This window comes from Escherichia sp. MOD1-EC5495 (assembly GCF_002965965.1).
Taxonomy (GTDB): Bacteria; Pseudomonadota; Gammaproteobacteria; order Enterobacterales; family Enterobacteriaceae; genus Escherichia; species Escherichia ruysiae.
The window spans coordinates 230,687-286,868 of record NZ_PTRI01000002.1; the positions used below are offsets into that span (position 1 = coordinate 230,687).

A 56,182-nucleotide genomic window follows, 5' to 3' on the forward strand; every position below is an offset into this window, starting at 1 on the left:
AGTTATCCAGCACGCGCTCCATTAAGCGCATATCCAGCGCCGCATAATGACCTTGTATGATGGTTTTTATCCGTACCGTTTTATCGGGAGTTAGCGCCTGAATGTCGGTCAGATGTGTTGACAGCCACAACGGCAGGTCTGGTTCGCTAAGATGGAGCTCATTTTGCGGGCGATCGAGTCGAGCATAAGTCAGCAGTTCTTCAATTAAAGCTTCCAGTTGGCTGATATCGCGATTCAATGCCTGGGATTCTGTTGCGCTCAGGTTATCGCTCATCTCCAGTCGATAACGCAGGCGCACTAACGGCGTTCGCAGTTCGTGGGCGATACCGTCGATAAGCTGTTTTTTGCTGGCAATCAAGGCGTTGATATTGTCCGCCATCTGGTTAAACGCCACGCCAAGTCGTTCAAAACTCGAACCATCATCAAAGTGAATACGTTCATTGAGATGCCCATCGCCAAATCGTTGTGCCGCTGCTTCCAGTTTTAGCATGTCCTGCCAGTGCGGACGCATCCAGATAAACACCGGAAAGGCGAGGGAGATGGCAATAAAAGCGATCAGCGCGATATCCAGTAATCGCATTTGATGGAGGTAATAAAGATAAGGCACGGGACCGACTGCCAGCACGTAGTGGCTGCGCGGTATACGTTGCAAAAAAGTGTACTGATCGTCCAGGGCGACAATTTCGCCGCCATGCAGCCGATGCATGGAGATTTCATCGAGATGATATTTACTCAACGGTTCGACGCGCAGATCAAAAGAGAGATTTAAATCCATCTCCTTCAGTGTTTTCCCCCAGTCGTGCGGGGGGATCTCGCGCAATTCACTACGCATCAGGTATAGCGAACTGTTCATCAAATCATCCAGCGACTGTTTGCCCGCGCGTTCGGCGGTAAATTTGTACACCAGCCCAACCAACAGGGACATCACCAGAAAGCAGACAAACAGTAAAAGATAAAACTGGATAAACAGTTTTTTCATCGCTTATTCCCACGCATGAGGCGCAAACAGATAGCCTTTGTTTCGCACGGTTTTAATGCGATAAGGTTCGGCAGCGTTATCGCGCAGTTTTTTTCTTAACCGCGAAATAGCCACGTCCACGCTACGATCCAGACCGTCATAGCTGACGCCGCGTAAATTTTTCAACAACGCATCTCTGTCCATAATTTGCCCCGCGTGGGTGGCTAACTCCCAGAGCAGTTCAAAATCGGCGGTAGAAAGTGAAATTTCACGGTTAGCAAGCGTAACTACACGGTTAATGGGATCGATGGTCAACGTACCGAAATGCAATGCCTTGTAAGGAGTAAGAGGTGCTTCTTGTATACCTTTGGTCAGCGTGGTTTGCTCATTCTGACGCAAATGTAAACGTAACCGCGCCAGCAGGACTGCGGGGGGCGTCGTTTTGAGAATATAGTCGCAGGCGCCCATTTCCAGAGCCAGAATGTGGTTCATATCACTATCGAGAGATGTCAGCAGAACTATAGGCCCGCTCCATTTAGTGCGTAAATCACGACAGACAGTCATGCCGTCCTTGCCTGGTAGCATGATATCGAGGAGCACCAGATCCGGATTTTCCCGCAGAATTGTTTCTTCTGCATGGTCGCCGCGAGGTTCAATGGTTACCTGTATATCATGTTTCGCCAAATACGCGGCAATCAGTGAACCGACTTCTGCGTCATCTTCCACAAATACGATAGTGTTCATATTATTCACGGTAGATATAAAAACGTCACAATACACCGCGTTGTTTTTACTTACTATCAATCGTTCCTAAACAAGTTTGCATCAGGTATTCTACGGATGACTTGTTATGGAAGTGTTAAGGTAAAAAGATGGGGCTGGTAATCAAAGCCGCGCTTGGTGCGCTGGTGGTGGTGTTAATTGGTGTATTAGCAAAAACGAAAAATTACTATATCGCCGGGCTGATTCCGCTTTTCCCGACCTTTGCGCTTATTGCGCATTATATTGTTGCCAGCGAACGCGGCATTGAAGCCTTACGCGCAACCATCATTTTCAGCATGTGGTCGATTATTCCCTATTTTGTTTACCTGGCGTCGCTGTGGTATTTCACCGGAATAATGCGCTTGCCCGCTGCTTTTGTGGGTTCCGTTGCGTGCTGGGGGATAAGCGCATGGGTGTTGATTATATGCTGGATGAAGCTGCATTAACGCAGATGTCGACCGCCATCAAGCGGAAAACTGCGTCCGGTAACAAAGCAACTGGTGAGTAAATAATCGACCAGATCGATCACTTCTTTCTCACCAGGCGCGGTTTTCATCAGTGATTTATTCAGCGCCTGTTGACGATATTCAGCATCATCATGCTCATTAAACAGGATCAGCGATGGCGCGATAGAATTCACTTTCACTTCCGGTGCCAGCTTGCGGGCAAATGAGCGGGTCATATTATCCAGCGCCGCTTTGCTCGCAGCATAGGCAATATGTTTGTCGCTTCCGCGCTCCACCACATAATCGGTAAAGTGAATGATATCGCTGGCGGCGTGTCCGTGCCCACGCAGTAATCTTTCCAGAGCGTGGTTAAGAAGGTATGGAGTATTAACGTGGATCTGCATCATGCTGGCCAGCACGTCAGTCAGTGGCGTACCTGGTTTTTCAGCCATCCACGCGCTGGCGTTATGCAAAATAGCACGCAGGCCGTGGGTGCTTTTTAGTACCTCATCGGCAAACGCCATCACACCGTCGTTGGTTGAAAAATCAGCCTGAATACATTGCGCACCCGCATTAATCAGCCCATCAATGGCAGGATAGTGCGTCCGATAGCTGACAATCACCGGTTGCTTTTGATTAATGAAATGCCAGGCGAGGGCGAGGCCAATGCGACGGCCTCCGCCAGTAATTAATATTGGCAAGGGGTGGGGTTTACCCATCGTTATCTCCTTTGCTATCCAACGATGGGACGAACGTTATCCCACCAGCATCCAGGTCGCCGGAACTGCGGCAATTAACAACATGCTAATTAGCATCATTTCCTGACGATTCAGTACATTATCATGTGTATGCGTTTTACGCGCGTACAGGAATACCAGAAGCCCAGGTGCATACAGAACGACGGACAACAGCAGGTGCATTGGGCCAGAGGCGTACAATAACCATAAGCCATAAATGCAGGCACCGATACCTACTGCTTTATGCAGTGGACGGGTAGCGATTTTCAGCAGGAACGCGCCAACCAGGAAATAGGGCACCAGAATCATTTCTGAGGCGATGGTCAGCAATGTGTTGTAATCGGAACCGGTTAGCCAGATGAGTACCAGGCAAATTTGCACGCAGATGTTGGTCAGCCACAGTGAGGCAGACGGCGCAGCTTGCGCATTCTGGCGAGCAAAAATGCGCGGGAATGCTTTATGTGTGGCCGCCAGGAAGGGGACTTCTGCCGCCATAATGGTCCAGCTTAAGTACGCGCCGCAAACGGAAACGATCAGTCCGGCAGCGATGATAATCTCGCCCCACGGCCCCATCATTTTCACCATCAGGCCGGCCATAGACGGGTTACGGATTTCAGCCAGTTCCGGGCGTGCTACCACGCCCAGCGAAAGCAGTGTTACCAGTAAATAAACGCCCAGCGCGGAAAGTACCGCCAGAAGTGTTGCTTTGCCGACATCATGTTTATTACGCGCTCGCGCAGAAACGACCACTGCACCTTCCACGCCAATGAATACCCACAGTGTGATCAACATTGTGTTTTTCACTTGTTCCCATACTGGTATGCCAAGTGCAAGGCCAGTGAAGTCGAGTTTGAAGGTGTCCAGTTTGAACATCATCATCGCCAGCACAATAAACAGACCTAGCGGCAATAATTTTGCCAACGTCGCCACCAGGTTAATGCTGGCAGCAGTCTGCACGCCGCGCAGGATCAAAAAGTGAACAATCCATAATAAGGCGGATGCACCGACAATCGATTGCCAGGTATTGCCATCGCCAAACAGGCGCAATTCCGGCGTGTCAGTAAAAAAGCTTAATGCGGAAAAGACGATGACCAGATAGGAGACGTTGGCGATAACTGCGCACAGCCAGTATCCCCATGCAGAGCAGAAACCGATCAGTTCGCCAAACCCTTCACGGGCATAGGTAAAGATACCGCCGTCAAGGTCGGGACGAATACGCGTCAGGATCAGCATCGCGAAGGCCAGTAATAAAATCCCTGCGCCGGTGATACCCCAGCCGATCAATAATGCTGCCGGGCTGGCTACCGCCGCCATATTTTGCGGCAGACTGAAAACACCTGCGCCCAGCATTGAGCTTAATACCAGCGCAGTGAGCGCGCTCAGTCCCAGTTTCTTTTCCATCTGTATCCAGTGATCAAAACGTGTTCGGAAGAATAAATATTAGGACAAAACGCATAAAAATGGTGTTTGTCACTAAGGCGCGGGATTTTACGAAGAGATGTATCGTCATGCAATGGTTAGGGGAAAATTTGTGACTAAAAATGCTAAAGGCGGCATAAAGCCGCCTTATCGTGATACTGAATAGTTATTTATACAGGTCTGCGCTGATGGTCAGGTTATTGCCACGTTCCTGCCACTGGCGGGTGATGTGGTAATACTTAGCCCCTTTCTTCGCGGCACGTTTAGCAACCTGGTAGGAAACTTCGGTCATGTTGCCGTAGTTACCTGAGAACTTAATGCTGTCGAACGGCACCATCATCGCTGCGGTCGCTTTGTTCAGTTCTTCTACTTTAGTGCCGTCAGGTAGCGTGACAGTGTAACGTCCGCCTTTTGATGACTGGGTTTCAAAGAAGCGACCGACTTCGGAACTTGGTGACGCAGTAGTGGCAACGCCAGGGATTTCAACTTTCTTCGCAGCTTCGCCACCGGCAGCCAGGGCTGCACGTCCCGCGTCGGAATCCGCCGGGATCACATCCGGGCTTTGTACTACGCGTTTCTTAGCATCTTTTTTATAGATGAATGCGGTAATACGCTGGTTGCCGCCCTGGTTGGCATCGATTTGACGAACAATATAGAAAGAGTATGCGTCTTTTGCTTTCGCCGCTTTGGTGATGGCGTCATTGACTTCAGGCTGGCTACGGTAAAAGCCCTGGACGGTAACTGTATCAAACGGTTCGATCAGAACGGCCTGGTCTTTGGGCAGTTCCACCACGCCATTAATCACGCGATTTTTTTCGGTTTCTGCTTTTTCAGCATCAGACTTATAGAGATCGGCAACTACACGCCAGTTACCGCTGTTACCGAAATCTGACGTATCGACAACATAAAAAGAGGCTGCGCCTTCTTTATCAGCGCGGCGGGATACGGCTTTCACCGCCTCGCCAATGGCATTGAAACGTCCGGTAACCACTACACGGTCAAAAGGTTTAACCGCTGCCGCTTGCTCCGGTGTCAGTTCTGTTGCTGCGTTAACGGAGAATGCCGTAGCAGAAAGCAGTGCCGACGCCAGGAGGGTGTTCTTAAGCTTCATAAAAATAATCCTTCGCCTTGCGCAAACCAGGTACTGGTATTGTTATTAACGAGAAACGTGGCTGATTATTGCATTTAAACGGTGTAACTGTCTGCGTCATTTTTCATATCAGACTTCTTGATTTGATTTTAAACCTGTTCGAATAACCATGTGTGATTAAAAAGTGAGCGCAGTGGCATAGGCGGCTGAAATGGCTGAATTGTATAAGTTAATTTAATGTTAACTGGTGGCTTGCAACGGGGTGATCTCATGTTTTACCTGGCTATTGAAGACAATTATCGCCCTTTATCTTGTGTTCTATGGTGTTTATCCCACTATCAAGGCTGAATCGTTAATATTTTTCGAGTTAACGCCGAAATACTGATTTTTGGCGCTAGATCACAGGCATTATTTTCAGTACGTTATAGACGTTTGTTACTAATTTATTTTAACGGAGTAACATTTAGCTCGTTCATGAGCGGCTTGTGTACCTTGAAACACAGGCAAACCATCATCAATAAAACCGATGGAAGGGAATATCATGCGAATTGGCATACCAAGAGAACGGTTAACCAATGAAACCCGTGTTGCAGCAACGCCAAAAACAGTGGAACAGTTGCTGAAACTAGGTTTTACCGTCGCGGTAGAGAGCGGCGCGGGTCAACTGGCGAGTTTTGACGATAAAGCGTTTGTGCAAGCGGGCGCTGAAATAGTAGAAGGGAATAACGTCTGGCAGTCAGAGATCATTCTGAAGGTCAATGCACCGTTAGATGATGAAATTGCACTGCTGAATCCAGGTACAACGCTGGTAAGTTTTATCTGGCCTGCGCAGAATCCGGAACTAATGCAAAAACTTGCGGAACGTAACGTCACCGTGATGGCGATGGACTCCGTACCGCGTATTTCTCGCGCCCAGTCGCTGGACGCGTTAAGTTCGATGGCGAATATCGCAGGTTATCGCGCTATTGTCGAAGCAGCTCATGAGTTTGGTCGCTTTTTTACCGGACAAATCACTGCGGCAGGTAAAGTGCCGCCGGCAAAAGTCATGGTGATTGGTGCGGGTGTTGCTGGTCTGGCGGCCATTGGTGCAGCAAACAGCCTCGGCGCAATTGTGCGTGCGTTCGATACTCGTCCGGAAGTGAAAGAACAAGTTCAGAGTATGGGCGCGGAATTCCTCGAACTGGATTTTAAAGAGGAAGCAGGCAGCGGCGATGGCTATGCCAAAGTGATGTCGGAAGCGTTCATCAAAGCGGAAATGGAGCTTTTTGCTGCGCAGGCAAAAGACGTCGATATCATTGTTACCACTGCGCTGATTCCAGGCAAACCGGCACCGAAACTGATTACCCGTGAAATGGTGGACTCCATGAAGTCGGGCAGTGTGATTGTCGATCTGGCAGCACAAAACGGCGGTAACTGTGAATACACCGTGCCGGGGCAAATCTTCACCACTGAAAATGGCGTCAAAGTCATTGGTTATACCGATCTTCCGGGGCGTCTGCCGACGCAATCCTCACAGCTTTATGGCACCAACCTCGTCAATCTGCTGAAACTGTTGTGCAAAGAGAAAGACGGCAACATTACTGTTGATTTTGATGATGTGGTGATTCGTGGTGTGACCGTGATCCGTGCGGGTGAAATTACCTGGCCGGCGCCGCCGATTCAGGTTTCAGCCCAGCCGCAGGCAGCGCAGAAAGCAGCACCGGAAGTCAAAACCGAGGAAAAATGTGCCTGTTCGCCGTGGCGTAAATACGCCTTGATGGCGCTGGCAATTATCCTTTTCGGCTGGCTGGCAAATGTTGCACCGAAAGAGTTCCTCGGACACTTCACCGTGTTCGCGCTGGCGTGCGTTGTCGGCTATTACGTGGTGTGGAATGTATCGCACGCGTTACATACACCGTTGATGTCGGTCACCAATGCGATTTCAGGGATTATTGTTGTCGGAGCACTTTTACAGATTGGCCAGGGCGGCTGGGTTAGCTTCCTTAGTTTTATCGCGGTGCTTATAGCCAGCATTAATATTTTCGGTGGCTTCACCGTGACTCAGCGTATGCTGAAAATGTTTCGCAAAAACTAAGGGGTAACATATGTCTGGAGGATTAGTTACAGCTGCATACATTGTTGCCGCGATCCTGTTTATCTTCAGTCTGGCTGGGCTTTCAAAACATGAAACGTCTCGCCGGGGTAACAACCTCGGTATCGCCGGGATGGCGATTGCTTTAATTGCAACTATCTTTGGACCGGATACTGGCAACGTTGGCTGGATCTTACTGGCGATGGTCATCGGTGGGGCGATTGGTATCCGTCTGGCGAAGAAAGTCGAAATGACCGAAATGCCGGAGCTGGTGGCGATCCTGCATAGCTTCGTTGGTCTGGCGGCGGTGTTGGTTGGTTTTAACAGCTATCTGCATCACGACGCGGAAATGGCGCCGATTCTGGCCAATATTCACCTGACGGAAGTGTTCCTCGGTATCTTCATCGGTGCGGTGACTTTCACGGGGTCGGTCGTGGCGTTCGGTAAGCTGTGCGGCAAAATTTCGTCTAAACCGCTGATGCTGCCAAACCGTCACAAAATGAACCTGGCGGCTCTGGTCGTTTCCTTCCTGCTGCTGATTGTATTTGTTCGCACGGATAGCGTCGGCCTGCAAGTTCTGGCATTGCTGATAATGACCGCCATTGCGCTGGTATTCGGCTGGCATTTAGTCGCCTCCATCGGTGGCGCAGATATGCCTGTAGTGGTGTCGATGCTGAACTCTTATTCTGGTTGGGCAGCGGCGGCGGCGGGCTTTATGCTCAGTAATGACCTGCTGATTGTGACCGGTGCGCTGGTCGGTTCTTCTGGTGCCATCCTTTCTTACATCATGTGTAAGGCGATGAACCGTTCCTTTATCAGCGTCATTGCAGGTGGTTTCGGCACAGATGGTTCTTCCACCGGTGACGATCAGGAAGTGGGCGAGCACCGCGAAATCACTGCGGAAGAGACGGCAGAATTGCTGAAAAATTCGCACTCGGTGATCATCACCCCCGGCTACGGCATGGCGGTCGCGCAGGCACAATATCCGGTGGCAGAAATCACCGAGAAATTGCGTGCCCGTGGTATCAATGTGCGTTTCGGTATTCACCCGGTTGCGGGGCGTTTGCCTGGACATATGAACGTATTGCTGGCTGAAGCAAAAGTACCGTATGACATCGTGCTGGAAATGGACGAGATCAACGATGACTTTGCTGATACCGATACCGTACTGGTGATTGGTGCTAACGATACGGTTAACCCGGCGGCGCAGGATGATCCGAAGAGTCCGATTGCTGGTATGCCTGTGCTGGAAGTGTGGAAAGCACAGAACGTGATTGTCTTTAAACGTTCGATGAACACTGGCTATGCTGGTGTGCAAAACCCGCTGTTCTTCAAGGAAAACACTCACATGCTGTTTGGCGATGCCAAGGCCAGCGTGGATGCAATCCTGAAAGCACTGTAACCCTGACGGCCTCTGTGGAGGCCGTTACTCTTTATTGAGATCGCTTAACAGGACGGCGATGCTTTGGCCTCCCGCCGTTTGTTCAAGCGCAATTTTGACAACAATCGTCAACGGCACGGAAAGCAGCATTCCCACCGGTCCTAACAACCATCCCCAAAAAATTAACGACAAAAAAACTACCAGTGTCGAAAGCCCCAGCCCGCGCCCCATGATGCGCGGCTCCAGAATATTGCCGAAGACCAGATTAATCAGCAAATATCCCGCCAGCACCAGTAACGCCTCATAGAAACCATTAAACACCAGTACCTGAGCGATAGGGGGGATAGCCGCGAGAACAGAACCAATGTTAGGGATGTAATTAAGCGCGAAGGCCAACAATCCCCAGACAAAAGCGAAGCGAACATCGAGTGCGGCGAGCATCGCCCAGGCGACCAGACCAGTGATGATGCTGATGGCTGTTTTCAGCACCAGGTAATGCGACACACTGTCAATGGCGCGCTGGATCGCCGCCATACCTTCGACCGGGCGCGCCATCATTTGCTGGAGTTTGCCGGGAAGTTGTGGCACTTCGAGCAGCATAAACAACACCGTCAGCAACAATAAAAATATGGATGACATGGCGTTAGATAACTGCGTCAGCAAGTTGGTGAGCAACGTCATCGCCGCGTTCGGATCAATATAATGCGCCAGTTGGTCAACCGAGATATCAATACCCGCGCGTTGTAACAAAGGTTCCAGAACTTGCAGGGGTTTTATGATTGAGCTGCGATACTGTGGCAAAGTGCGGGTCAGTTCATTGAGCGTTGAGCCGAGATAGGCCAGTAATAGCACCATCGCCATCACGATGATGACCATTAAAATCGACACAGCCAACACACGCGGCACTCGCCAGCGAACCATGCGTTGTACCAGCGGATTAAGAATGACTGCAATAAATAGGGCGAGGATAAAGGGGACGATGATATCGGCGGCAAAACGGATACCGCAGAGAATAATGACCAGCATTCCCAACATAATGACTATTTTTAGGCCATTGAGCGTGATGATCGGCTTTGCCATGCGTATCCCCGTTTTTTCTTCCTTCGCTAATAATATTTTCTTTTTAGCCGTGGCATTATAACGAAAATCAAACTACTCAGGTAAAGAAATGAAAATGTTTTGAGTTAATTCTTAAGCTATGATACAAATCAGACGTGTACAACTACCGAGGACAATTATCATCCGCGATGACGAGAAGCAACACTGCGGATAATTGTAATATTATGGACAATTTGTTCAGGACGTTATTTTCTACATTTACTCATTTCCGTACCTCAACCACCATCTTGCTCGCAGGTGAGCAACACTGGCGCAACGCGCTTTAGTCCCTTCCTCTGCCAAAGCTGGCGCTCTGCGCTGGACTGAATACTTTTCTTTTGGTTTCGCTGAGTCGAGCGAACGTTAAAATAATTCTCTTGCAGGGGAAGGACGATGTATATTTATTGGGTTTTATTAGGTCTGGCTATTGCCACAGAAATTACCGGCACGCTGTCAATGAAATGGGCGAGCGTTAGTGAGGGAAACGGCGGTTTTATTTTAATGCTGGTGATGATTTCGCTGTCATATATATTTCTCTCTTTCGCCGTGAAAAAAATAGCACTTGGCGTGGCTTATGCTCTGTGGGAAGGCATCGGTATTTTATTTATAACGCTCTTTAGTGTTCTGTTATTCGACGAAAGTTTATCGCTGCTAAAAATTGCCGGGTTAACAACCCTGGTGGCTGGGATTGTGTTGATTAAATCGGGTACTCGCAAAGTGCGTAAATCCTCGCTGGAGGTGAATCATGGCGCAGTTTGAATGGGTTCACGCCGCCTGGCTGGCACTGGCAATCGTGCTGGAAATTATTGCTAACGTCTTTTTGAAATTTTCTGACGGCTTTCGCCGTAAAGTCTATGGCTTGCTCTCACTGGCGGCGGTGCTTGCGGCCTTTAGCTCACTCTCCCAGGCAGTAAAGGGCATAGATTTGTCGGTAGCGTATGCGTTGTGGGGCGGGTTTGGTATTGCCGCCACGTTAGCCGCTGGCTGGATCTTGTTTGGTCAACGTTTAAATCGTAAAGGCTGGGTTGGTCTGGTCTTGCTGTTGGCTGGAATGATTATGGTGAAACTTGCATGATGAACACGCTGCCCGACAATGCGGGCAGCGTTTGAAATGTTATTGCCGGGTCAGTTCTTCTAGTTTGTCGCGAAAACCAGTGACAGAAATGGCCCGGTTATCAGCACGCCAGCGATCTTTCGCTGCAGGAGCTGAACTTTGCACCCCAATTAACTGCCAGCCGTCATCAGTATGAAGCATCAACGGCGAACCACTGTCACCCGGTAGGGTATCGCACTGGTGCGACATTACCGAGGTTTGCGCCCAGCCGGTTATTTCGCAATTTTGATGACTGTACAACGTATCGAGATGATCTTCAGGATATCCCGCCTGAGTCACTTTACGACCCGCTGCTTTTAATGCGGCGATAAGCGCGGTTTTATCTCCCTCAAATAACGGCAATGGCGTAATACCCGAAGGCGGATTGCGCAGCACAATCAAACCGAAATCCCACGGCGCGGCTGCGGGGGGAACAATCCAGCCATCCCCATCCGGCTTTAACCGCTTCCCTAGTGTCGGATCAACGCGGCCTTCAATGTCGTGGATCTCATAGCGCCAAAGACCTTTATTCGACACAAAACGCAGCGCAACTGCTTTATCCGCTTTACCCTTCGGCGGCGTTAATAAACAGTGTCCTGCCGTTAATGCCAGGTTCGGCGCAATTAGCGTCGCCGTACATAAATTGCCGCTGGCCGTTTCTAGTTGCCCAACCGCATCCCACGGCGATTGGCTCGTGTTATTTACTGATACACGATCATCATGACCAAAAAATAGGGTGCTGACCTCATTATTGGTCGATTTATGATCGTCCGGTTTATCCGCAAACACAAATGCAGATGTCAGACTAATTGCACCCAGCACTACAGCAATAGTTATACGCATATCATACTCTGGTGAGTAATTATGATTATTAAAAGCAAACCCTCATGAATACTATAGACGGGACGGGATGAAAGTGGGAGTAAAATCAGATAACTACGCTCAGAAAAGATAAAAACGGGTGGCAATCAGGGCACATAAAATAAGGATGATAAGAATGAACTCAAAGCGATAACGGCCCACCATAGTACCCTCCGCTAAAGGCGGTGTTAAACGTTATCCGTTTAACACCGTAATTTTCAGGCGCGAGGGGGCGCGCCATTATTGCTGCCGAAAACTTACGCAGCTGGTTGTACAACTGGTTTTGCAGATTGCTGCTGGCTGTGTTTTTTGCTGTGTTTTTTGGCTGCCTGTGCTTTTTGCTCAGGCGCTTTCTGTTCATTTTTCGCTTTTTTATGATGCTTTTTAGCCGCCTGCGCTTTTTGGGCAGGTGCCGCTTTATGCTGTTTTTTATGATGCGCTGTTTTTGCAGCCGCTGCTTTGGACACTGTAGCAGTCGGAGCAGGCGTGGTCGCAGTTTCTGCAGCAAATGCGACAGAAGAGAGCCCCATAGTAGCGGCAACAACCAGAGCTAATACTTTTTTCATTGTCATACCCTCAATTTTGTTTTTTATGCAACCCCACTGCGGGGCCGATGTAATGACTATATCTCTGGAAATGACAGGCTTCCGTGAGTGGTTGGTTTCGGCATGTAACGATATGTACAAAGCGAATAGCGATGACGTGGGAAATAATAACGCATTGTGATGTAAGGAGAATTTCCCACCAATATAGGTAGTATTGAATAACGTAGCTTTTTCACTACCTATAAATCGGTAGAATCACTGTGTATTAGCAATAAATGACACACAGCAAAATGAATCCGCTAATTTGGGTATTTATTATCCTGATGACGTTAGATGCCCTGCGAGAAATGGCAGGCGCTTCGTCTGTTTTAGGGTGGTTATTAACGTTGAGTTGAGCAGGCAATAAGTCCGGACAGTAATTTAACGCATCGTCCGGACTTATTTTTTTCAGGCGTGCAGGCGATGATGTAAACGTGTTCCGACCAGAATAGCGACCACCAGCATCAGGGCAATAAATGCACCGACGCCGTTCCAGCCATAGTTATGCCAGAAGACGCCACCTAATGTTCCGGCAATGCTTGAACCCAGGTAATAACAGAATAGATAAAGCGAGGAAGCCTGACCTTTGGCGCGTTTAGCACGAGGGCCAATCCAGCTACTGGCGACAGAGTGAGCGGCAAAAAATCCGCTGGAGAAAAGCATCATACCGACAAAAATCAGCCACAGTGAGCTGAACAATGTCAGGATAAGACCAAAAAGCATAACACCTGTCGAAAATAACATCACCGGGCCACGACCGAAGCGGGTAGTCATGGTGCCGGCTTTTGGCGAACTCCAGGTGCCTGTCAAATAGACCAGCGATAATAACCCAACCACTGCCTGGCTAACATGCCATGGTGAAAGCATCAACCGATAGCCGATGTAATTAAACAGCGTTACGAATGAGCCCATCAACAAAAAGCCTTCGACGAATAATAAGGGGAGTCCCCGATCGCGCCAGTGCAGACGGAAGTTAATAAACAGTGTTTTTGGGCGCAGCGAGGAAGGACGGAAATGACGTGATTCCGGGAGAATTTTCCAGAACATTAACGCCGAGGTTAGGGCGAAACAGCCGATAGCCGCCAGCGCAATTCGCCAGTTAAAGAAGTCAGTAAATACACCACTGATTAAGCGCCCACTCATGCCGCCAATCGAGTTGCCGCTGATATACAGCCCCATTGAAAAGGCCACAAAACTGGGGTGGATCTCTTCGCTAAGGTAGGTCATACCAACGGCAGCTACGCCACTTAACGACAGACCAATCAAGGCGCGCATAATCAAAATGCCGTGCCAGCTGGTCATCATTGTCGAAAGTAACGTACAGATGGAGGCCAGCAGTAGCGCCGTTACCATCACCGGCTTGCGACCAATGGCATCGGATAGCGGGCCAGTAAACAGCAAACCGATAGCCAGCATCGCCGTTGAAATGGACAGTGAAATACTACTGTTAGCAGGCGTTAAGCCAAATTCTTGCGAAAGCACCGGAAGAATAGGCTGCACGCAATAGAGAAGCGCGAAGGTTGCCAGCCCGGCAGAGAATAGCGCCAGAGTGACACGCATAAATTGCGGTGTACCGCGTTTAATGAATTCGTTTGGCTGGGAAAGGGGTTGCTCGTCAGTGTCGCTTGCCGGAGCGCCATCAACAGTTGTAGTACGACTCACTTGAAATCCTTGCTAATTATGCCTGTGATGTGGGATCAGGAATAGAGTAGGAAAATCGAATTGTTATGTCTAATATATTAATAATCTCAAATAAGATGTTTAAAATATGAATATTGAATTGCGTCACCTCCGTTACTTTGTTGCCGTTGCGGAAGAGCTGCATTTTGGACGCGCGGCTGCCCGTCTGAACATTTCGCAACCGCCGCTAAGTCAGCAGATTCAGGCTCTGGAGCAACAAATTGGCGCGCGACTGTTGGCACGAACCAACCGCAGCGTGCTGCTAACGGCAGCAGGGAAGCAGTTCCTTGCTGATAGTCGGCAAATTCTGTCTATGGTGGATGACGCAGCCGCTCGCGCTGAACGTCTGCATCAGGGAGAAGCGGGAGAGTTACGCATTGGCTTTACCTCGTCGGCACCCTTTATTCGCGCAGTGTCTGATACCTTATCCCTATTTCGCTGCGAATTTCCTGATGTCCATTTGCAGACGCGCGAGATGAATACTCGCGAGCAAATAGACCCTCTTACCGAAGGGACGCTCGATATGGGGTTGTTACGAAATACCGTGTTGCCGGAGACGCTGGATCACGCGGTAATCGTGCATGAACCGCTTATGGCAATGATCCCGCACGATCATCCTTTGGCAAATAAACCGAACGTAACGCTGGCGGAACTGGCAAAAGAACCGTTTGTTTTTTTTGATCCACACGTAGGGACGGGGCTGTATGACGACATTATTGGCCTGATGCGGCGTTATAATCTGACTCCGGTCATCACCCAGGAAGTGGGCGAGGCGATGACCATCATCGGTCTGGTTTCCGCCGGTCTTGGTGTTTCGATTTTGCCCGCCTCTTTTAAACGTGTCCAACTCAATGAAATGCGCTGGTTACCTATTGCTGAAGAGGATGCGGTTTCTGAAATGTGGCTGGTTTGGCCAAAGCATCGTGAACAAAGCCCGGCGGCACGAAACTTTCGTATTCAGCTGATGAATGCACTCCGGTGAGGGAAAATTCAGCAAAAAAAACCGAAAAATGTGCTGTTAATCACATGACGAAGTAAAAATTTGACGACGCATATTGAAGTACTTCACCATAACCTACAGATTATTTCGGAGCGCGAAAATATAGGGAGTATGCGGTGGTTGCTGAAAACCAGCCTGGGCACATTGATCAAATAAAGCAGACCAACGCGGGCGCGGTTTACCGCCTGATTGATCAGCTTGGGCCAGTTTCGCGTATCGATCTTTCCCGGCTGGCGCAACTGGCGCCAGCCAGTATCACCAAAATTGTCCGCGAAATGCTCGAAGCGCACCTGGTGCAAGAGCTGGAAATTAAAGAAGCGGGAAACCGTGGGCGTCCGGCGGTGGGGCTGGTGGTAGAAACAGAAGCCTGGCACTATCTTTCTTTGCGCATTAGTCGCGGGGAGATTTTTCTTGCCCTGCGCGACCTGAGCAGCAAGCTGGTGGTGGAAGACTCACTGGAGTTGGCGCTTCAGGACGAATTGCCACTGCTGGATCGCATAATTACTCATATTGATCAGTTTTTTATCCGCCATCAGAAAAAACTCGAGCGTCTGACATCTATTGCCATTACGTTGCCGGGAATTATTGATACGGAAAATGGCATTGTGCATCGTATGCCGTTCTATGAGGACGTAAAAGAGATGCCGCTCGGCGAAGTACTGGAGCAGCATACCGGTGTACCGGTTTATATTCAGCATGATATTAGTGCATGGACGATGGCTGAGGCTCTGTTTGGCGCATCACGCGGAGCGCGCGATGTGATTCAGGTGGTGATTGATCACAACGTGGGTGCGGGTGTGATTACCGATGGACATTTGTTACACGCGGGAAGCAGTAGCCTTGTGGAGATTGGTCACACTCAGGTCGATCCCTATGGGAAACGCTGTTATTGCGGTAACCACGGCTGCCTGGAAACCATCGCTAGTGTTGATAGTATTCTTGAGCTTGCACAATTACGGTTGAATCAATCTATGAGTTCTATGTTACATGGGCAGCCATTAACCGTGGATTCATTGTGCCTGGCTGCGTTGCAGGGCGATCTGCTGGCAAAAGATATTATTACTGGCGTGGGGACGCACGTCGGGCGCATTCTTGCCATCATGGTGAATTTATTCAACCCACAAAAAATACTGATTGGTTCGCCGCTAAGTAAGGCTGCAGAGATCCTGTTCCCTGTAATTTCTGACAGTATCCGTCAGCAGGCGCTTCCAGCCTACAGCCAGCACATTAGCGTCGAGAGCACCCAGTTCTCTAATCAGGGGACGATGGCGGGGGCGGCGTTGGTAAAAGACGCGATGTATAACGGTTCTTTGTTGATTCGTCTGTTGCAGGGTTAACATTTTTTAACTGTTCTACCAAAATTTGCGCTATCTCAAATTGGGCCAGGAACGCATAACTTAGACTTCCAAAGTTGAATTATTTTCCTGGCTTATATTTGTGAAGCATAACGGTGGAGTTAGTGATGCTGAAGCGTTTCTTTATAACAGGTACAGACACTTCTGTGGGGAAAACGGTGGTTTCCCGCGCATTGCTACAAGCGTTAGCCTCCCAGGGAAAAACGGTTGCGGGGTATAAACCCGTGGCGAAGGGGAGCAAAGAGACACCTGATGGGCTACGTAATAAAGATGCCCTGGTGTTGCAGAGTGTTTCATCAATTGAACTGCCTTATGAAGCAGTCAATCCCATAGCGTTAAGCGAAGAAGAAAGCAGTGTGGCGCACAGTTGCCCGATCAATTACACCCTCATTTCAAATGGTCTGGCTAATCTGACTGATAAAGTCGACCATGTGGTTGTTGAAGGTACTGGCGGCTGGCGTAGCCTGATGAATGACCTGCGTCCGCTCTCTGAATGGGTGGTTCAGGAGCAGCTACCCGTGTTGATGGTGGTAGGTATTCAGGAAGGCTGTATTAACCATGCGCTTCTGACCGCACAGGCGATTGCAAACGACGGACTGCCGCTGATTGGCTGGGTGGCTAACCGTATCAACCCAGGGTTAGCACACTACGCTGAAATCATTGATGTATTGGGTAAAAAACTCCCGGCGCCGCTTATTGGTGAGCTTCCTTATCTGCCTCGCGCAGAACAGCGAGAACTGGGGCAATATATCCGTTTATCCATGCTGCGCAGTGTGCTGGCGGTAGATAGAGTCACGATGTAACGTCCGCGACATTACTGACGCAATCACACAAGCAATCAATAAACCGGGGAGTAGCTGATACTCCCCGGTCATTTCACATATCATCAGTGTCGACATAATGGGCGCATGTGTGGTCGCAGCCAGAAGTGTTGCCATCCCGGTTAACCCAAGTAAAAGCGTAATTTCTTCGCTGCCAGTAAACCATAACCCCAGGCTCCGGCCATACAACATGCCAATTGCCAGTCCGATAAATAGCGTCGGCGTAAACACCCCCCCAGGTGCGCCGGAACCACTACTGGCCAGCACGGCAACTAGCTTGCAGAGGAAGATCCCTGCAATGACCATAAACAGTGGCGGGGCAGTTAAAAAGGATTGCACCGTACTATAGCCGTTGCCCCACACGGCAGGAGTGAGCAGGGAAAGCAGACCCACGATCAAACCTCCCAATGCCAGTTGCCAGGGCGGCGCAAGTTTAAGATTAACAAAACCCCGATGACTGGCGTTCATTAGCTTTAAAAACAATGGACCGCACAAGCCCATCAACACGCCCGTACTGATAATCAGTGCATAGTCGCGAGTCTGAACTATCACAGAGAGTTGCACGCTGTAGAGCAAAGCATTGCTGTGATTAAGAAGATTGCTAATAAGCAATGCCACTACGGCAGAGATCACTACTGGTCCGAGGGAGGCCAGCATCATGGTGCCAAACAAGACTTCGGCAATAAATAAACTCCCGGCAAGTGGGGCGCGATAGGCTGCTGCCATTCCCGCAGCCGCGCCACAGGCAATCCACAATTTCCACTCTTCACGTGGGGTAAAACGTTGGGCAAACCAGGAGGCAGCAAGTGCCGCCAACAGGATCATCGCACCTTCACGACCAATGGCGCTGCCGCTGGTCACCACCAGCAAAGAAGCGAAGGATTTAATCAGACTGGTGGCGTAATCAAACTGCCCATCGGTTTGTAACGCCTCCATATAATCGGTAGGTGCATGGGGGCGTTGCTGAGAGAGTTTCTGCCAGACCATCAGCAATAAACCTGCCGCCAGTCCGCCGAGCGCCGGCGTTAGCAGTCGTCGCCACGGAGAAAGGTTCGTTGCTGCATTGACCAGACTGCCGGAGTCGTTATTGAGGAACAGCCACTCCAGTAGCAGCATCGCATGACGAAACCCTGCAACGGCAAAGGCCGCCAGAATGCCTACGACCATTGCGATAAGCAGGCGGCGAAACATGGTGCGCAGATCCGGGTAGATGTGTAGATGTTGCATGAGCAGAAATGGCAAATTAAACACGGGGCTCTATTTTGCGGGAAAAGAGACCTGGTGCAAAAGCTGTGCGTGCTGTATGTGGAATTAAACGTGACGTTGTCACTTATTGGATTTGAAAGGCGTGCAGTTTACGCCTTTCGATAATACTAAGGATTATTCAGCGAAACAGGGGTTTTACCGCGACAGGGATCAGCAACTGTGACTGCCATTGTGTCAGCGTTAAACGAGCCAGCTCACCGAGCGCGCGATAAAAAGAGTGTTCCGCCTTTTCGATAAACACTTCAAGAAAACGCGTGGACCACGGTAAAAGATGCCAGGCCAACAACTCTTCACACTCGGTCTGACGACCATTCTCTGCCAGCCATGCTGCCATCAACAGCAGCGAACCAAAATGATCTTCTGGTTCGTTTTGTTTCATTTCAATCTGAATGCCTTTTTCGCGCATCCATTGACGAAGCGTCAAAGTAGAATCGCCAAACAGCACCGATTCGCGATCCAGCCAGACAGATCCCCATGGAGGAGAGGGTAACGCCCACGGCCCGACAAATAATCGTTGCCATGCCTGACTACGCGACTCTTCACATTCTTCCTTAAAAGCCGTTGCCAGCGGCGCTAATGACGTTTGTGATAAAGGCCACTGGGTGACCCAATCGTCACTGGTTAGCGCAGAAACCAGTGGAGAGGCTTCTTTACTCTCAGGAGCGTAATAAAACAGCGCGCCCAGCACGCGCGCTGCGACAGAAAAATTATCTTGTTGTGAGAAATGCGTCATTCCTATCATCCTGAAACGTGCGGTTTACCCCGCACCAATTTGTTAACCTGCGATGGTCATTCCGAGCATTATGTGCAGGCCATAAACGAGCGCACGCCCGATCATCTCAGCAGGTATCCCGGCTAGCGGGCACAGCCAGCGCATAACAATACCACACGGCAGGCCTGATATGTGCGTAAGCATCGTATCAGGCAGCCTCAGGTTTATTAATGCGATTCAGCAGGCTCATTATCATGGGTTGGCTGGGGGTGGGCAGAAACATTACCGCTGGTGGTGCGGGTGTAGAGAATTTTATGCGTGTCGTTAGCGCAATGCCCGACGACCTGTGAATCAGGCTGGTCGACCTGATCATTCGGCACAATACTTAAAGTGAAGCCACTTTCTGGTACGCCGTTATTGATAATGCGCTGTGAAATATCACTTTTTATGCGCTCACATGAATCCGACGCGGCGAGCACTGTGGATGAGGCTAGGGTGAGCAGAAGTGCGGCACTGCAGGCTAAGATTTTCATCATTGGCTCCTTACATGAATATTACTAACTAAGCATAGCATTTCACGTGTAAATTACTGTATTTACTACTATGATTGAGAATCATCTCTACTGTCTGGTGATTGATGTGAATTACAAATTACTGCCATGTTTACTCGCGATAATACTCACAGGATGTGACCGCACAGAGGTAACACTTTCATTTACGCCAGAAATGGCCAGTTTCTCTAATGAATTTGATTTTGATCCGCTGCGTGGACCGGTTAAAGATTTCACTCAGACGTTAATGAATGAGCAAGGGGAAGTGACGAAACGTGTTTCGGGGAATTTATCGGAAGAAGGCTGTTTTGATTCCCTCGAATTACTGGATCTGGAGAATAATACCGTGGTTGCCCTGGTGTTGGATGCAAATTATTACCGGGATGCACAGACACTGGAGAAAAGAGTACGTCTACAGGGAAAATGCCAGTTAGCAGAATTACCTTCTGCCGGGGTAAGTTGGGAAACTGACGATAATGGCTTCGTGGTTAAGGCCAGCAGCAAACAGATGCAGATGGAATATCGCTATGATGATCAGGGTTATCCGCTGGGGAAAACGACGAAAAGTAACGACAAAACGTTATCTGTCAGCGCCACTCCATCAACGGACCCGATCAAAAAACTGGATTACACGGCAATTACTTTACTGAATAATCAACAGGTTGGTAATGTCAAACAGACTTGTGAATATGACAGCCACGCGAATCCAGTGGACTGCCAATTAATCATTGTGGATGAGGGAGTAAAACCCGCCGTCGAACGGGTTTACACCATCAAAAATACCATTGATTATTATTAATACTATTGCGCGGTTGGTTTTAGTAGAGTCTGCCCTTGCGTTTTATGTTCCGCCAGATACTGATGCTGGAATATGCACATGCGAATAGCATTGCGATATTGACCGTTAATAAAGAATTCATGCATCAGTTCACCTTCGACCGTAAAACCGAGCTTACGATAAATATGAATCGCTTTCTCATTCTCTTTATCGACAATCAGATAAAGCTTATAGAGATTAAGAACAGTGAAACCATAATCCATCGCTAATTTCGCGGCGCGGGTTGCCAGACCTTTACCCTGGTATTCCGGGGAGATGATTATCTGAAATTCTGCGCGGCGATGGACGTGGTTAATTTCTACCAGTTCCACCAGACCTGCCTTTTCGCCATCGCATTCCACGACGAAACGACGTTCACTCTGATCGTGAATATGCTTATCGTACAGATCAGAGAGTTCAACAAAGGCTTCGTACGGCTCCTCAAACCAGTAACGCATCACGCTGGCGTTATTGTCGAGTTGATGTACATAGCGTAAATCTTCACGCTCCAGCGGACGTAGCTTAACACTGTGGGCGCTAGTCATAACGTGTCCTTACATTCCTTATATCAATAACAGGTTAGGGGATGATTACGCGACCAGTACGACGGTCCAGGCAGCGTAAAGTATTCGGCTCCCAGTAGGCATTAATATTGGTACTCTGCTCGCATTTATCGCGGCTATCAAATGCGGCGTCAGCTTTATCCCATTCTTTCTCGGTGCGTTTGTTGATTTTTTGACGCAGATTACGCGTGTCATTCCATTGCTCTTTTTCCATTGCTGCCTGCTGGCGACTCTGTGCGCTGTCGCCAGATTCAATCACCAGTTTGTTGGTTTCTGCATGGGTAGTTGCGCTAAATGCCAGTGCGCAAGGCAGCAGAAAAGCGAGCAGGCTGAGTTTTTTGCAGAGAGTGATATTCATGATTCATTCCTTACATGAATGGTTAAGGGCGATTTTACACGATCCACTGTGAACGCGAAACGTACCAGAAGGATGTCTATGTTGATGATATTATGTCGCCCTATAAATATACATGATGTCAATGAGTGACAAAGATGATTAAAACAACGTTACTGTTTTTTGCTACCGCTTTGTGTGAAATCATTGGTTGTTTTTTGCCCTGGCTGTGGCTGAAACGAAATGCCAGTATCTGGTTGTTGGTTCCAGCGGGGATTTCTCTGGCGCTTTTTGTCTGGCTATTAACGTTGCATCCGGCAGCAAGTGGGCGAGTTTATGCAGCGTATGGCGGTGTTTATGTCTGTACGGCGCTCCTGTGGCTGCGGGTGGTAGATGGGGTGAAGCTCAGTCTCTACGACTGGACGGGAGCGATAATTGCGCTTTGCGGCATGTTGATTATTGTTGCTGGCTGGGGACGCACCTGACTTTTCTGATATGATTAATTATTTTTTTATCAATAAGATACGCACTAGTCGAACCCCGGAAAAACAATAAAGCTTGACTGTTTTTAGAACTATTCACGGCGCAAATATGCGCCTTTTTTTGTGATCGCTCTGGCTTTTCTTGATCTTAATACTTGTATGGTAGTAGCTCAGTTGCGTAGATTTCATGCATCACGACAAGCGATGCAAGGAATAGAACATGAAGATCGTAGGGGCTGAAGTTTTTGTTACCTGTCCGGGACGTAATTTCGTCACCTTAAAAATCACCACCGAGGACGGTATTACCGGTCTTGGTGATGCCACTCTGAACGGGCGCGAGCTTTCCGTTGCGTCCTATTTGCAGGATCATATCTGTCCGCAACTTATAGGCCGCGATGCCCATCGTATCGAAGATATCTGGCAGTTTTTCTATAAAGGCGCTTACTGGCGTCGCGGTCCTGTCACCATGTCGGCTATTTCCGCTGTTGATATGGCGCTGTGGGACATTAAAGCCAAAGCCGCAAACATGCCGCTTTACCAACTGTTAGGTGGGGCTTCCCGTGAAGGCGTAATGGTCTATTGTCATACCACCGGTCACAGTATTGATGAAGCACTGGATGATTATGCTCGTCATCAGGAACTGGGATTCAAAGCCATCCGCGTGCAGTGTGGTATTCCCGGAATGAAAACGACTTACGGTATGTCCAAAGGAAAAGGGCTGGCTTATGAACCTGCGACCAAAGGGCAGTGGCCAGAAGAGCAGTTGTGGTCAACGGAAAAATATCTCGACTTCATGCCAAAACTGTTCGACGCAGTGCGCAACAAGTTTGGCTTTAATGAGCATGTGCTGCATGACATGCACCATCGTTTAACGCCCATTGAGGCGGCACGCTTTGGCAAAAGTATTGAAGATTATCGCCTGTTCTGGATGGAAGATCCGACACCCGCAGAAAACCAGGAGTGCTTCCGCCTCATTCGCCAACATACCGTAACGCCAATTGCGGTGGGTGAAGTCTTTAACAGCATCTGGGACTGCAAACAGCTGATTGAAGAACAACTTATCGACTATATCCGTACAACGCTGACCCACGCTGGCGGCATCACAGGTATGCGCAGAATTGCCGATTTTGCTTCGCTTTACCAGGTTCGTACTGGCTCACATGGTCCTTCCGATTTGTCACCAGTCTGCATGGCTGCGGCGTTGCACTTTGACTTGTGGGTGCCGAATTTCGGCATTCAGGAGTATATGGGCTATTCAGAACAAATGCTTGAAGTCTTCCCGCACAACTGGATCTTCGATAACGGCTATATGCATCCTGGTGATAAGCCAGGCATTGGTATCGAATTCGATGAAAAGCTGGCGGCGAAATATCCCTACGAACCTGCCTATCTGCCAGTCGCACGTCTGGAAGATGGCACGCTATGGAACTGGTAAGGAGTCATACAATAATGAAAAGTATTTTAATTGAAAAACCGAATCAACTGGCGATTATCGAACGTGAAATTCCGACCCCGGCAGTGGGTGAAGTACGAGTAAAAGTGAAACTCGCGGGAATTTGTGGATCGGATAGTCACATTTATCGCGGTCATAATCCGTTTGCAAAGTATCCGCGTGTCATTGGTCACGAATTTTTTGGCGTGATTGATGCCGTAGGTGAAGGTGTGGATAACGCCAGAGTTGGCGAACGTGTTGCGGTAGATCCCGTAGTCAGCTGCGGACATTGTTATCCGTGCTCAATGGGTAAGCCCAACGTTTGCACAACTCTGGCTGTATTAGGTGTTCACGCTGATGGCGGTTTTAGCGAATATGCAGTCGTTCCGGCGAAGAATGCGTGGAAAATTCCCGATGGAGTGGCTGATCAGTTCGCTGTAATGATCGAACCATTTACCATTGCGGCGAACGTTACCGGACACGGACAGCCGACTGAAGATGACACCGTGCTGGTTTATGGTGCCGGCCCGATTGGTCTGACTATCGTTCAGGTATTGAAAGGTGTTTATAACGTTAAAAATGTGATTGTCGCCGATCGCATTGATGAACGACTGAACAAAGCGAAAGAGAGCGGGGCAGACTGGGTGATTAATAACAGCCAGACAACGCTTGGCGAAATATTCGCTGAAAAGGGCATCAAACCAACATTAATTATTGATGCTGCTTGCCATCCTTCCATTTTGAAAGAAGCGGTTATGCTGGCTTCTCCGGCGGCACGAATTGTGTTAATGGGCTTCTCCAGTGAACCGTCTGAAGTCATTCAGCAGGGAATTACCGGCAAGGAACTCTCTATTTTTTCTTCCCGGTTAAATGCCAATAAATTCCCGGTCGTTATCGACTGGTTAAGCAAAGGGTTAATTAATCCTGATAAATTAATTACCCATACCTTTGATTATCTGCGTGTTGCTGATGCCATTTCATTATTCGAAAAGGATCAAAAGCACTGTTGCAAAGTTTTACTCACGTTTTCTGAATAATACCAATAATAGCGAATAAGCAGTACGCATCTTACCTCTTATTTAGAGATAATAATTATGACAATAGAAAAACATGAAAGAAGCACTAAGGATTTAGTGAAGGCAGCGGTATCAGGATGGTTAGGTACGGCACTTGAATTTATGGATTTTCAGTTATACTCGCTCGGTGCAGCGTTAGTATTCCATGAAATATTTTTTCCGGAATCATCAACCGCAATGGCGTTAATTCTGGCAATGGGAACCTACGGTGCTGGTTATGTTGCACGTATTGTCGGAGCATTTATTTTCGGCAAAATGGGCGACAGAATAGGGCGTAAGAAAGTGCTCTTTATTACCATCACCATGATGGGGATCTGTACTACCTTAATTGGTGTGTTGCCGACCTATGCGCAGATTGGTGTTTTTGCGCCAATATTGCTGGTGACGCTGCGTATTATTCAGGGGCTGGGGGCAGGCGCTGAAATTTCCGGTGCTGGTACGATGCTGGCGGAATATGCGCCGAAAGGTAAACGCGGCATTATCTCCTCATTCGTTGCGATGGGAACGAACTGCGGTACGTTGAGCGCAACGGCAATCTGGGCCTTTATGTTCTTTATTCTTAGTAAAGAAGAACTGCTGGCATGGGGATGGCGTATACCGTTCCTGGCGAGCGTTGTCGTGATGGTCTTTGCTATCTGGTTGCGTATGAACCTGAAAGAAAGCCCGGTCTTTGAGAAGGTTAACGACAGCAACCAACCTACAGCAAAACCTGCACCTGCTGGTAGCATGTTCCAGAGCAAATCTTTTTGGTTGGCAACGGGTCTGCGTTTTGGACAGGCAGGAAACTCAGGTCTGATTCAAACCTTCCTTGCTGGTTATTTAGTGCAAACTTTGCTGTTCAATAAAGCAATTCCCACAGATGCATTAATGATCAGTTCTATTATCGGTTTTATGACGATTCCTTTCCTCGGTTGGTTATCTGATAAAATTGGTCGTCGTATTCCTTACATCATTATGAATACTTCAGCTATTGTACTTGCGTGGCCAATGCTTTCTATCATTGTAGATAAAAGCTATGCACCGGGCACCATCATGGTTGCTCTCATTGTGATTCACAACTGTGCGGTGTTGGGATTATTTGCCCTGGAAAACATTACCATGGCAGAGATGTTCGGCTGTAAAAACCGCTTTACCCGAATGGCAATATCTAAAGAAATTGGTGGTCTTATCGCTTCAGGTTTTGGTCCTATTCTGGCCGGTATTTTCTGTACCATGACCGGATCCTGGTATCCGATTGCAATAATGATTATGGCTTATTCCGTCATCGGCTTAATTTCCGCGCTGAAAATGCCAGAAGTTAAAGACCGCGATTTGAGTGCGCTGGAAGATGCTGCAGAAGATCAACCGCGCGTTGTAAGAGCTGCGCAACCTTCAACAAGTCTGTAAATCCAGAATCCCTTCTCTTAGTGAGGAGGGATTTTTTTATTCATATAACAAACCATTCAGCTTGCCATATTGAAATTAAAGGAATTTTCATGGGAAATAATTTGTTATCAGCCAAAGCGACACTCCCTGTTTATGATCGTAATAACCTGGCGCCCAAAATTGTTCATTTAGGGTTTGGTGCATTTCATCGCGCGCATCAGGGCGTGTATGCCGATATCCTGGCAGCCCAGCATCACAGCGATTGGGGCTACTATGAAATGAACCTGATTGGCGGTGAACAGCAAATCATCGATCTAAAACAGCAAGATAATCTCTATACCGTTGCAGAAATGTCGGCTGATGCGTGGACCGCTCGCGTCGTCGGCGTCGTGAAAAAGGCGCTGCACGTACAAATAGATGGCTTAGAAGCCGTGCTGGCCGCGATGTGTGAACCGCAAATCGCAATTGTCTCTCTGACAATCACCGAAAAAGGGTATTTCCACTCTCCGGCGACCGGACAGTTAATGCTGGATCACCCGATGGTAGCTGCCGACTTGCAAAATCCCCACCAGCCGAAAACAGCAACAGGCGTGATTGTCGAGGCGCTGGCTCGCCGTAAAGCCGCAGGACTTCCAGCGTTTACCATCATGTCATGTGACAACATGCCAGAAAACGGTTACGTTATGCGTGACGTTGTCACTTCATATGCCAGGGCTGTAGATGTAAAACTGGCGCAATGGATAGAAGAAAACGTGACTTTTCCGTCGACAATGGTGGATCGCATTGTACCCGCAGTGACGGCAGAAACGCTGGACAAAATCGAACAACTTACCGGCGTGCGCGATCCGGCAGGCGTGGCCTGTGAGCCTTTCCGTCAGTGGGTTATTGAAGATAATTTTGTTGCCGGACGCCCTGAATGGGAAAAAGTCGGTGCTGAACTGGTCAGCGATGTACTGCCTTATGAAGAGATGAAACTGCGTATGCTCAACGGCAGCCATTCATTCCTGGCGTATCTGGGCTATCTGGCGGGATATCAGCACATTAACGACTGTATGGAAGATGAAAATTATCGTCATGCAGCACATGCCTTGATGTTGCAGGAACAGGCGCCCACGCTGAAAGTGCAGGGGGTGGATCTGCAAGATTATGCCGATCGACTGATTGAACGCTACAGTAACCCGGCTTTACGCCACCGGACCTGGCAGATTGCAATGGATGGTAGTCAGAAACTGCCGCAGCGGATGCTGGATTCAATTCGCTGGCATCTGGAACATGACAGCACGTTCGATCTGTTGGCGCTGGGTGTCGCTGGTTGGATGCGTTATGTTGGCGGTGTTGATGAACAGGGGAATCAGATTGAGATTAGCGATCCGTTACTACCGGTCATTCAAAAGGCTGTGCAAAGTAGCGCCGAAGGGAAAAAGCGTGTGCAGTCGTTGATGGCGATTAAGGCGATATTTGGCGATGATTTGCCGAACAATAGCTTGTTTGTTGCAAAGGTGACGGAAGCGTACTTGTCTTTATTAGCGCATGGCGCGAAAGCGGCCGTAGCGAAATATATCGTGAAGTAAAAACAGCAATGCCGCCATCGGCGGCATTCACACGCTTAGTTCATGCCGAGACGAATCAGGTCCAGAGGCGCGAGTTTTTCATCACAACCTTCAACAACCACGGTTTTACCGCGACGGATTTGCTCTGCGGTCAGACCTTCAGTGTCAATCGACAGGATCTTGCCAGTGTGACCGGTGCCGCTAACCATAACACGGCTGCCAGTGGTGATTGCGTTACGGTTACGATCGTAGGTCGTCATAGGTGTTTTCTCCTTTCTGATTTACAGTCGAAGCCCACGTAACGGGCGCAATATAAATACTCCTGTCGAGTGAATATTTTTTTGTTTATGATCAAGTTCACATCTTTTTTGATGCTTGCATGAACCAGAAGAAGGGGATGGACTCTCACCCCGGATGGGATGAGAGGAAATGAATTACTCTTCGCTAAACCAGTCGCTATTTTCCTGGCGGATCAGCTGCACGGATTCACTTATTTCCTGCAAATGCAGAGTCATTGCTTTTTCTACCGCATCGCCATCATGTTTTTGTAGAGCAGTAAAAATATCCATGTGTTGACGTAATAACATATCGGGCGGCGATACGTGGTCAAAGCTCATATAGCGCACGCGGTCAACCGTTGCTTTCAGGTTTTCAATGGTGTCCCACGCAAGCTGACAGTCGGCAATCTGCGTCAGAATTTGATGGAAGTTATCATCCAGCTCAAAAAAATCATCCAGCTGTTTGCGTTCAATGGCAATACGTTGTTGGTGGAGATTTTGCTCAAGCTGATAGCACTGGCTATCGGTAATCATGGTCGCCGCCCGGCGGGCAACGGCACACTCAATAGCCTGACGAATAAAACTACCGTTGCGTACCTGAGTCATGGAAATTTTATTGACGTAGCTGCCACGCTGCGGGCGAATTTGAATCAGGCCGTTTTCTGCCAGTTTAATGAAGGCTTCACGAACCGGCTGGCGTGACACATTGAAACGAACAGAAACTTCTTTTTCCGACAACGGTGTGCCCGGTGGAATTAGGCAATGGACAATGTCGCGGCGAAGAATACGATAAATTTGCTGATTGACAGGTTGTGTGGGATTAAGTTGCGTTTCGACGGTCATTCGTTCTTGCTTGTGAGTGGGTTAACTGCGTGAGTCTACCACTTTTTTGTGACAAGCAATAACCCGGCGGTTAAGCCGGGTATAAAAATTAATGGCGATGGACATTCAGTCCGGCATAGCTTTGGGTAACCGGCATCATTTCCAGGGTGTTGATGTTGACGTGAGCAGGGAGTGTGGCAACCCACCAGACTGCTTCGCTGACATCTTCTGGCGTCAGCGCAACGGTGTTTTGATAGGTTTTTTCCGCTTTATCGTCGTCGCCTTTAAAGCGGACATTAGAAAACTCGGTGCCGCCCACCAGCCCCGGCTCGATGTCGGTGACACGCACCGCCGTGCCATGCAGGTCAGTGCGCAGATTCAGGCTGAACTGACGAACAAACGCTTTTGTCGCGCCATAAACGTTACCACCAGCATATGGCCAGCTACCCGCTGTTGAGCCAATGTTAATTATATGACCATGATTACGCTCGACCATGCCAGGCAGGACAGCGCGGGTCATATACACCAGGCCTTTATTGTTGGTATCAATCATGGTTTCCCAGTCTTCAACGCTGGCTTTATGTGCAGGTTCCATACCCAGCGCCAGTCCAGCATTGTTTACCAGAATATCGATATTACGCCACTCGGCAGGAAGCGAAGTCAGCATCTCTTCAATGGCGGCGCGGTTGCGAACGTCCAGTTGGGCGATATACAAATTATCGCCCAGTTCGTCTTTTAACTCCTGCAACCGTTCCTGGCGACGGCCAGTGGCGATAACTTTATGCCCTTGTTGAATAAAACGACGCGTAATGCATTCACCAAAACCTGCCGTTGCTCCAGTTACTAAAACGATCATCTCACTGTTCCTCAACGATTTTGTGTGTCAATAACATAGCACGTGATGCTTAAGAGCGGGTAATACTGGTTTGCAAGATTGCACTCCGTTATTAGTAAGCCTACGCTATGGAACACCTCGTTTTCAGGAGTAGAAAATGTCAACGACGAATCCTTTCCTTACGCAGAGTACTCTGCCGTATATGGCTCCCCATTTTGATCAGATTGAAAATCAACACTATCGCCCGGCATTCGATGAGGGAATGCGGCAAAAGCGGGTTGAGATAGAGGCGATAGCTTTAAACCCGCAGACGCCCGATTTTAATAACACTATTCTGGCTCTCGAAAAGAGCGGGGAATTACTCACTCGTGTTACCAGCGTCTTCTTTGCCATGACCTCGGCGCATACTAATGATGAATTACAGCGTCTTGATGAACAGTTCTCGGCGGAACTGGCGGAACTGGCGAATGATATCTACCTGAATGGTGAATTATTCGCGCGGGTAGATGCTGTCTGGCAGCGGCGCGAAACGCTGGGTCTTGATAGTGAATCTATTCGTTTGGTTGAAGTTATTCATCAGCGTTTTGTTCTTGCCGGTGCCAAACTTGAAGATGCTGATAAAGCAAAATTAAAATTGCTGAACACAGAAGCCGCAACCCTGACCAGTCAGTTTAACCAGCGATTATTAGCCGCGAACAAATTCGGTGGGCTGGTGGTTGACGATGTTCAGCAACTGGCAGGCATGAGTGAGCAAGAAATTGCGCTGGCGGCTGAGGCGGCTCGCGAGAAAGGTCTGGAAAACAAATGGCTTATTCCATTGCTGAATACCACGCAACAACCGGCGCTTGCGGAACTCCGCGATCGTTCTACACGTGAAAAACTGTTCACTGCGGGGTGGACACGCGCGGAAAAAAACGATGGCAATGATACTCGTTCCATCATTCAACGGCTTGTGGAGATCCGCGCCCAACAGGCGAAACTACTTGGTTTCCCTTATTATGCCGCATGGAAAATTGCCGATCAGATGGCAAAAACACCAGAAGCAGCACTCAACTTTATGCGGGAAATTGTTCCGGCGGCACGTCAACGTGCGAGCGATGAATTAGCGTCTATACAGGCGGTTATTGATAATCAGCAGGGCGGGTTCAGCGCCCAGCCGTGGGACTGGGCATTTTATGCTGAACAGGTGCGGCGGGAGAAATTCTGTCTCGATGAGGCGCAGCTTAAACCTTATTTCGAATTAAACACGGTGTTGAATGAAGGTGTATTCTGGACCGCCAATCAGCTCTTCGGTATTAAGTTTGTCGAACGTTTTGATATTCCTGTTTACCATCCTGATGTCCGCGTATGGGAAATTTTTGATCATAATGGCGAGGGACTGGCGTTATTTTACGGTGATTTCTTCGCCCGTGATTCAAAAAGCGGCGGCGCATGGATGGGTAATTTTGTAGAGCAATCTACGCTCAATGAAACACGCCCGGTAATCTATAACGTTTGTAATTATCAGAAACCGGCAACAGACGAACCCGCATTGTTGCTGTGGGACGATGTTATTACATTATTCCATGAGTTTGGGCATACGTTGCACGGTCTGTTTGCCTGCCAGCGTTATGCCACGCTTTCTGGCACCAATACACCACGCGATTTTGTCGAATTTCCTTCGCAAATCAACGAACATTGGGCAATGCATCCGCAGGTATTCGCGCGCTACGCCCGGCATTATCAGACCGGGAAAGCAATGCCGGAAGAGTTGCAACAAAAAATGCGTAATGCCAGCTTGTTCAATAAAGGTTATGAGATGAGCGAACTGCTTAGCGCCGCACTTCTTGATATGCGCTGGCACTGTCTGCAAGAGCATGAAGCGATGCAGGATGTGAATGATTTCGAACTGCGGGCGCTGGCGGCGGAAAATATGGATCTTCCCGCCGTACCGCCACGTTATCGCAGCAGTTATTTCGCCCACATTTTTGGTGGCGGATATGCGGCGGGATATTACGCCTATTTGTGGACGCAAATGCTGGCAGACGATGGTTATCAATGGTTTGTCGAGCAGGGCGGCTTAACGCGTGAGAATGGGCAACGTTTTCGCGAGGCGATTCTTTCCAGAGGCAACAGCGAAGATTTAGAACGCCTGTATCGTCAATGGCGCGGTAAGGCACCACAGATTGCACCGATGTTGCAACATCGCGGGCTGGACGTCTAATTTTCTGTAAATATGGCTGGTCTGGCGTGAAGCCAGGCCAGAACGTCACTCCAGTAATTTCAAAAGCTGCGCCAGTGCAAATCGAACCGCCAATGCTAATACCGTTTCGCAATCGCCATCAAAATGCATAACCGCAGTATGCATTTTTCCTTTAATATTCCATGCGAACCAGACTGTGCCTGCGGGCGTACCATCCTGCCCACCTTCAGGCCCACCGTAGCCGGTAATGGCAATACTAATATCGACATCTGCGCGCTCTTTGGCACCAGTTGCCATTTCTGCCGCTATCTTCTCACTCACTGCCGTATATTTCTCAAGAGATTGCTGACTGACGCCAAGGATTTTCATTTTGGCTTGATCGGTAAAGGTGACAAAGCCTGCGCCGTAAAACTTTGGTGTGTCTTCAGCAGCACACAGCGCGCAAGCCAACTTACCGCCAGTGCATGATTCGGCGGTAGTTAAGCGTAATTGATCAGCGATAAGTCTTTGGCTCAACGCGGATGTCAGGTTTTCAATGGTATCGCTATCTGCAAGTTGTACAATTTTATTGCTATTAATGTTCATCGTTGTTTGTCCACGTTATTAGCTGCAAAGATGATTTGCCTTTTTTGTATGTTCTTTCACTATAATAAAAATCAAATTTATAAAGCCGATTATTCTGAAAATATACTTAGGACTTAAACACAGCTTTCTTTAATCTTTTTATTGTCTTTTTGAGTTAAATTTGCTGAAGATTTTGTTGCTAGCTGACTGATTTTAATTGTTTTATAACAATCAGTATGATTCTTATTTGTCAATTATAAAAATAGCAACCAGACTTAATAAGTCAAACCAAACGCAATTAAGGAGTCAGTATGAAATTTCAGGCCATTGTATTAGCAGGTTTTCTTGTCATGCCTTATGCGTTAGCGGATGACCAGGGCGGCTTAAAACAGGATGCTGCGCCACCACCGCCACATGCAATAGAAGACGGCTATCGCGGAACTGATGATGCAAAAAAAATGACCGTTGATTTTGCGAAAACTATGCATGATGGTGCCTCAGTTTCATTACGAGGTAATTTGATTTCCCACAAGGGTGAAGACCGTTACGTTTTTCGCGATAAGAGCGGTGAAATTAATGTTGTTATTCCTGCTGCCGTTTTTGATGGACGACAAGTTTAGCCTGACCAGATGATCAACATTAGCGGGAGTCTGGATAAGAAAAGCACCCCAGTCGTCGTTCGAGTCACACATCTGCAGAAATAGTCACAAAAATAAATGCGTCTGATGGCCCAATCAATTGGGGCATCAGGCTTTGCTGTTTATGTTATTTGCCTCTGTTTTATGGCGCAAGGAAGAGATAATTTACAGAATTAAACACTTTTTTATCTGCTTATTTTGTTTTAAATCACAATGTTATCTTTAACGTCGTCTCAGATTAGGATTTCTATTAAAATATTGACGTAATTTTTCTTTTCTCTCGGTAGAATACGGCGCACAAGGAACTGTGAAAAAGGAGTGGCAATGATCAAGAAGACAACGGAAATCGATGCCATCTTGTTAAATCTCAATAAGGCTATCGACGCCCATTACCAATGGCTGGTGAGTATGTTTCACAGCGTGGTAGCGAGAGATGCCAGTAAGCCAGAAATTACGGATAACCATTCTTATGGACTGTGCCAGTTCGGTCGCTGGATTGATCATCTGGGGCCACTCGATAACGATGAATTACCTTACGTTCGGCTAATGGATTCTGCCCATCAACATATGCATAACTGTGGTCGGGAATTAATGTTGGCTATTGTCGAAAATCGCTGGCAGGACGCTCATTTTGATGAATTTCAGGAAGGGTTACTTTCTTTTACGGCAGCATTAACCGATTACAAAATTTATTTACTGACGATTCGTAGCAATATGGATGTTCTGACTGGATTACCTGGTCGTCGGGTTCTTGATGAATCCTTTGATCATCAATTACGTAATGCTGAACCACTGAATCTCTATTTAATGCTGCTGGATATAGACCGATTTAAATTGGTTAATGATACCTACGGGCATTTAATCGGTGATGTGGTATTACGCACCCTGGCAACTTACTTAGCTACCTGGACACGTGATTATGAAACGGTTTATCGCTATGGCGGCGAAGAATTTATCATCATTGTCAAAGCTGCTAATGATGAAGATGCCTGTCGTGCCGGAGTACGCATTTGCCAGCTAGTCGATAACCATGCAATCGCACATTCTGAAGGGCATATCAACATAACCGTGACCGCAGGTGTGAGCCGTGCATTTCCTGAAGAACCGCTGGATGTAGTCATCGGAAGAGCAGACCGGGCAATGTATGAGGGTAAGCAAACCGGAAGAAATCGCTGCATGTTTATTGACGAACAAAACGTGATTACCCGAGTTTAAGCGCCGTTTAACATTCATTGAGAAAAATAGTGCTACTGTGTCAATGATCCGTTACCAGTGCAGAGAAACGCCTGTTAGCGCAAAAGTAAAAACACAAATCTATCCATGCAAGCATTCACCGCCGGTTTACTGGCGGTTTTTTTTCGCCATCAGAAAAATCAGGCCCCTTGTACACAATTGTAACAAGGGGCCGGTTAGGTGAGGGATTATCTCCGTTCATTAGTCATCCCATTTGTGGCTGAAATACGCGGCCAGAAAGCCAGAAAATAAAATTATTCCCAGCACAGCTATAAAAACATTCATATTACCCAGCATTATTTGCCTCCGTTTATGGTGTGGTGTGTTTCCTCTCTTACCTTAATTTTCATCTCAATGAGAAAGATATTAGCAGAGGTAACCTAAACGAAGGCTGAATTAGAGGGTTAATGTGATGAGGAGCGGCTGTTTTTCCGATATTGTGAAGGGGATAATAAAAAACGCTGGTGAAAATGATGACGCAGTAAAGATGAATTACCAAACCCCGTCAGCTCGGCAATTTTATCGATGCTAAACGACGAATTTTGCAGATAATCCTCCACTCGCATTAATCGCTCATTGAGAAGCCAGCGGGCGGGTGTCATACCCGTTAAGGCGACAAAACGTCTTAAAAAAGTACGTTGACTCATATTCACTCGTCCGGCGAGAGAGGCAACGGTATGCGTTTGTGCCAGATTTTGCTGTAAAAAGTCGAATAATGCGCCTAACGTATGGCTTTCACGCGGCGCAGCCATCGGGCGTGTCAGGTTTTGTGGTTGCTCACCGTGGCGATGTGGCTGAATGACCAGCCGCCGGGCGACATTATTAGCAATTTCGTGACCATAATCTTTGCGCACGATATGTAAGCACAGATCGATCCCTGCTGCGCTTCCGGCGGATGTCATCACTTGTCCTTCATCCTGATATAACACATTGTCACTTACGTGAATTGAAGGGTAACGATGCTGGAGTTGTTCAGTGTAGCGCCAGTGGGTGGTCGCTTTTCGCTGGTGAAGAAGGCCTGCGGCGGCAAGGACAAATACGCCCGAGCATATCGATACCAGACGACTACCGCGTTGATGTGCTTCGCGCAACACCTGACATAGTACTTCTGGTACTGTTGCATCTATACCGCGCCAGCCTGGAATAATAATCATATCGGCTTCAGTCAGTAGCTCCAGCCCGCCATCCGCAACTACGTGGATCCCGCCAGTAGCTTGCAGCGCGCCGGGTTCTACCGCCGCAACAGCAAACCGATACCAGTTATCGCCGAGTTCCGGGCGTGGCAGACCGAAGATTTCAACGGCTACACCGAATTCAAAAGTACAAAGCCCGTCATAGGCCAGCACAGCGACTAGCGGTCGTTGTACTGTTGTCATCATTTTGCTTTTTTCTGGCATATCGGAAGGCGGTCAGTGAAAGGTTGATTGGTTACATTATTGTTAACACAACAACCCAAAAGGAAAAAGCAATATGCGTTATGTCACTGAATTTACCGCAGCGATGCCAGAAGCTGCCGAAGCTCATTTTCTCGCGCGTTTGAGTGTCGAAACGGATTGCGCCGATGTTCATGACTCGCTGGCCTACATTGGCGATGATTTCGTTTTGCTGCATGTGGTCGGGCGTGAAGAGGATTTCTCCCGTCGGCATGTCCCCGGCGCGATTCATCTGCCCCATAAGCAAATGACCGAAGAGAGAATGGCTCAATGGTCGGAAGATACTCTGTTTGTGGTGTATTGCGCGGGGCCACATTGTAACGGCGCAGACCGCGCGGCACTCAAACTGGCTCGGTTAGGAAGGCCAGTTAAAATCATGATCGGCGGGGTAACCGGCTGGGAAGATGAAGGCTACGCCTTTGCAACAGGAAAATAATGAGTCAAGCCGTGCCGTTAAGGCACGGCAGAGAGTCAACAAAGAACCGGCTGCCCCCAGGGTCTTGCGTGAATGCCTTTTAACATCAGCACCCATGCAGCAATGATCGCCAACGCTAAGATGACAAACAGCGAGGACGGCGGCAGGCTGGTGAGCACGACGCCACTCACTAATGGGTTAATCGCTGCACCAAGCCAGCCTAAAGACTGGGCGGAAAAATAGCTGGCTTTCATCCCTGGTGGTGCAATATGGTCAATCAACATATATTCGCCAGGGGCATAAATGATTTCGCCAAGAGTAAACACGGCGGCTGAAATGCCCCAAAGTAGCAGGCTGTTGCCCGATAAGATAAACCCGACCAGACCGACGACAAAACAGAGAGTGCCGACCGTCATTAGCGCGCGGATGTTGGTCGGATTAATGCGCCGACCCACGGAATATTGCAACGTAACTACCATCGCAGCATTAACCGGAAGAACAACCGCGACCACCTTTTCGGCAAAATCACCATCAGCAATCACCATCACGTATTGTGAAATGCACGAGGCAAACGCTCCGCTCACGAAAGAGGCCAGAAAGGCTGAGCAGGTGAACCACAGCAGAGCTTTATCCTGTAACAAAACCTTTGGTGACCAGACGCTGCCCGTCTCTGTGGCGATGATTTTCTCGCTGCGTTTCACCCAAATTTGAATGAAAAGCACAGGAAACGCAGAACAGATGGCTGCCAGCCAAAAGGGCAGATTGATACTTTGCATTACTAACAGCGTGCCGAGCGGTGGGCCGATGGTCCAGCCAATGTTGAGCATGGTGTAGTTGATCGAGAAGATCTTCGTTTTACTGGCGGAGGAAAGATTATCGGCAAACCAGGCTTTCAACACGGTAGCAAAAACGGAATACGCACAGTTGATGAGCGCGAAGAACAGCACCACCAGCGTCACGTTGTCCACCAGGGGAATGGCGATAAAACCACTGGCGAAGGCGGTAATTGCCAGTAACATATAACGTTTCTTGTCGAACTTATCCGCCAGAATGCCAAATCCAAGGCTGAAAATGACGCCGATAGTGAGCGCAATAGTCATCGCATAACCAATCAAATCGACACCCAGACCGTACTGGCGACTCAAATAAATGGTCATAAACGGCAGCGTCGCGCCGCGTCCGATGGTTAATAACAACGACGAGGCAAGAAGGGCGCTGGTAGAGCGTCGCAGAGATAAGTTCATTTGGCTGTCCGGCAGTGCGTTTCGTTATGTTTTGTTTTAGAGATGTAAAGAAATAGCATGGCAAAAATCCGAAGTATAGCGACTTATTTGCGCATTAATGCCGTCGTAAACGGTGACTAACGAATCAACTGTTAAAGAAAAGTAAATTCCGCTAAGTTGATTGCTTACAAAAGATGAAAATTCAGGGGCGGTAGAATGTCGCGAAAAGATGGGGTGTTGGCGCTACTGGTAGTGGTTGTGTGGGGGCTTAATTTTGTGGTCATCAAAGTGGGGCTTCATAATATGCCACCGCTCATGTTGGCCGGTTTGCGCTTTATGCTGGTGGCCTTCCCGGCAATCTTTTTTGTAGCACGACCGAAAGTACCGCTGAATTTGCTGCTGGGGTATGGTTTAACCATCAGTTTTGCGCAGTTTGCCTTTCTGTTCTGTGCCATTAACTTCGGTATGCCTGCAGGTCTTGCTTCGCTGGTTTTACAGGCTCAGGCGTTTTTTACGATTGTCCTCGGCGCGTTTACTTTCGGTGAACGACTACATGGCAAGCAACTGGCGGGGATTGTCTTAGCGATATTTGGCGTGCTGGTGTTGATTGAAGATAGCCTGAACGGTCAACATGTGGCGATGCTCGGTTTTATGCTGACCCTGGCGGCAGCATTTAGCTGGGCGTGTGGCAACATCTTCAATAAAAAGATCATGTCGCACTCATCGCGCCCGGCAGTGATGTCGCTGGTAGTGTGGAGCGCATTGATCCCGATTCTCCCGTTTTTTGTTGCCTCGCTCATTCTCGATGGTTCCGCAACAATGATTCACAGCCTGGTCACTATCGATGTGACCACCATTTTGTCTCTGATGTATCTGGCGTTTGTGGCGACAATTGTCGGCTATGGGATCTGGGGTACGCTGCTTGGGCGTTATGAAACCTGGCGCGTGGCACCGTTATCGTTACTTGTCCCGGTGGTCGGTCTGGCAAGTGCGGCGTTATTGTTAGATGAACGATTAACGGGTCTGCAATTCTTCGGTGCGGTGCTGATAATGGGCGGGCTGTATATCAATGTGTTTGGTTTACGGTGGCGTAAAGCGGTGAAGGTGAGAAGTTAATAAGCCCCGAGATGTCGGGGCCAGAATTAACTACATGGCGTGTTGATTATAATAGGGCACGCCCAGCGCATCCGACTTATCACTGCCTGTACCCATGTGATTTAAATCGAATGGTGGTTGTTCCTGCGATGGGGGAACAATCACTTCATCACCATAGGGAATAACCGTCGGCTGCGAGGTTTGTTCCGCAAAGCCTTGCGCAGAAAAGACAATAAGCGCGGTTATCATTGCGGATAAAAGTGGTTTCATGATTGCCTCAGTGACGTTGTCACGTTTCAGCTAGCTATTGTAATGATTTAATGGATGTAAAAAGCGCGATTCGCCCTGAATATTAGCCATCCGGTATTTATGCGGCGGAACATCAAAGTAGTTTTTGAAGGTTCGGGTCAGCGTTTGCTGGGACTCGAAACCATAACGTTCTGCCAGATAGAGTATCGGCTCGTTGCTTTCTTTCAGCTTTTGCGCGATTTCTGTCATCTTACGGCTGCGGATATATTGGCCTAATGAATGACCGGTTTCTTTTTTAAACATCCGTTGCAGGTGCCATTTGGAGTAACCCGAACGCTCTGACACTTTCTCCAGTGACAGTGGCGATTCCAGGTTGTCCTCGATCCAGTCCAAAATGCTATGAATGGTAATAGCGTCAGTGTTGCGTCTGGACATCGTCATACCTCTTTTTTTGTTTACGGCAGGACTTTCTTAAGCAAATGCTCAAGCGTTGCCACTTCGTCCGCCGTCAGGTTTTTTGTTAATTCTTGATGCAGGTCCTGGCCAACTAATTGATGGCATTGTTCACATATCGCTGCGCCGCTGGTGGTGAGCTTTACCAGCACGCCGCGCTTGTCATTTGGGTTCGGCAACCGTTCTACCCAGCCTTTACAGACCAGGCGATCCAGCATACGGGTCAGTGCTCCAAGGTCGACCGACAACACTTTTTTCAGTTCGACCGGTGTAATGCACGCCGCGCAGCGGATAGAGCAGAGCACCTTAAACTGTGCCGCCGTGATATCCAGCGGAGACAGATAATCGTTAAGCAGACGGTCTTTCTTCTGATTAACCATATAGATTAAGCGACCCAAGGGGATGATTTCATTGAACAGGTCGCTGGTACTTTTCACAATGGTTGCCCTGGCAAGTAATTAGTTGCAGGGGATAATATTGCCCAGGCAAGTATATGTCAAATGAATGAATTGTCTGATGCCACGTTTTGCTAAATCGGTTCAAGTTTTGGTCAGTGCTATGCAAGATTAGTTAAAGAGTGAAACTTTCTCTTTGTTTTCCCTTTATACTTTTCGCTGATTACTCAGACACACAGGACAACAACCACCAATGTTAGATTTGTTTAAAGCAATTAGTCTGGGGCTGGTGGTGTTGCTGCCGTTAGCCAACCCATTAACGACAGTCGCGTTATTTCTTGGCCTGGCGGGCAACATGAACAGCGCCGAACGTAATCGCCAGTCGTTGATGGCCTCGGTATACGTATTTGCCATCATGATGGTGGCGTATTACGCCGGGCAACTGGTGATGGACACGTTCGGAATTTCGATTCCCGGTCTACGTATTGCCGGTGGTTTAATTGTCGCGTTTATCGGTTTCCGTATGCTCTTTCCTCAGCAAAAGGCAACGGATTCACCGGAAGCAAAAAGCAAATCAGAAGAACTGGAAGATGAACCCAGCGCCAATATTGCTTTTGTGCCACTGGCAATGCCAAGTACCGCCGGACCGGGAACCATTGCGATGATCATTAGCTCGGCGTCAACGGTGCGTCAGAGTTCAACCTTCGCGGACTGGGTTCTGATGGTTGCGCCGCCGCTGATCTTTTTCCTGGTGGCGGTCATTTTATGGGGAAGCCTGCGTAGCTCTGGTGCCATTATGCGGCTGGTGGGGAAAGGGGGAATTGAAGCAATCTCCCGCCTGATGGGCTTCTTGCTGGTTTGTATGGGCGTGCAGTTTATTATTAATGGCATCCTGGAAATTATTAAAACTTACCATTAAAAAAGACCCGAATGGGTCTGAGGCAGATGACAAATGCAACATTGCCTGATGCGCTACGTTTATCAGGCCTACGTAATCTCTGCAATGTATTGAGCTTGAGTGCTTTTGTATTTACCGACCCGAACAAAGCGGCCTGTTCGGGTCTTTAAACTACCGTGTTTGTTCTTCGAGTGTCACTGGCCAGCGGCGGAATATGATGATTGACCATATCAACGCGGCGAGTGCCGGAACTGCACCCACATAACCAATCATCGACATCGACCAGTGCAGACTTACCTGATTACCCACCAGTGCTCCGGCGCCAATGCCAATATTAAATATCCCGGAAAAGAGCGCCATCGCAACGTCGGTGGCATCCGGTGCCAGCGCCAGTACTTTAACCTGCATCCCAAGCCCGATGATCATCATCGCAATCCCCCAGAAAATGCTCAGCACGCCGAGGTGTATCTCACTACTTGCCGAAGGTAACAGAAGCGCCAGACACACCAGCAATAGCGCAATCGCCGCGCTGACCAGCACAGATGCGTACTGATTACCCAGCTTACCGAAAATCACGCTACCAATGATGCCTGCACCACCGAGCATCAATAGCAATGCTGTGGCAAAGTTGGCGCTGAACCCCGCAACGTTTTGCACAAAAGGTTCAATATAGCTGTATGCCGTGTAATGGGCGGTGACCACGACTACCGTCAGCAAATAAATGCTCATCAATGCCGGGCGACGAAACAGCAGCGGAAGACTTTTTAACGAACCAGAGTGCTCACTGGGCAGTAATGGAAGTAATTTGATCAGGCACAAAAGGGTGATAAGCGCCCCGATACCAATTGCGAAGAAGGTCATTCGCCAGCCGAAATACTGCCCCACAATGCGCCCGAGAGGTAAACCTAATACCATCGCCAGTGCTGTGCCGGTGGCAATTAAACTCAATGCCTGCGCTCGCTTCCCGGCTGGTGCCATACGGATTGCCAGAGACGCCGTAATCGACCAGAAAATAGCATGGGCGAAAGCCACACCAATACGACTGATCACCAGAACGGTAAAGCTCCACGATAAAAACGACAGTATGTGGCTGGCGATAAACACCACAAACAGACAGATCAGTAATTTGCGGCGTTCAACCTGGCTGGTCATTAGCATAAAAGGCAGTGACATTAGCGCCACTACCCACGCATAAATGGTCAACATGATACCGACTTGTGCGGTTTGCATATGAAAGCTTTGCGCAATATCAGAAAGCAAACCTACAGGCACAAATTCGGTGGTATTGAAGATGAAGGCGGCAACTGCCAGCGTAACGACCCGTAGCCACGCCACTTTGCGGGAAACAATATTTGTTGTCATAACCGATTATCGGATGAGTTGCGAAAAGGTAATAAAATGATCTTAAAACGGTTAATGATCTGAATACAACGGTTTTGTGATCTATGTCGCGTTTCGCCGATTCATGCTGTATCAACGGCAGCGTGAGTAGCAGGTACAACATTTAGTCTGGTACATCCAGCAGTTCAATAAACGCCTCAAGCGGACGCGTTTTCGCCCCGCGACGCCAGACCAGCCAGGTCGTTAACCAGCGCCATTTCTCAGCCAACGGCCACGCTTCAACCTGATGATGCCCGGGCATACTTTCCAGCATAGATCGTGGGATAAGCGCAATGCCCGCACCCGCGACCACACAGGCCAACATCCCGTGATACGATTCCATCTCATGAATAGTCCCCGGTGCTGCGCCGTCAGCATGAAACCAGCTCTCAAAATGACGCCGATACGAACAATTGGCGCGAAAGGCATAGATGTTGTAACCATTAACCTGACTGGCGCGGGTTACTGGCGCATGTCCTTGTGGCGTGACGATCATCAGCTCTTCGCGATATACCGGTATCCCGTCGATGGCGGTATGGTTAATCGGCCCATCAATAAATGCCGCATTCAGTTTTCCTTCCAGTACGCCGTCCAGCATCGTGCCAGAAGGGCCGGTGGAAAGTGAAAACTGAATTTTGGGGTAACGGCGGTTAAATTCTGCCAGCGTTGCCGGAATACGCACTGCGGCGGTGCTTTCCAGCGATCCGAGAGAAAACAGACCTTGCGGCTCATCGCCAGCCACGACATTTCGCGCTTCATCCACCAGCGCGAGAATTTGTTGGCTGTAGCGTAAAAAGTTATGCCCGGCGGGAGAGAGACGTAAACGCTGATTTTCGCGGATAAACAGCTCAACACCGAGCTCTGTTTCCAGTTGACGTATACGAGTCGTGAGGTTCGATGGTACACGATGAACTTTAGCCGCAGCCTGGGTAATGCTGCCAGCCTCGGCAACTGCGTTGAACATCTCCAGTTGAGTCAGATCCATAGTATTCTCGATTTGTGAATAAGTGGCTTAATATTATTCATTTTTAAACAAGAGTAAATATACGTATCTTCAAACCATAACTCATAAAGGAGATACCCCAATGACCATCACTCCGGCGACCCATGCCATTTCGATAAATCCAGCCAATGGTGAACAACTTTCTTCACTGCCCTGGGCTGGCGCTGACGATATTGAAAACGCTCTTCAGCTTGCAGTGGAAGGTTTTCGCGGCTGGCGCGAGACAAGAGTAGATTACCGGGCGGAAAAACTACGTGATATCGGTAAAGCTCTGCGCACTCGCAGCGAAGAGATGGCGCAAATGATCACCCGTGAAATGGGTAAACCCATCAAGCAGGCACGTGCCGAAGTGGCGAAATCGGCGAATTTGTGTGACTGGTATGCAGAGCATGGCCCGGCAATGCTGAAAGCGGAACCAACGCTGGTTGAGAATCAGCAGGCGGTTATTGAGTACCGACCGATGGGGACGATTCTGGCGATTATGCCGTGGAACTTTCCTTTATGGCAGGTGATGCGTGGCGCTGTTCCCATCATTCTTGCAGGTAACGGTTACTTACTTAAGCACGCGCCGAATGTGATGGGCTGTGCTCAGCTCATTGCCCAGGTGTTTAAAGATGCGGGTATCCCACAAGGCGTATATGGCTGGCTGAATGCTGACAACGATGGTGTCAGTCAGATGATTAAAGACTCACGTATTGCGGCGGTCACCGTAACCGGAAGTGTCCGTGCAGGGGCGGCTATTGGTGCACAGGCTGGCGCGGCACTGAAAAAATGCGTACTGGAGCTGGGCGGTTCAGATCCGTTTATTGTGCTTAACGATGCCGATCTGGAACTTGCGGTGAAAGCGGCGGTAGCCGGGCGTTACCAGAATACCGGACAGGTTTGCGCGGCGGCAAAACGCTTTATCATCGAAGAGGGGATTGCTTCGGCATTTACCGAACGTTTTGTAGCGGCTGCGGCAGCGTTGAAAATGGGCGATCCCCGTGACGAAGAGAACGATCTTGGTCCGATGGCACGTTTTGACTTGCGTGATGAGCTACATCATCAGGTGGAAAAAACCCTGGCGCAGGGCGCACGTCTGTTACTGGGTGGGGAAAAGATGGCTGGGGCAGGTAACTACTATCCGCCAACGGTTCTGGCAAATGTCACCCCAGAAATGACCGCGTTTCGGGAAGAAATGTTTGGCCCCGCTGCGGCAATCACCGTAGCGAGAGATGCAGAACATGCGCTGGAACTGGCTAATGACAGTGAGTTCGGCCTTTCTGCGACGATTTTTACTACTGACGAAACACAAGCCAGACAGATGGCGGCACGTCTGGAATGCGGCGGCGTGTTTATCAACGGTTTCTGTGCCAGCGACGCACGGGTTGCTTTTGGCGGTGTGAAGAAGAGCGGTTTTGGGCGTGAACTTTCTCATTTCGGCTTACATGAGTTCTGTAATATCCAGACGGTGTGGAAAGACCGGATCTGACGTCACATATTTAGCTCTGTTATACTCGCAGGTCTTTTCAGACCTGCGAGCAAGGAGCAGAGAGTGGCTGTCGCCATGGATAATGCAATTTTAGAGACCATTTTGCGGCAAGTGCGACCGCTGATCGGTCAGGGTAAAGTCGCTGATTATATTCCGGCACTGGCAACCGTTGATGGTTCCCGTCTGGGGATTGCTATCTGTACCGTTGATGGGCAGCTTTTCCAGGCCGGAGACGCGCAAGAACGTTTTTCCATTCAGTCTATTTCCAAAGTGCTGAGTCTCGTTGTCGCCATGCGTCATTACTCCGAAGAGGAAATCTGGCAACGCGTCGGCAAAGATCCGTCGGGATCTCCGTTCAATTCCTTAGTGCAACTGGAAATGGAGCAGGGCATTCCGCGTAATCCGTTTATTAATGCCGGTGCGCTGGTGGTCTGCGATATGCTGCAAGGGCGATTAAGCGCACCACGGCAACGTATGCTGGAAGTCGTGCGTGGCTTAAGCGGCGTGTCTGATATTGCCTACGATACGGTGGTTGCCCGCTCCGAGTTTGAACATTCCGCAAGAAATGCGGCGATCGCCTGGCTGATGAAGTCGTTTGGCAATTTCCATCATGATGTGACAACCGTTCTGCAAAACTACTTTCATTACTGTGCACTGAAAATGAGCTGCGTTGAGCTGGCGCGGACGTTTGTCTTTCTGGCGAATCAGGGAAAGGCTATTCATATCGATGAGCCCGTAGTGACGCCAATGCAGGCACGGCAAATTAACGCGCTGATGGCAACGAGCGGAATGTACCAGAACGCGGGGGAGTTTGCCTGGCGGGTAGGGCTTCCGGCGAAATCTGGCGTTGGCGGCGGTATTGTTGCGATCGTCCCGCATGAAATGGCTATTGCGGTATGGAGCCCGGAACTGGATGATGCAGGTAACTCGCTTGCCGGTATCGCAGTACTTGAACAATTGACGAAACAATTAGGACGCTCGGTTTATTAATGCAGTCACTTGATCCACTCTTCGCGCGTTTATCCCGCTCAAAATTTCGCTCTCGCTTTCGTCTGGGCGTCAAGGAGCGTCAGTATTGTCTGGAGAAGGGCGCGCCGGTTATTGAACAACATGCGGCAGATTTTGTCGCTAAGCGTCTTGCTCCGGCATTACCGGCGAACGACGGTAAGCAAACCCCCATGCGCGGGCATCCGGTGTTTATCGCTCAGCACGCTACCGCGACCTGTTGCCGTGGCTGTCTGGCTAAGTGGCATAACATTCCGCAGGGTGTTTCGTTAAGTGAGGAACAACAACGTTATATTGTGACGGTTATCTATCACTGGCTGGTTATTCAGATGAATCAGCCATAAGAATGGTGGTAAAAGCCAAAAGATCATCTGATTGATATCTTTCTTTGTCGCCGCTGTCAGCGAACATGCTATCCTTTATGAGAATTTACTTATTGCGTTGAGATAATTGCCACTCGCAATTGTATGGACAGATAATTAATGCATGTACACCCCATATCCACTTTCCGTTTGTTCCAGGAAGGTCATCTACTACGTAATAGCATTGCAATTTTTGCGCTAACGACGCTGTTCTATTTTATAGGTGCAGAGCTACGCCTGGTTCACGAACTTTCTCTTTTCTGGCCACTGAATGGCGTGATGGCAGGGGTATTTGCCCGCTACGTCTGGCTTAATCGTCTGCATTACTATGCCATCTGTTACGTGGCAATGCTGGTTTATGATGCCATGACCACCGAATGGGGGCTGGTTTCACTGGTTATCAATTTATCCAATATGATGTTTATCGTAACTGTCGCCCTACTGGTTATGCGGGATAAGCGTCTGGGGAAAAATAAGTACGAGCCAGTAAGCGCATTACGGTTATTTAATTATTGTCTGATTGCCGCTTTATTATGTGCCATCGTCGGGGCGATTGGTTCGGTCAGTATTGATAGCCTGGATTTCTGGCCTTTGCTTGCTGACTGGTTTAGTGAACAATTCTCAACAGGCGTGTTGATTGTTCCTTGTATGCTGACGCTGGCAATTCCTGGGGTATGGCCGCGCTTTAAAGCAGAGCAGATGATGCCAGTCATTGCGCTTATTGTGTCGGTTATTGCCTCGGTCGCCATTGGCGGAGCGGGGAGTCTGGCGTTCCCGCTGCCCGCATTAATCTGGTGTGCGGTGCGTTATACGCCACAGGTGACGTGTCTGCTGACTTTTATCACCGGAGCAGTGGAGATCGTACTGGTGGCAAATTCGGTAATTGATATCGCCGTCGGTTCGCCGTTCTCTATTCCGCAAATGTTCTCCGCACGTCTGGGCATAGCCACGATGGCGATTTGCCCAATTATGGTTTCCTTTAGCGTGGCAGCGATTAATTCGCTAATGAAGCAAGTTGCGCTGCGAGCCGACTTTGATTTTCTGACTCAGGTTTACTCACGATCCGGTCTTTATGAGGCGCTGAAAAGTCCATCGCTGCAACAGACACAACATCTGACCGTCATGCTGCTTGATATCGACTATTTCAAAAGCATTAACGATAACTATGGTCATGAGTGTGGCGATAAAGTGTTAAGCGTGTTTGCCCAGCATATTCAGAAAATTGTCGGCGATAAGGGGCTGGTGGCAAGAATGGGAGGCGAAGAGTTTGCCGTAGCCGTGCCTTCAATGAATCCCGTTGATGGTCTGCTGATGGCGGAGAAAATTCGTAAAGGCGTGGAACTGCAACCGTTCAACTGGCAACAAAAGACGCTTTATCTGACGGTTAGCATCGGCGTCGGTAGTGGGGATGCTTCATACCGCACACTAACCGATGACTTCAATAAATTGATGGTTGAAGCTGATACGTGTCTCTATCGGTCGAAGAAAGACGGGCGTAACCGCACCAGTACCATGCGTTATGGTGAGGAAGTTGTCTGACAGCTTTGTTATTTTGTCACGGTTTTAGCGTAATGTGTTCTACCACTCTGCCGACTGGAGAAAGAGGAAAATCCTCGATGGAACCATGATCCGCGCCACATTTTTATCTTAAACCTGCTAATTAATCATCACGAGTTGATCAAAACAGGGGTTCAGTGTATTAAAGTTTGCTAACCTGTCGTACCAATTCAAACAGGTTGTATGACTAATCAAAAGGGAACCCATTGTGAAAACACTAAATCGTCGCGATTTTCCCGGTGCACAGTATCCAGAACGAATCATTCAGTTTGGTGAAGGTAACTTTCTGCGCGCCTTTGTTGACTGGCAAATTGATCTCCTGAATGAACACACCGACCTGAATTCTGGCGTGGTCGTTGTTCGTCCGATTGAAACTTCATTCCCGCCGTCACTGAGCACGCAGGATGGTCTGTATACTACCATTATTCGTGGCCTGAATGAGAAGGGAGAAGCGGTCAGCGATGCGCGTCTGATTCGTTCTGTAAACCGTGAAATCAGCGTCTACGGTGACTACGATGAATTCCTGAAACTTGCGCATAATCCGGAAATGCGCTTCGTCTTTTCCAACACCACAGAAGCGGGTATTAGCTATCATGCGGGCGACAAATTTGATGATGCGCCAGCGGTAAGCTATCCGGCCAAACTGACGCGTCTGCTGTTCGAACGTTTCAGCCATTTCAACGGTGCGCTGGATAAAGGCTGGATCATCATTCCGTGCGAGCTGATCGACTACAACGGCGACGCGTTGCGTGAACTGGTGCTGCGCTACGCACAAGAATGGGCACTGCCAGAAGCATTTATTCAATGGCTGGATCAGGCTAACAGTTTCTGTTCTACGCTGGTGGACCGCATCGTTACCGGTTATCCGCGTGATGAAGTGGCTAAACTGGAAGCTGAACTCGGCTATCACGATGGTTTCCTCGACACCGCTGAACACTTTTACCTGTTTGTGATTCAGGGGCCGAAATCCTTAGCGACTGAACTGCGTCTGGATAAATATCCGCTTAACGTGCTGATTGTTGACGATATTAAACCGTATAAAGAGCGCAAAGTAGCAATCCTTAACGGTGCACATACCGCGCTGGTGCCGGTTGCGTTCCAGGCAGGGCTGGATACCGTCGGCGAAGCGATGAACGATGCTGAAATTTGCGCATTCGTTGAAAAAGCGATTTACGAAGAGATTATTCCGGTGCTGGATCTGCCACGTGATGAACTGGAATCTTTCGCCAGTGCCGTCACCGGGCGTTTCCGTAACCCGTACATTAAGCATCAGCTGCTGTCTATCGCGCTCAACGGTATGACCAAGTTCCGCACCCGAATCCTGCCGCAACTGCTGGCAGCGCAGAAGGCAAACGGCACACTTCCGGCGCGCCTCACTTTCGCATTAGCGGCATTGATTGCGTTCTATCGCGGAGAGCGTAACGGAGAAACGTATCCGGTACAGGACGATGCGCACTGGCTGGAACGTTATCAACAACTCTGGAGCCAGCATCGTGACCGTGTTATCGGCACCCAGGAACTGGTTGCGATTGTGTTGGCAGAAAAAGATCACTGGGAGCAGGATCTGACGCAAGTGCCTGGTCTGGTCGAGCAGGTTGCTAATGACCTGGAAGCGATTCTGGAAAAAGGGATGCGCGAAGCTGTACGTCCGTTGTGCTGATCCTTGCATTATGGATAAGGCGTATACAGCGCATCCAGCATGATTTACCAACTAACTATATGGTTTCAGTTAGTTGTAGACGCTGATAAGCGTAGCGTATCAGACAATTAACAGCACAATCACTGAACCCGGTTTCGACCGGGTTTCTTAGTATCCTAAATTAGTTACAACATCCTATATGCTTTAATATAAACAGGTGCTAAATATAGCACCTGTGAATGTTGTAGTCTTGTAGGTAATTTGTAATTAGGGACTTGAGAATGTGATCACAATCACGTTTAATAGGGCGACTTTTCCACGCCTGAAGATAATCATGATTGTTCGCCCACAACAACACTGGCTGCGCCGTATTTTTGTCTGGCACGGTTCAGTATTATCCAAAATATCATCGCGCTTGCTACTAAACTTTCTCTTTTCTATCACGGTTATTTTCATGCTGCCCTGGTATACGCATTTGGGCATCAAATTTACCCTCGCGCCGTTCAGCATTCTCGGGGTTGCTATCGCCATCTTTCTGTGGTTTCGTAATAACGCGGGGTACGCCCGTTATGTTGAAGCGCGCAAACTTTGGGGGCAGTTGATGATTGCCTCACGGTCGTTACTGCGTGAGGTAAAAACGACATTGCCTGATTCGGCAAGTGTAAAGGAGTTTGCCCAGCTACAAATCGCCTTCGCCCACTGTTTACGCATGACATTACGCAAACAGCCACAGGCGGAAGTGCTGGCACATTATCTTAATACTGGAGATCTTCAGCGAGTACTGGCTTCCAACTCTCCAGCTAACCGTATTTTATTGATAATGGGTGAGTGGTTAGCCGTTCAGCGGCGGAACGGGCTACTTTCTGACATTCTGTTTATTAGTCTGAACGATCGTCTTAATGATATTTCTGCGGTACTGGCAGGGTGCGAGCGTATTGCATATACACCAATTCCCTTTGCTTACACCCTGATTTTGCATCGCACCGTTTATCTTTTTTGCATCATGCTACCATTCGCCCTTGTGGTGGATCTGCATTACATGACGCCTTTTATCTCTGTGCTAATTTCCTACACCTTTATTTCGCTGGATTGTCTGGCGGAAGAGCTGGAAGATCCGTTCGGTACTGAAAACAATGATTTACCGTTGGATGCCATCTGCAACGCTATTGAAATTGACCTGTTACAGATGAACGACGAAACAGAAATTCCGCCGAAGATTCTTCCCGATCGCCATTACCAGCTGACGTAATAATTACTCCGTGCGCCGGGCAACAATAAACAGACGCGGAAATGCCAACAGTATCTGCCCGTTCTCCTGCAGTGGATACTGTTCTTCCAGCATCTGATGGTAGCGCGTAAGAAAATGCTGCTGCTCACTCTCCGTCAGATCCTGCAACCATGGGCGTAATCCGGTGGCTGTCACCCAGTCAATAATCGCCTGGTGCGACGGCATCTGGTGATAGTAGGTGGTTCGCCAGATATCAACCTCACATCCAGCTTCGCTCAGAATATCGTAGTAAGCATGAACGCCTGCCAGCGGTTCGCGTCCACGATCCGGATAATGCTGCTCCCAGGCGACTTCGCGCATTAATACATGCGTCGGCTCCAGCCAGTTGTCCGGCATTTGCACCGCCAGCACGCCATGCGGATTGAGTAACGATACCAGATGCGGAAACAGTTCATAGTGTTCGGGCAGCCATTGCAGTGAGGCATTGGCAAAAATCAGATCGAGTGCATGGTTCGGTTGCCAATTGCGGATGTCTGCTTCCACAAACTGACATTCTGGTAAAATTGCGCGCGCTTCGGCAATCATCGCCGGAGACGAATCAATGCCGGTAATTTTAGCCGTTGGCCAACGTTGATGTAGCAGGGCGGTGCTATTGCCTGGGCCACAGCCAAGATCAGCTATTTCCCTGGCGTTTTCCAGAGGGACTCTGGCAAGCAGTTCTACCGCCGGTCGTGACCGTTCGGCGTTGAAGTGCAGATATAAAGAGGGGTTCCAGTCAGCCATTTTTTTACTCCCGTCAGCGCATTATCCCAAGTGTAGATAAAACTGATGGATTCGCCTCACGTCATCAATCCATTGAACACGCGCTTTGTACGTGGCCTACGTGATTAACTCAAATGTAGCCAAGCGTAAATTTTAATTACAACCACTTTAAAACAAATAAAATCCATATATTAAGCTTTTTGTTGATTTTATATGAATCTATTAACATACAGAATATTCAATATCTAATTTTAATACTTGCCAGCTAAATATCCATGAAGGGAATAATTCCACAGTGGCTTTTTTTTGATATCCTTAGGGCAGGAGCCAGGTTTGAAGGAGTTTTTTGTGCAAAAATCATGGCATTTGGGACACTAACTCTATCGGATATAGAGATATAAAATATGACGAGAAAATTTGCATTCAACATTTTATACATCATTGATGTTTTAGGTGATGAAGATCTTGATTCCCCGAGTGACATCAAAATCAATAATAAGCCAGATGATATAACGCTTAAAAGTAATACCGCCTCAAAACTATTTAAATCCATATCAAGTCTGAAAGTGCCAATTCCTATTGTTTTTGTTAAGATACATAATATCCCCATGCTGAATTCTTTCTTTAAAGAACTGGAAAAAGGAGTCATAAAAAAAGGGTTAATTCCTATAGTGCATTTTGAGTGTCATGGTTCACCTGAGGAAGGGATGTTTTTCCCTGGAATTAAAAAGTATATCTCCTGGGGGGAGATGAATGATTTATTTTTAATGATAAACAAACATACAATGAACAACCTACTGGCCATTGTCGCGGGATGTGACAGTTTCAAATCAACAGAAAATATAGAGTTTGCAAAAGGAAGTCCTTATGGCTGCTATATTGGTGCAAACAAAGTTACTGACGCAAGTATAATTAGCAGGTTTAAAGATTTTTACCGTTATATCTTTTTATATAATGATTTCGATGGGGCTTGTGATCTTTTAGGTGCCGATTTTTCTATGGTTTTCTCATATGATATCTGTATGCAAAGCTTTTTACTTCCGTTGGTCTTGAGTTATTTCGGAAAAGATAAAAAAGAGTTTGTTGAGTATACAATCAACCGACTAATAGACAATGGACAACAGGGCTCTATAGGTGAAATAAGAAAATTAGCAAAATACAGGTTAAAACATATTGATAAGTATTATGAACGTTCTGGTGTTCAATTCTTACATGGGCAAAAGCCGCTTGCGTTTACGGAATTAAAGCGAATTGCACAGGAGCTTAAGGACAAACTTATTGACGAGGCTAAATTCAACCTCGAACTGAGGAATGCAATTAAATTGAAAAGAAATACAATTATGGGGAAGGGGGCTTGACCCTGAAGAACTGGATTTACTGCTGTAGAATACCTGGTGTACATCAAGTCAGGTGATATACACCAGGTGGCACAACTTACGAAGTGGTCATAATAATCAGCTTGCGCACGGAATCAGGATCAGACATTGCAAACCTCGCGGGAGAGTTATTTAACAATGGGCATGTCTGCGAGATGCTTAACAAAACGCTTCCTCACTTCCTGGTAACCGTTGCTTTCATAAAACTTGTGTGCTCTGACTCGACGTTCACTGCTTGAAAGTTCAATCTGAGAACATCCCTGATCCAGTGCGATTTTTTCAGAGGCAATGAGAAGCTTCTGTCCGATCCCTGTGCCTCGCGACGATTCATCTATGACCAGAGCAGAAATTAATGCCCACAAGCCGTTTTCATGTACAGGGGTGATAAAATTCATCACAATAACCCCGCAGAGTTCCTTTTCTGTTTCAGCAACCAAAATGCTAAGACTGGGATGCTTCTGGTTAATATGATTTTCTAAGCGTTCTACATCTGTCTGATAACCCAATTGCAGAAAGAGCTTTTGTAGAGATGGTATATCTTTTAATTCAGGAGTCCTGATTAAGACCATTGCCATAACCTTTGTCAGAAGAGTTAAGTAAAAATATCCAAATCTCGCTAAAGTTGCCAGGGTTGCTTTTCGCTGTGAGTTCAACGGATGGACGCACAATGTTGCTGAATGAGCTCACCAGTACAAGCGCGTCGATCCTTGACTGTTTAATGTTAGGGGCGCGAAGCCTGTGTGGAACCAAACACGTCCTGCAAGATCCTGAGTCGATTAACATCGGTCATTGAGAAAAACTCAGTTCCGTATGCCGTCATGAGTCTCATCCTTTGAAAGCAATGATCGCTGTGGTGAGACTGTAGCGCGGACATGTCTATTTGACCGAGTGGGTCCAGGAAAACATCCGCAGCCCCCAAAGTGACATTAGAATATTGTCGTTACAATCTAGGTGCGCATAATGTATATTATGTTAAATACAAGATATCAACATACACCTGACCACCGTACCGACCTCATAGCTTTAATGTACATGCTCCCTCCCCATTACCCGACAGGCACTATCAATCGTTTTGCCTCGGGCATTTCTGTTTTTGATATACTCAAAGCCATTGTCGCCAGGAAAATGTGCAAAGTGACTAAAGATAAATGGAGAATGTTATGATCAGGCAGAAGATTTTACAGCAGCTCCTGGAGTGGATTGAGTGCAATCTCGATCACCCTATCTCAATCGAAGATATTGCACAGAAATCTGGCTACAGCAGACGCAATATTCAACTTCTGTTTAGAAACTACATGCACATGCCCCTGGGCGCATACATCCGCAAACGAAGACTTTGTCGGGCAGCCATTCTTGTCAGACTTACTGCCAAATCAATGCTTGATATTGCGCTCTCTTTGCATTTTGATTCACAGCAGTCATTCAGTCGTGAATTTAAAAAATTGTTTGGATGTTCTCCCAGAGACTATCGGCACCGTGATTTTTGGGATCTAACAAATATTTTACCCCCGTTATTAACGCGTCAACATCAAAAGACCGATTGCACATTAGTCCATCTTCCTGAAACACGTATTTTTGGCAATGCATTTAAATATGATATTGAGCTGTCTAATACGCCACCAGATGAAGAAGCAAAACTGCGCCGTAATCATTTATCCCGGTGTCTTCAAAATTTGAAGATGGATATCTATTACGTCTCAGCGTATACACCATCAACAAAATCGGTAGATTTGCTCACAGTTGAAACTTTCGCCGGTACTGTATGCAACCATGCGGATACAGACATGCCAAAGGAATGGATAACGGCTGGAGGGCTTTATGCATCTTTCCGCTATGAAGGAGATTGGGAGCACTACGCGAACTGGGTGCGGAACCTCTATCTGATAGAACTGCCAGCGAGGGGGTTAGTCAGAGTCAACGGCAGTGATATTGAGCGATTTTACTACGATAAAACTTTCGTAGAAAAGGATAGCAATTATGTTGTTTGCGAAATTTTCATCCCCGTTCGCCCAGCTTAGTTTGTATCGGTGTCACATTGAGGATTACCCTACCCTGCTACCGTCTAATCAGTATCAGGGTAGGTATTTAGTGGAATAATGGCGTTGAGAATGTCGACGCCATTATTCTTTATTACAGCGAATTTTTCATTCCGGGGAAAATTATTTTACTGCCTCCTCACCCTCTTCAGTATTAGCTTCCACGGCGTTAATAGTCACCGTCACAGGCTGTATTTCGTACCCACCATACGTCAGAGTGTTGAATGTAAATGTATATTCCCCTGGCTTAGTGGTACTGAATTTACGCGTGATTTTCCCGTTCACGAAATGGTCAGCTTTCGACGGCAAGAACTGGTAATCATTCTCCGTCACGCCTTCCGGAGCCTTAATGTCGACCCACATATTTCCCCCAACAGGGTTGCCAGCCGACATTAGAGTAACATCCAGCGTTGCGGTCGCCACTCCGTCTGCTACCAGTTCTTTTACATCAGATGATGCAGCAAGTACTGCATTTTTATCATCCGCAACGAATCTGGATTCGGCAGTTTTCGTCGATACCTGACCGTCGGTCCGATTCACTTTCGCAGTTAGCGTATATATCGCCGCTTTAGTGGTAGAAGCGGTGAATACAGCCTGCCCTTGCTCATTAGTTGTTGCAGTCCCGTTCGGCTCCAGATCTAACGTTGTCGGGCTGGCGGTCAGCGTCACTTCACTACCTTGCACAAGGTTGTTATTGGCATCAGTAACCGTAACTTTATAAGTCTGTTTGGCTTTACCATCTGCCAGTGCGCGGTTGCCAATCACCTCAATACTCGAGATGGTTGCCGTAGCCTTGTCAGCAACAAACGTGATGCTCTGCGCATCCGACATCTGGTCATTTCCTGCCGTTGCGGTGATTGCATACGTTCCCGCAGTCACAGAAACGACTCGCAGCTCGGCTTTACCTTCATCGCTGGTCTTCACCCAGGTACTCTCGTCATTAAGCGGTGTGACGCCCCGAGGCAGATTAAAGGCGACCATAGTTCCGGGAACAGGGTTGCCGTTTTTATCCTCAACAGTTGCCGTCAGCGTAAAGGCATCTTTGCCGTTTGCTGCTTTTTGAGCGGCAGTATCAACCTGAAGGCTTGCCTGACCGGTTTTGGCATCCGCTTTGAACTTCACCGTGGCAGTCTTCTGATTTTTATTCACCGAGGCCGTAATTGTGTGTTCCCCGGCAACGGTGGACATCAGCTCAATATCGGCTTTACCTGCCGCATTCGTTGTTACCGTATTCCCCGTCTTGCTGCTCACTCCCTCAGGCAGAGTCAGTGTTACCGTTTGATCCTGCAACGGGTTACCATAGGAATCCGTTACGGTCAGGGTAACCTTGTTGGCGGACTGTCCATCAGCCAGTTGGTTATCAACATTCACTGAAATATCGTGAATGTTAGCCTCAGAAGCGTTACCCACAACGTTCAGCAGTAGCGGTTTCGAAGCAGCATCTTTGCCATTCACTCGAGGCCAGATAACCAGTTGACCGGCTGCAGAGCCTGTGGTTAACGTCGTAACATAGGTGCCATTGCTTTGTTCCGTCCAGGCTCCTGCCGAAGGTTGTTCCGTCCCTGTGCTGGCTACGCCACTAAATTCTGGAGCATCAGGTTTCAGACCACTTACAGGGTTACCGTTCGCATCCTTCGCCGTGAAGGTCAATTGTGTCGTCGTTTTGATCATCGGGGCTTCATTATCTGCAACAAGCGTGGAGTTCACTAACGACATCTCCCCGGCGGCGATGGTGACAGAAACCGCCTGCTTCAGAGCATCAGCGCCATCAACGCGCGGCATGATGGTTAGCTCACCAACTCCCGTTGCGCCAGCAGTCAGCATCGCCGTATAGGTTCCATTGCCCTTCTCCGTCCACTGACTGACGGATGGACGCTGCTGGTTGACGTTGTATGCATCACCACCAAATTGCGGTGTTTCCGGTGTAATACCGGTGATTGCGTTGCCGAATTTATCCTTCACAGTCAGCGTCAGCGTGATGCTTTCGCCTGCGGTAATCGACGTTTTTGATACGGTCATTTCCGAGTGGTCAACCGCAATAGCCCCCGCTTTAACGTTAACCGGAGTTGCCTGTGCTGTAGCGTTTTTGCCATCGATCTGCGGCATAATGTTCAGCGCGCCTGCCCGCGTTCCCGAACGCAGAACA

The 56,182-nt window shown here is 48.4% G+C and carries 60 protein-coding genes and 1 pseudogene (2 of these 61 cut by a window edge); 30 read left to right on the forward strand and 31 right to left on the reverse strand.

The genetic code is table 11. The annotated features are described in order from the left end of the window. Both rstB and rstA read right to left on the reverse strand, forming a co-directional pair. On the reverse strand, positions 1 to 979 hold the 5' portion of the coding sequence (rstB, locus tag BEG40_RS02795; RefSeq protein ID WP_016158225.1) for a two-component system sensor histidine kinase RstB. It extends 323 nt beyond the left edge of the window; 979 of the gene's 1,302 nt are visible here — the first part of the coding sequence; the start codon lies at positions 977 to 979; its stop codon lies off the left edge, out of view. Positions 980 to 982: 3 nt separating this feature from the next. Next, complete coding sequence (rstA, locus tag BEG40_RS02800) at positions 983 to 1,702, reverse strand: two-component system response regulator RstA (RefSeq protein WP_001092493.1); 720 nt, start codon at positions 1,700 to 1,702, stop codon at positions 983 to 985. A gap of 128 nt (positions 1,703 to 1,830) precedes the next feature. Between rstA and BEG40_RS02805 the strand changes: the two genes are divergently transcribed. Further along, positions 1,831 to 2,166, forward strand: a complete 336-nt coding sequence (locus tag BEG40_RS02805) for a GlpM family protein (RefSeq protein ID WP_000524884.1) — start codon at positions 1,831 to 1,833, stop codon at positions 2,164 to 2,166. Here the strand turns inward: BEG40_RS02805 and folM are convergent. From folM to ydgH, 3 genes are all read right to left on the reverse strand, one after another. Next, complete coding sequence (gene folM, locus BEG40_RS02810; protein WP_105284846.1) at positions 2,163 to 2,885, reverse strand: dihydromonapterin reductase; 723 nt, start codon at positions 2,883 to 2,885, stop codon at positions 2,163 to 2,165. The genes BEG40_RS02805 and folM overlap by 4 nt on opposite strands. Before the next feature lie 36 nt (positions 2,886 to 2,921). Further along, entirely contained in the window at positions 2,922 to 4,304 is a 1,383-nt protein-coding gene (locus BEG40_RS02815) for an amino acid permease (protein WP_000412363.1), read from the reverse strand. A 184-nt stretch (positions 4,305 to 4,488) separates the two neighbouring features. Continuing rightward, positions 4,489 to 5,433: a DUF1471 family protein YdgH gene (gene ydgH, locus BEG40_RS02825; protein WP_105284847.1), complete on the reverse strand. Its 945-nt coding sequence runs from the start codon at positions 5,431 to 5,433 to the stop codon at positions 4,489 to 4,491. A gap of 520 nt (positions 5,434 to 5,953) precedes the next feature. Between ydgH and pntA the strand changes: the two genes are divergently transcribed. Both pntA and pntB read left to right on the forward strand, forming a co-directional pair. Next, on the forward strand, positions 5,954 to 7,486 hold the full coding sequence (gene pntA / locus BEG40_RS02830; protein ID WP_001219379.1) for a Re/Si-specific NAD(P)(+) transhydrogenase subunit alpha: 1,533 nt from the start codon (positions 5,954 to 5,956) through the stop codon (positions 7,484 to 7,486). 10 nt (positions 7,487 to 7,496) lie between these two features. Then, positions 7,497 to 8,885, forward strand: a complete 1,389-nt coding sequence (pntB, locus tag BEG40_RS02835; RefSeq protein ID WP_000014064.1) for a Re/Si-specific NAD(P)(+) transhydrogenase subunit beta — start codon at positions 7,497 to 7,499, stop codon at positions 8,883 to 8,885. Between the two features lie 24 nt (positions 8,886 to 8,909). Here pntB and tqsA read toward each other — a convergent pair whose 3' ends face one another. Beyond that, positions 8,910 to 9,944, reverse strand: a complete 1,035-nt coding sequence (gene tqsA / locus BEG40_RS02840) for an AI-2 transporter TqsA (RefSeq protein ID WP_001118205.1) — start codon at positions 9,942 to 9,944, stop codon at positions 8,910 to 8,912. Positions 9,945 to 10,078: 134 nt separating this feature from the next. Here tqsA and BEG40_RS22305 point away from each other — a divergent pair, with 134 nt between their 5' ends. From BEG40_RS22305 to mdtI, 3 genes are all read left to right on the forward strand, one after another. Continuing rightward, a complete protein-coding gene (locus BEG40_RS22305; protein WP_085948676.1) occupies positions 10,079 to 10,249 on the forward strand; it encodes a protein YdgV in 171 nt (56 codons plus the stop codon). Between the two features lie 106 nt (positions 10,250 to 10,355). Next, on the forward strand, positions 10,356 to 10,721 hold the full coding sequence (mdtJ, locus tag BEG40_RS02850; RefSeq protein ID WP_000276159.1) for a multidrug/spermidine efflux SMR transporter subunit MdtJ: 366 nt from the start codon (positions 10,356 to 10,358) through the stop codon (positions 10,719 to 10,721). Then, entirely contained in the window at positions 10,708 to 11,037 is a 330-nt protein-coding gene (gene mdtI / locus BEG40_RS02855; RefSeq protein WP_000046658.1) for a multidrug/spermidine efflux SMR transporter subunit MdtI, read from the forward strand. Before mdtJ ends, mdtI begins: the two co-directional genes overlap by 14 nt. A 39-nt stretch (positions 11,038 to 11,076) precedes the next feature. On the opposite strand, the gene BEG40_RS02860 is transcribed toward mdtI, so the two are convergent. The 3 genes from BEG40_RS02860 to asr all read right to left on the reverse strand — a co-directional run bounded on the left by BEG40_RS02860 (position 11,077) and on the right by asr (position 12,482). Beyond that, positions 11,077 to 11,898: a trypsin-like serine peptidase gene (locus BEG40_RS02860; RefSeq protein ID WP_001223110.1), complete on the reverse strand. Its 822-nt coding sequence runs from the start codon at positions 11,896 to 11,898 to the stop codon at positions 11,077 to 11,079. A gap of 99 nt (positions 11,899 to 11,997) precedes the next feature. Continuing rightward, entirely contained in the window at positions 11,998 to 12,081 is an 84-nt protein-coding gene (ydgU, locus tag BEG40_RS02865) for a small membrane protein YdgU (RefSeq protein WP_000233091.1), read from the reverse strand. Positions 12,082 to 12,173: 92 nt separating this feature from the next. Continuing rightward, positions 12,174 to 12,482 carry an acid resistance repetitive basic protein Asr gene (asr, locus tag BEG40_RS02870; RefSeq protein WP_206748361.1) on the reverse strand — a complete coding sequence of 103 codons (309 nt, stop codon included), beginning with the start codon at positions 12,480 to 12,482 and terminating at the stop codon, positions 12,174 to 12,176. A gap of 269 nt (positions 12,483 to 12,751) precedes the next feature. Between asr and BEG40_RS22265 the strand changes: the two genes are divergently transcribed. Beyond that, positions 12,752 to 12,856: a KPN_01571 family protein gene (locus tag BEG40_RS22265; RefSeq protein ID WP_211437555.1), complete on the forward strand. Its 105-nt coding sequence runs from the start codon at positions 12,752 to 12,754 to the stop codon at positions 12,854 to 12,856. A gap of 52 nt (positions 12,857 to 12,908) precedes the next feature. Here BEG40_RS22265 and ynfM read toward each other — a convergent pair whose 3' ends face one another. Continuing rightward, entirely contained in the window at positions 12,909 to 14,162 is a 1,254-nt protein-coding gene (ynfM, locus tag BEG40_RS02875) for a multidrug efflux MFS transporter YnfM/SxtP(Kp) (protein WP_105284848.1), read from the reverse strand. 106 nt (positions 14,163 to 14,268) lie between these two features. Between ynfM and ynfL the strand changes: the two genes are divergently transcribed. From ynfL to bioD, 3 genes are all read left to right on the forward strand, one after another. After that, the gene (gene ynfL, locus BEG40_RS02880; RefSeq protein WP_001019520.1) at positions 14,269 to 15,162 is read left to right on the forward strand and encodes a multidrug efflux transcriptional activator YnfL/SxtR(Kp); all 894 of its coding nucleotides are present in this window, start codon (positions 14,269 to 14,271) and stop codon (positions 15,160 to 15,162) included. Between the two features lie 134 nt (positions 15,163 to 15,296). Next, positions 15,297 to 16,517: a sugar metabolism global transcriptional regulator Mlc gene (mlc, locus tag BEG40_RS02885; protein WP_000225256.1), complete on the forward strand. Its 1,221-nt coding sequence runs from the start codon at positions 15,297 to 15,299 to the stop codon at positions 16,515 to 16,517. Positions 16,518 to 16,642: 125 nt separating this feature from the next. Further along, entirely contained in the window at positions 16,643 to 17,338 is a 696-nt protein-coding gene (gene bioD, locus BEG40_RS02890; RefSeq protein ID WP_000919217.1) for a dethiobiotin synthase, read from the forward strand. Here bioD and clcB read toward each other — a convergent pair. The 3 genes from clcB to BEG40_RS02905 all read right to left on the reverse strand — a co-directional run bounded on the left by clcB (position 17,291) and on the right by BEG40_RS02905 (position 19,867). Further along, positions 17,291 to 18,583 (reverse strand): voltage-gated ClC-type chloride channel ClcB, encoded by a 1,293-nt coding sequence (gene clcB / locus BEG40_RS02895; RefSeq protein WP_105284874.1) that lies wholly within the window; start codon positions 18,581 to 18,583, stop codon positions 17,291 to 17,293. The genes bioD and clcB overlap by 48 nt on opposite strands. Before the next feature lie 157 nt (positions 18,584 to 18,740). Then, the gene (dmsD, locus tag BEG40_RS02900; RefSeq protein ID WP_105284849.1) at positions 18,741 to 19,355 is read right to left on the reverse strand and encodes a Tat proofreading chaperone DmsD; all 615 of its coding nucleotides are present in this window, start codon (positions 19,353 to 19,355) and stop codon (positions 18,741 to 18,743) included. Positions 19,356 to 19,561: 206 nt separating this feature from the next. After that, on the reverse strand, positions 19,562 to 19,867 hold the full coding sequence (locus tag BEG40_RS02905) for a DUF1161 domain-containing protein (protein ID WP_000696054.1): 306 nt from the start codon (positions 19,865 to 19,867) through the stop codon (positions 19,562 to 19,564). A 106-nt stretch (positions 19,868 to 19,973) separates the two neighbouring features. On the opposite strand from BEG40_RS02905, the gene BEG40_RS02910 reads away from it, so the two are divergent. Further along, a complete protein-coding gene (locus tag BEG40_RS02910) occupies positions 19,974 to 20,684 on the forward strand; it encodes a YnfC family lipoprotein (RefSeq protein ID WP_077629247.1) in 711 nt (236 codons plus the stop codon). 2 nt (positions 20,685 to 20,686) lie between these two features. On the opposite strand, the gene speG is transcribed toward BEG40_RS02910, so the two are convergent. Together speG and BEG40_RS02920 are read right to left on the reverse strand one after the other, a co-directional pair. Beyond that, the gene (gene speG / locus BEG40_RS02915) at positions 20,687 to 21,247 is read right to left on the reverse strand and encodes a spermidine N1-acetyltransferase (RefSeq protein ID WP_000199501.1); all 561 of its coding nucleotides are present in this window, start codon (positions 21,245 to 21,247) and stop codon (positions 20,687 to 20,689) included. Positions 21,248 to 21,281: 34 nt separating this feature from the next. Continuing rightward, entirely contained in the window at positions 21,282 to 21,623 is a 342-nt protein-coding gene (locus tag BEG40_RS02920) for a DUF1283 family protein (RefSeq protein ID WP_105284850.1), read from the reverse strand. A 134-nt stretch (positions 21,624 to 21,757) separates the two neighbouring features. Between BEG40_RS02920 and BEG40_RS02925 the strand changes: the two genes are divergently transcribed. The 5 genes from BEG40_RS02925 (at position 21,758) to BEG40_RS02945 (ending at position 27,525) form a co-directional block, all read left to right on the forward strand. Then, positions 21,758 to 22,084, forward strand: coding sequence for a YnfA family protein (locus tag BEG40_RS02925; RefSeq protein WP_105284851.1), 327 nt, complete (start codon positions 21,758 to 21,760; stop codon positions 22,082 to 22,084). A 217-nt stretch (positions 22,085 to 22,301) separates the two neighbouring features. Continuing rightward, positions 22,302 to 23,516 (forward strand): starvation-sensing protein RspA, encoded by a 1,215-nt coding sequence (gene rspA / locus BEG40_RS02930; protein ID WP_105284852.1) that lies wholly within the window; start codon positions 22,302 to 22,304, stop codon positions 23,514 to 23,516. Between the two features lie 14 nt (positions 23,517 to 23,530). Continuing rightward, positions 23,531 to 24,550, forward strand: a complete 1,020-nt coding sequence (locus tag BEG40_RS02935; protein ID WP_105284853.1) for a Zn-dependent oxidoreductase — start codon at positions 23,531 to 23,533, stop codon at positions 24,548 to 24,550. Positions 24,551 to 24,607: 57 nt separating this feature from the next. After that, positions 24,608 to 25,975 (forward strand): MHS family MFS transporter YdfJ, encoded by a 1,368-nt coding sequence (gene ydfJ / locus BEG40_RS02940; protein WP_000151240.1) that lies wholly within the window; start codon positions 24,608 to 24,610, stop codon positions 25,973 to 25,975. Positions 25,976 to 26,064: 89 nt separating this feature from the next. Continuing rightward, positions 26,065 to 27,525, forward strand: a complete 1,461-nt coding sequence (locus BEG40_RS02945; RefSeq protein ID WP_105284854.1) for a mannitol dehydrogenase family protein — start codon at positions 26,065 to 26,067, stop codon at positions 27,523 to 27,525. 35 nt (positions 27,526 to 27,560) lie between these two features. On the opposite strand, the gene ydfZ is transcribed toward BEG40_RS02945, so the two are convergent. The 3 genes from ydfZ to ydfG all read right to left on the reverse strand — a co-directional run bounded on the left by ydfZ (position 27,561) and on the right by ydfG (position 29,460). Continuing rightward, positions 27,561 to 27,764 (reverse strand): putative selenium delivery protein YdfZ, encoded by a 204-nt coding sequence (gene ydfZ / locus BEG40_RS02950; RefSeq protein WP_000214710.1) that lies wholly within the window; start codon positions 27,762 to 27,764, stop codon positions 27,561 to 27,563. Between the two features lie 174 nt (positions 27,765 to 27,938). Next, on the reverse strand, positions 27,939 to 28,625 hold the full coding sequence (rspR, locus tag BEG40_RS02955) for a DNA-binding transcriptional regulator rspR (protein WP_000215571.1): 687 nt from the start codon (positions 28,623 to 28,625) through the stop codon (positions 27,939 to 27,941). 88 nt (positions 28,626 to 28,713) lie between these two features. Continuing rightward, positions 28,714 to 29,460: a bifunctional NADP-dependent 3-hydroxy acid dehydrogenase/3-hydroxypropionate dehydrogenase YdfG gene (gene ydfG / locus BEG40_RS02960; RefSeq protein ID WP_010346482.1), complete on the reverse strand. Its 747-nt coding sequence runs from the start codon at positions 29,458 to 29,460 to the stop codon at positions 28,714 to 28,716. A 136-nt stretch (positions 29,461 to 29,596) separates the two neighbouring features. Between ydfG and dcp the strand changes: the two genes are divergently transcribed. Further along, positions 29,597 to 31,642, forward strand: coding sequence for a peptidyl-dipeptidase Dcp (dcp, locus tag BEG40_RS02965; RefSeq protein WP_105284855.1), 2,046 nt, complete (start codon positions 29,597 to 29,599; stop codon positions 31,640 to 31,642). 45 nt (positions 31,643 to 31,687) lie between these two features. Here the strand turns inward: dcp and BEG40_RS02970 are convergent, their stop codons facing one another. Beyond that, complete coding sequence (locus BEG40_RS02970) at positions 31,688 to 32,206, reverse strand: 2-oxo-tetronate isomerase (protein WP_105284856.1); 519 nt, start codon at positions 32,204 to 32,206, stop codon at positions 31,688 to 31,690. Between the two features lie 290 nt (positions 32,207 to 32,496). On the opposite strand from BEG40_RS02970, the pseudogene ydeI reads away from it, so the two are divergent. Together ydeI and dgcZ are read left to right on the forward strand one after the other, a co-directional pair. Next, positions 32,497 to 32,889 (forward strand): annotated as a pseudogene (ydeI, locus tag BEG40_RS02975) (YdeI family stress tolerance OB fold protein). 258 nt (positions 32,890 to 33,147) lie between these two features. After that, complete coding sequence (gene dgcZ, locus BEG40_RS02980) at positions 33,148 to 34,038, forward strand: diguanylate cyclase DgcZ (protein ID WP_016158250.1); 891 nt, start codon at positions 33,148 to 33,150, stop codon at positions 34,036 to 34,038. A gap of 115 nt (positions 34,039 to 34,153) precedes the next feature. Here the strand turns inward: dgcZ and mgtT are convergent, their stop codons facing one another. From mgtT to ftrA, 3 genes are all read right to left on the reverse strand, one after another. After that, positions 34,154 to 34,258 carry a protein MgtT gene (mgtT, locus tag BEG40_RS22025; RefSeq protein ID WP_214678006.1) on the reverse strand — a complete coding sequence of 35 codons (105 nt, stop codon included), beginning with the start codon at positions 34,256 to 34,258 and terminating at the stop codon, positions 34,154 to 34,156. After that, complete coding sequence (gene mgtS / locus BEG40_RS02985; protein WP_000901364.1) at positions 34,258 to 34,353, reverse strand: protein MgtS; 96 nt, start codon at positions 34,351 to 34,353, stop codon at positions 34,258 to 34,260. Before mgtS ends, mgtT begins: the two co-directional genes overlap by 1 nt. A 107-nt stretch (positions 34,354 to 34,460) precedes the next feature. Further along, entirely contained in the window at positions 34,461 to 35,432 is a 972-nt protein-coding gene (gene ftrA / locus BEG40_RS02990; RefSeq protein ID WP_123058451.1) for a transcriptional regulator FtrA, read from the reverse strand. 94 nt (positions 35,433 to 35,526) lie between these two features. On the opposite strand from ftrA, the gene BEG40_RS02995 reads away from it, so the two are divergent. Further along, entirely contained in the window at positions 35,527 to 35,925 is a 399-nt protein-coding gene (locus tag BEG40_RS02995; RefSeq protein WP_105284859.1) for a rhodanese-like domain-containing protein, read from the forward strand. Positions 35,926 to 35,960: 35 nt separating this feature from the next. On the opposite strand, the gene ydeE is transcribed toward BEG40_RS02995, so the two are convergent. Beyond that, positions 35,961 to 37,148, reverse strand: coding sequence for an efflux MFS transporter YdeE (gene ydeE / locus BEG40_RS03000; RefSeq protein ID WP_105284860.1), 1,188 nt, complete (start codon positions 37,146 to 37,148; stop codon positions 35,961 to 35,963). 195 nt (positions 37,149 to 37,343) lie between these two features. Between ydeE and eamA the strand changes: the two genes are divergently transcribed. After that, complete coding sequence (gene eamA / locus BEG40_RS03005) at positions 37,344 to 38,243, forward strand: O-acetylserine/cysteine exporter (protein ID WP_105284861.1); 900 nt, start codon at positions 37,344 to 37,346, stop codon at positions 38,241 to 38,243. A 30-nt stretch (positions 38,244 to 38,273) separates the two neighbouring features. Here eamA and marB read toward each other — a convergent pair whose 3' ends face one another. From marB to marR, 3 genes are read right to left on the reverse strand one after another with little or no spacing between them, the layout of a single operon-like run. Beyond that, the gene (gene marB, locus BEG40_RS03010; protein WP_105284862.1) at positions 38,274 to 38,492 is read right to left on the reverse strand and encodes a multiple antibiotic resistance protein MarB; all 219 of its coding nucleotides are present in this window, start codon (positions 38,490 to 38,492) and stop codon (positions 38,274 to 38,276) included. 30 nt (positions 38,493 to 38,522) lie between these two features. Continuing rightward, positions 38,523 to 38,906: an MDR efflux pump AcrAB transcriptional activator MarA gene (gene marA / locus BEG40_RS03015; protein ID WP_000091195.1), complete on the reverse strand. Its 384-nt coding sequence runs from the start codon at positions 38,904 to 38,906 to the stop codon at positions 38,523 to 38,525. 20 nt (positions 38,907 to 38,926) lie between these two features. Further along, positions 38,927 to 39,361, reverse strand: coding sequence for a multiple antibiotic resistance transcriptional regulator MarR (marR, locus tag BEG40_RS03020; protein WP_000843430.1), 435 nt, complete (start codon positions 39,359 to 39,361; stop codon positions 38,927 to 38,929). Between the two features lie 211 nt (positions 39,362 to 39,572). On the opposite strand from marR, the gene marC reads away from it, so the two are divergent. Next, entirely contained in the window at positions 39,573 to 40,238 is a 666-nt protein-coding gene (gene marC / locus BEG40_RS03025; RefSeq protein WP_000885044.1) for an NAAT family transporter MarC, read from the forward strand. A gap of 150 nt (positions 40,239 to 40,388) precedes the next feature. Here marC and ydeA read toward each other — a convergent pair whose 3' ends face one another. Both ydeA and ptrR read right to left on the reverse strand, forming a co-directional pair. Continuing rightward, on the reverse strand, positions 40,389 to 41,579 hold the full coding sequence (gene ydeA, locus BEG40_RS03030; protein ID WP_000210463.1) for an L-arabinose MFS transporter: 1,191 nt from the start codon (positions 41,577 to 41,579) through the stop codon (positions 40,389 to 40,391). 142 nt (positions 41,580 to 41,721) lie between these two features. Beyond that, positions 41,722 to 42,582, reverse strand: coding sequence for a putrescine utilization regulator PtrR (ptrR, locus tag BEG40_RS03035; RefSeq protein ID WP_000366485.1), 861 nt, complete (start codon positions 42,580 to 42,582; stop codon positions 41,722 to 41,724). Between the two features lie 100 nt (positions 42,583 to 42,682). On the opposite strand from ptrR, the gene sad reads away from it, so the two are divergent. From sad to BEG40_RS03070, 6 genes are all read left to right on the forward strand, one after another. Next, entirely contained in the window at positions 42,683 to 44,071 is a 1,389-nt protein-coding gene (gene sad / locus BEG40_RS03040) for a succinate-semialdehyde dehydrogenase (RefSeq protein ID WP_105284863.1), read from the forward strand. A gap of 63 nt (positions 44,072 to 44,134) precedes the next feature. Then, positions 44,135 to 45,061, forward strand: a complete 927-nt coding sequence (glsB, locus tag BEG40_RS03045; RefSeq protein ID WP_000257426.1) for a glutaminase B — start codon at positions 44,135 to 44,137, stop codon at positions 45,059 to 45,061. Then, positions 45,061 to 45,420 (forward strand): DUF4186 domain-containing protein, encoded by a 360-nt coding sequence (locus tag BEG40_RS03050; protein ID WP_001191034.1) that lies wholly within the window; start codon positions 45,061 to 45,063, stop codon positions 45,418 to 45,420. The genes glsB and BEG40_RS03050 overlap by 1 nt, the downstream gene beginning before the upstream one ends. 138 nt (positions 45,421 to 45,558) lie before the next feature. Beyond that, on the forward strand, positions 45,559 to 46,977 hold the full coding sequence (locus BEG40_RS03060; protein ID WP_021550775.1) for a GGDEF domain-containing protein: 1,419 nt from the start codon (positions 45,559 to 45,561) through the stop codon (positions 46,975 to 46,977). 226 nt (positions 46,978 to 47,203) lie between these two features. Then, a complete protein-coding gene (gene uxaB / locus BEG40_RS03065; RefSeq protein ID WP_105284864.1) occupies positions 47,204 to 48,655 on the forward strand; it encodes a tagaturonate reductase in 1,452 nt (483 codons plus the stop codon). Between the two features lie 313 nt (positions 48,656 to 48,968). Then, entirely contained in the window at positions 48,969 to 49,883 is a 915-nt protein-coding gene (locus BEG40_RS03070) for a bestrophin family protein (protein WP_105284865.1), read from the forward strand. Between the two features lie 3 nt (positions 49,884 to 49,886). Here the strand turns inward: BEG40_RS03070 and tam are convergent, their stop codons facing one another. Beyond that, a complete protein-coding gene (tam, locus tag BEG40_RS03075; RefSeq protein WP_105284866.1) occupies positions 49,887 to 50,645 on the reverse strand; it encodes a trans-aconitate 2-methyltransferase in 759 nt (252 codons plus the stop codon). Positions 50,646 to 51,028: 383 nt separating this feature from the next. Between tam and BEG40_RS03080 the strand changes: the two genes are divergently transcribed. After that, on the forward strand, positions 51,029 to 51,982 hold the full coding sequence (locus BEG40_RS03080) for a hypothetical protein (protein WP_000197007.1): 954 nt from the start codon (positions 51,029 to 51,031) through the stop codon (positions 51,980 to 51,982). A 146-nt stretch (positions 51,983 to 52,128) separates the two neighbouring features. Here BEG40_RS03080 and BEG40_RS03085 read toward each other — a convergent pair whose 3' ends face one another. Continuing rightward, positions 52,129 to 52,569, reverse strand: coding sequence for a GNAT family N-acetyltransferase (locus BEG40_RS03085; protein WP_016158261.1), 441 nt, complete (start codon positions 52,567 to 52,569; stop codon positions 52,129 to 52,131). A gap of 591 nt (positions 52,570 to 53,160) precedes the next feature. Between BEG40_RS03085 and BEG40_RS03090 the strand changes: the two genes are divergently transcribed. Further along, positions 53,161 to 54,018, forward strand: coding sequence for a helix-turn-helix domain-containing protein (locus BEG40_RS03090; RefSeq protein WP_123058452.1), 858 nt, complete (start codon positions 53,161 to 53,163; stop codon positions 54,016 to 54,018). 141 nt (positions 54,019 to 54,159) lie between these two features. Here BEG40_RS03090 and BEG40_RS03095 read toward each other — a convergent pair whose 3' ends face one another. Beyond that, a protein-coding gene (locus BEG40_RS03095) for an invasin domain 3-containing protein (RefSeq protein ID WP_105284868.1) crosses the window boundary here: on the reverse strand, positions 54,160 to 56,182 show its final stretch. The gene runs 2,861 nt beyond the window's last position; only the last 2,023 of its 4,884 coding nucleotides appear in the window; its start codon lies beyond the right edge, outside the window; the stop codon is at positions 54,160 to 54,162.

Bases quoted from the DNA above. Each gene is read 5' to 3' on its own strand.
- BEG40_RS03050 (WP_001191034.1), top strand. From the start codon at position 45,061: ATGCAGTCACTTGATCCACTCTTCGCGCGTTTATCCCGCTCAAAATTT.
- marC (WP_000885044.1), top strand. From the start codon at position 39,573: ATGTTAGATTTGTTTAAAGCAATTAGTCTGGGGCTGGTGGTGTTGCTG.
- bioD (WP_000919217.1), top strand. From the start codon at position 16,643: ATGCTGAAGCGTTTCTTTATAACAGGTACAGACACTTCTGTGGGGAAA.
- BEG40_RS02815 (WP_000412363.1), bottom strand. From the start codon at position 4,304: ATGGAAAAGAAACTGGGACTGAGCGCGCTCACTGCGCTGGTATTAAGC.
- dgcZ (WP_016158250.1), top strand. From the start codon at position 33,148: ATGATCAAGAAGACAACGGAAATCGATGCCATCTTGTTAAATCTCAAT.
- ydeA (WP_000210463.1), bottom strand. From the start codon at position 41,579: ATGACAACAAATATTGTTTCCCGCAAAGTGGCGTGGCTACGGGTCGTT.
- tam (WP_105284866.1), bottom strand. From the start codon at position 50,645: ATGGCTGACTGGAACCCCTCTTTATATCTGCACTTCAACGCCGAACGG.
- BEG40_RS02905 (WP_000696054.1), bottom strand. From the start codon at position 19,867: ATGAAAATCTTAGCCTGCAGTGCCGCACTTCTGCTCACCCTAGCCTCA.
- BEG40_RS22265 (WP_211437555.1), top strand. From the start codon at position 12,752: ATGAATCCGCTAATTTGGGTATTTATTATCCTGATGACGTTAGATGCC.
- ydfJ (WP_000151240.1), top strand. From the start codon at position 24,608: ATGACAATAGAAAAACATGAAAGAAGCACTAAGGATTTAGTGAAGGCA.
- ydgU (WP_000233091.1), bottom strand. From the start codon at position 12,081: ATGGTGGGCCGTTATCGCTTTGAGTTCATTCTTATCATCCTTATTTTA.
- BEG40_RS03085 (WP_016158261.1), bottom strand. From the start codon at position 52,569: ATGGTCTTAATCAGGACTCCTGAATTAAAAGATATACCATCTCTACAA.
- BEG40_RS02920 (WP_105284850.1), bottom strand. From the start codon at position 21,623: ATGAATATCACTCTCTGCAAAAAACTCAGCCTGCTCGCTTTTCTGCTG.
- ydgH (WP_105284847.1), bottom strand. From the start codon at position 5,433: ATGAAGCTTAAGAACACCCTCCTGGCGTCGGCACTGCTTTCTGCTACG.
- mdtJ (WP_000276159.1), top strand. From the start codon at position 10,356: ATGTATATTTATTGGGTTTTATTAGGTCTGGCTATTGCCACAGAAATT.
- BEG40_RS02805 (WP_000524884.1), top strand. From the start codon at position 1,831: ATGGGGCTGGTAATCAAAGCCGCGCTTGGTGCGCTGGTGGTGGTGTTA.
- ydeE (WP_105284860.1), bottom strand. From the start codon at position 37,148: ATGAACTTATCTCTGCGACGCTCTACCAGCGCCCTTCTTGCCTCGTCG.
- dcp (WP_105284855.1), top strand. From the start codon at position 29,597: ATGTCAACGACGAATCCTTTCCTTACGCAGAGTACTCTGCCGTATATG.
- BEG40_RS02935 (WP_105284853.1), top strand. From the start codon at position 23,531: ATGAAAAGTATTTTAATTGAAAAACCGAATCAACTGGCGATTATCGAA.
- ynfL (WP_001019520.1), top strand. From the start codon at position 14,269: ATGAATATTGAATTGCGTCACCTCCGTTACTTTGTTGCCGTTGCGGAA.
- dmsD (WP_105284849.1), bottom strand. From the start codon at position 19,355: ATGACGCATTTCTCACAACAAGATAATTTTTCTGTCGCAGCGCGCGTG.
- BEG40_RS03090 (WP_123058452.1), top strand. From the start codon at position 53,161: ATGATCAGGCAGAAGATTTTACAGCAGCTCCTGGAGTGGATTGAGTGC.
- rspR (WP_000215571.1), bottom strand. From the start codon at position 28,625: ATGACCGTCGAAACGCAACTTAATCCCACACAACCTGTCAATCAGCAA.
- BEG40_RS03060 (WP_021550775.1), top strand. From the start codon at position 45,559: ATGCATGTACACCCCATATCCACTTTCCGTTTGTTCCAGGAAGGTCAT.
- mgtT (WP_214678006.1), bottom strand. From the start codon at position 34,258: ATGAACGGAGATAATCCCTCACCTAACCGGCCCCTTGTTACAATTGTG.
- BEG40_RS02860 (WP_001223110.1), bottom strand. From the start codon at position 11,898: ATGCGTATAACTATTGCTGTAGTGCTGGGTGCAATTAGTCTGACATCT.
- ydfZ (WP_000214710.1), bottom strand. From the start codon at position 27,764: ATGACGACCTACGATCGTAACCGTAACGCAATCACCACTGGCAGCCGT.
- clcB (WP_105284874.1), bottom strand. From the start codon at position 18,583: ATGCAACATCTACACATCTACCCGGATCTGCGCACCATGTTTCGCCGC.
- BEG40_RS03080 (WP_000197007.1), top strand. From the start codon at position 51,029: ATGACGAGAAAATTTGCATTCAACATTTTATACATCATTGATGTTTTA.
- BEG40_RS02995 (WP_105284859.1), top strand. From the start codon at position 35,527: ATGCGTTATGTCACTGAATTTACCGCAGCGATGCCAGAAGCTGCCGAA.
- rspA (WP_105284852.1), top strand. From the start codon at position 22,302: ATGAAGATCGTAGGGGCTGAAGTTTTTGTTACCTGTCCGGGACGTAAT.
- tqsA (WP_001118205.1), bottom strand. From the start codon at position 9,944: ATGGCAAAGCCGATCATCACGCTCAATGGCCTAAAAATAGTCATTATG.
- marB (WP_105284862.1), bottom strand. From the start codon at position 38,492: ATGAAACCACTTTTATCCGCAATGATAACCGCGCTTATTGTCTTTTCT.
- ptrR (WP_000366485.1), bottom strand. From the start codon at position 42,582: ATGGATCTGACTCAACTGGAGATGTTCAACGCAGTTGCCGAGGCTGGC.
- folM (WP_105284846.1), bottom strand. From the start codon at position 2,885: ATGGGTAAACCCCACCCCTTGCCAATATTAATTACTGGCGGAGGCCGT.
- sad (WP_105284863.1), top strand. From the start codon at position 42,683: ATGACCATCACTCCGGCGACCCATGCCATTTCGATAAATCCAGCCAAT.
- BEG40_RS02970 (WP_105284856.1), bottom strand. From the start codon at position 32,206: ATGAACATTAATAGCAATAAAATTGTACAACTTGCAGATAGCGATACC.
- asr (WP_206748361.1), bottom strand. From the start codon at position 12,482: ATGAAAAAAGTATTAGCTCTGGTTGTTGCCGCTACTATGGGGCTCTCT.
- ydfG (WP_010346482.1), bottom strand. From the start codon at position 29,460: ATGATCGTTTTAGTAACTGGAGCAACGGCAGGTTTTGGTGAATGCATT.
- BEG40_RS02925 (WP_105284851.1), top strand. From the start codon at position 21,758: ATGATTAAAACAACGTTACTGTTTTTTGCTACCGCTTTGTGTGAAATC.
- BEG40_RS03070 (WP_105284865.1), top strand. From the start codon at position 48,969: ATGATTGTTCGCCCACAACAACACTGGCTGCGCCGTATTTTTGTCTGG.
- eamA (WP_105284861.1), top strand. From the start codon at position 37,344: ATGTCGCGAAAAGATGGGGTGTTGGCGCTACTGGTAGTGGTTGTGTGG.
- mdtI (WP_000046658.1), top strand. From the start codon at position 10,708: ATGGCGCAGTTTGAATGGGTTCACGCCGCCTGGCTGGCACTGGCAATC.
- ftrA (WP_123058451.1), bottom strand. From the start codon at position 35,432: ATGACAACAGTACAACGACCGCTAGTCGCTGTGCTGGCCTATGACGGG.
- BEG40_RS02945 (WP_105284854.1), top strand. From the start codon at position 26,065: ATGGGAAATAATTTGTTATCAGCCAAAGCGACACTCCCTGTTTATGAT.
- pntA (WP_001219379.1), top strand. From the start codon at position 5,954: ATGCGAATTGGCATACCAAGAGAACGGTTAACCAATGAAACCCGTGTT.
- pntB (WP_000014064.1), top strand. From the start codon at position 7,497: ATGTCTGGAGGATTAGTTACAGCTGCATACATTGTTGCCGCGATCCTG.
- rstA (WP_001092493.1), bottom strand. From the start codon at position 1,702: ATGAACACTATCGTATTTGTGGAAGATGACGCAGAAGTCGGTTCACTG.
- mgtS (WP_000901364.1), bottom strand. From the start codon at position 34,353: ATGCTGGGTAATATGAATGTTTTTATAGCTGTGCTGGGAATAATTTTA.
- speG (WP_000199501.1), bottom strand. From the start codon at position 21,247: ATGACTAGCGCCCACAGTGTTAAGCTACGTCCGCTGGAGCGTGAAGAT.
- marA (WP_000091195.1), bottom strand. From the start codon at position 38,906: ATGTCCAGACGCAACACTGACGCTATTACCATTCATAGCATTTTGGAC.